General features: G+C 67.3%; 54 protein-coding genes, 1 tRNA gene and 6 pseudogenes (2 of these 61 only partly in view). 22 read left to right on the top strand and 39 right to left on the bottom strand.

Annotated elements, in window-relative coordinates; translation table 11 throughout:
* Both WS92_RS35225 and WS92_RS24685 read left to right on the top strand, forming a co-directional pair.
* Positions 1 to 940, top strand: partial view of an MraY family glycosyltransferase gene (locus WS92_RS35225; protein ID WP_059931328.1) — the 3' portion only. The gene continues 74 nt to the left of window position 1, outside the view; the window shows 940 of its 1014 coding nt (coding positions 75–1014); the start codon falls outside the window, past its left edge; its stop codon occupies positions 938 to 940.
* Between the two features lie 20 nt (positions 941 to 960).
* Positions 961 to 2865, top strand: a complete 1905-nt coding sequence (locus WS92_RS24685; protein ID WP_059931330.1) for a polysaccharide biosynthesis protein — start codon at positions 961 to 963, stop codon at positions 2863 to 2865.
* Positions 2866 to 2983: 118 nt separating this feature from the next.
* Here WS92_RS24685 and WS92_RS24680 read toward each other — a convergent pair whose 3' ends face one another.
* The 5 genes from WS92_RS24680 to WS92_RS24660 are packed head-to-tail and all read right to left on the bottom strand — an operon-like array spanning position 2984 to position 8514.
* Positions 2984 to 4090 carry an MraY family glycosyltransferase gene (locus tag WS92_RS24680; protein ID WP_059931332.1) on the bottom strand — a complete coding sequence of 369 codons (1107 nt, stop codon included), beginning with the start codon at positions 4088 to 4090 and terminating at the stop codon, positions 2984 to 2986.
* 27 nt (positions 4091 to 4117) lie between these two features.
* Positions 4118 to 5140 (bottom strand): UDP-glucose 4-epimerase GalE, encoded by a 1023-nt coding sequence (gene galE, locus WS92_RS24675; RefSeq protein WP_015601200.1) that lies wholly within the window; start codon positions 5138 to 5140, stop codon positions 4118 to 4120.
* Between the two features lie 14 nt (positions 5141 to 5154).
* Entirely contained in the window at positions 5155 to 6291 is a 1137-nt protein-coding gene (locus WS92_RS24670) for a glycosyltransferase family 4 protein (RefSeq protein ID WP_009913369.1), read from the bottom strand.
* Positions 6292 to 6346: 55 nt separating this feature from the next.
* Positions 6347 to 7183 carry a glycosyltransferase gene (locus tag WS92_RS24665; protein WP_059931334.1) on the bottom strand — a complete coding sequence of 279 codons (837 nt, stop codon included), beginning with the start codon at positions 7181 to 7183 and terminating at the stop codon, positions 6347 to 6349.
* Positions 7180 to 8514 carry an oligosaccharide flippase family protein gene (locus tag WS92_RS24660; protein WP_015600605.1) on the bottom strand — a complete coding sequence of 445 codons (1335 nt, stop codon included), beginning with the start codon at positions 8512 to 8514 and terminating at the stop codon, positions 7180 to 7182. The genes WS92_RS24665 and WS92_RS24660 overlap by 4 nt, the downstream gene beginning before the upstream one ends.
* A 156-nt stretch (positions 8515 to 8670) precedes the next feature.
* Between WS92_RS24660 and WS92_RS24655 the strand changes: the two genes are divergently transcribed.
* The 4 genes from WS92_RS24655 (at position 8671) to waaA (ending at position 13598) form a co-directional block, all read left to right on the top strand.
* Positions 8671 to 10089, top strand: a complete 1419-nt coding sequence (locus WS92_RS24655; RefSeq protein WP_082743660.1) for a phosphomannomutase/phosphoglucomutase — start codon at positions 8671 to 8673, stop codon at positions 10087 to 10089.
* Between the two features lie 108 nt (positions 10090 to 10197).
* Positions 10198 to 11265: a lipopolysaccharide heptosyltransferase I gene (waaC, locus tag WS92_RS24650; RefSeq protein ID WP_171845239.1), complete on the top strand. Its 1068-nt coding sequence runs from the start codon at positions 10198 to 10200 to the stop codon at positions 11263 to 11265.
* Between the two features lie 25 nt (positions 11266 to 11290).
* A complete protein-coding gene (locus tag WS92_RS24645; protein WP_006025527.1) occupies positions 11291 to 12175 on the top strand; it encodes a Kdo hydroxylase KdoO in 885 nt (294 codons plus the stop codon).
* A 37-nt stretch (positions 12176 to 12212) separates the two neighbouring features.
* Positions 12213 to 13598, top strand: a complete 1386-nt coding sequence (gene waaA / locus WS92_RS24640; protein ID WP_059931338.1) for a lipid IV(A) 3-deoxy-D-manno-octulosonic acid transferase — start codon at positions 12213 to 12215, stop codon at positions 13596 to 13598.
* Between the two features lie 87 nt (positions 13599 to 13685).
* On the opposite strand, the gene ureG is transcribed toward waaA, so the two are convergent.
* From ureG to urtA, 12 genes are all read right to left on the bottom strand, one after another.
* Entirely contained in the window at positions 13686 to 14336 is a 651-nt protein-coding gene (gene ureG, locus WS92_RS24635) for an urease accessory protein UreG (protein WP_015601222.1), read from the bottom strand.
* 30 nt (positions 14337 to 14366) lie between these two features.
* Positions 14367 to 15047: an urease accessory protein UreF gene (locus tag WS92_RS24630; protein WP_059931340.1), complete on the bottom strand. Its 681-nt coding sequence runs from the start codon at positions 15045 to 15047 to the stop codon at positions 14367 to 14369.
* The gene (ureE, locus tag WS92_RS24625; protein ID WP_059931342.1) at positions 15034 to 15639 is read right to left on the bottom strand and encodes an urease accessory protein UreE; all 606 of its coding nucleotides are present in this window, start codon (positions 15637 to 15639) and stop codon (positions 15034 to 15036) included. Before ureE ends, WS92_RS24630 begins: the two co-directional genes overlap by 14 nt.
* A 17-nt stretch (positions 15640 to 15656) precedes the next feature.
* Entirely contained in the window at positions 15657 to 17363 is a 1707-nt protein-coding gene (gene ureC, locus WS92_RS24620) for an urease subunit alpha (protein ID WP_006025532.1), read from the bottom strand.
* 52 nt (positions 17364 to 17415) lie between these two features.
* A complete protein-coding gene (locus WS92_RS24615) occupies positions 17416 to 17721 on the bottom strand; it encodes an urease subunit beta (RefSeq protein WP_006025533.1) in 306 nt (101 codons plus the stop codon).
* A gap of 89 nt (positions 17722 to 17810) precedes the next feature.
* Complete coding sequence (gene ureA / locus WS92_RS24610) at positions 17811 to 18113, bottom strand: urease subunit gamma (RefSeq protein ID WP_006025534.1); 303 nt, start codon at positions 18111 to 18113, stop codon at positions 17811 to 17813.
* Positions 18114 to 18334: 221 nt separating this feature from the next.
* Entirely contained in the window at positions 18335 to 19210 is an 876-nt protein-coding gene (locus tag WS92_RS24605; protein WP_059931344.1) for an urease accessory protein UreD, read from the bottom strand.
* 218 nt (positions 19211 to 19428) lie between these two features.
* Complete coding sequence (gene urtE / locus WS92_RS24600; RefSeq protein ID WP_006025536.1) at positions 19429 to 20121, bottom strand: urea ABC transporter ATP-binding subunit UrtE; 693 nt, start codon at positions 20119 to 20121, stop codon at positions 19429 to 19431.
* Between the two features lie 4 nt (positions 20122 to 20125).
* Complete coding sequence (gene urtD, locus WS92_RS24595) at positions 20126 to 20989, bottom strand: urea ABC transporter ATP-binding protein UrtD (RefSeq protein WP_059931346.1); 864 nt, start codon at positions 20987 to 20989, stop codon at positions 20126 to 20128.
* The gene (gene urtC / locus WS92_RS24590) at positions 20986 to 22188 is read right to left on the bottom strand and encodes an urea ABC transporter permease subunit UrtC (protein ID WP_015600336.1); all 1203 of its coding nucleotides are present in this window, start codon (positions 22186 to 22188) and stop codon (positions 20986 to 20988) included. The genes urtD and urtC overlap by 4 nt, the downstream gene beginning before the upstream one ends.
* Before the next feature lies 1 nt (position 22189).
* On the bottom strand, positions 22190 to 23818 hold the full coding sequence (urtB, locus tag WS92_RS24585; RefSeq protein WP_059931348.1) for an urea ABC transporter permease subunit UrtB: 1629 nt from the start codon (positions 23816 to 23818) through the stop codon (positions 22190 to 22192).
* Positions 23819 to 23906: 88 nt separating this feature from the next.
* Positions 23907 to 25214: an urea ABC transporter substrate-binding protein gene (urtA, locus tag WS92_RS24580; protein WP_009913349.1), complete on the bottom strand. Its 1308-nt coding sequence runs from the start codon at positions 25212 to 25214 to the stop codon at positions 23907 to 23909.
* A 343-nt stretch (positions 25215 to 25557) separates the two neighbouring features.
* Here urtA and WS92_RS24575 point away from each other — a divergent pair, with 343 nt between their 5' ends.
* Positions 25558 to 26886: an omega-aminotransferase AptA gene (locus WS92_RS24575; protein ID WP_015601910.1), complete on the top strand. Its 1329-nt coding sequence runs from the start codon at positions 25558 to 25560 to the stop codon at positions 26884 to 26886.
* Between the two features lie 69 nt (positions 26887 to 26955).
* Here the strand turns inward: WS92_RS24575 and WS92_RS24570 are convergent, their stop codons facing one another.
* The 4 genes from WS92_RS24570 to hemN all read right to left on the bottom strand — a co-directional run bounded on the left by WS92_RS24570 (position 26956) and on the right by hemN (position 29770).
* The gene (locus WS92_RS24570) at positions 26956 to 27279 is read right to left on the bottom strand and encodes a rhodanese-like domain-containing protein (protein WP_059931350.1); all 324 of its coding nucleotides are present in this window, start codon (positions 27277 to 27279) and stop codon (positions 26956 to 26958) included.
* A 14-nt stretch (positions 27280 to 27293) separates the two neighbouring features.
* Positions 27294 to 27947, bottom strand: coding sequence for a protein-L-isoaspartate O-methyltransferase family protein (locus tag WS92_RS24565; protein WP_006025543.1), 654 nt, complete (start codon positions 27945 to 27947; stop codon positions 27294 to 27296).
* A 107-nt stretch (positions 27948 to 28054) separates the two neighbouring features.
* Positions 28055 to 28312 (bottom strand): hypothetical protein, encoded by a 258-nt coding sequence (locus WS92_RS24560; RefSeq protein WP_006025544.1) that lies wholly within the window; start codon positions 28310 to 28312, stop codon positions 28055 to 28057.
* A gap of 63 nt (positions 28313 to 28375) precedes the next feature.
* Positions 28376 to 29770: an oxygen-independent coproporphyrinogen III oxidase gene (gene hemN / locus WS92_RS24555; protein WP_015601612.1), complete on the bottom strand. Its 1395-nt coding sequence runs from the start codon at positions 29768 to 29770 to the stop codon at positions 28376 to 28378.
* A 24-nt stretch (positions 29771 to 29794) separates the two neighbouring features.
* Between hemN and WS92_RS33260 the strand changes: the two are divergent.
* The 4 genes and pseudogenes from WS92_RS33260 to WS92_RS24540 all read left to right on the top strand — a co-directional run.
* Positions 29795 to 29872, top strand: a pseudogene (locus tag WS92_RS33260) (coproporphyrinogen III oxidase); the annotation flags it as partial.
* 71 nt (positions 29873 to 29943) lie between these two features.
* Complete coding sequence (locus WS92_RS24550) at positions 29944 to 30273, top strand: YkgJ family cysteine cluster protein (RefSeq protein WP_059931351.1); 330 nt, start codon at positions 29944 to 29946, stop codon at positions 30271 to 30273.
* A complete protein-coding gene (locus WS92_RS24545) occupies positions 30270 to 30851 on the top strand; it encodes a DUF1439 domain-containing protein (protein WP_015600981.1) in 582 nt (193 codons plus the stop codon). Before WS92_RS24550 ends, WS92_RS24545 begins: the two co-directional genes overlap by 4 nt.
* Before the next feature lie 76 nt (positions 30852 to 30927).
* Complete coding sequence (locus WS92_RS24540) at positions 30928 to 31758, top strand: undecaprenyl-diphosphate phosphatase (protein WP_059931354.1); 831 nt, start codon at positions 30928 to 30930, stop codon at positions 31756 to 31758.
* Between the two features lie 150 nt (positions 31759 to 31908).
* On the opposite strand, the gene trmB is transcribed toward WS92_RS24540, so the two are convergent.
* Complete coding sequence (trmB, locus tag WS92_RS24535; protein WP_059931392.1) at positions 31909 to 32706, bottom strand: tRNA (guanosine(46)-N7)-methyltransferase TrmB; 798 nt, start codon at positions 32704 to 32706, stop codon at positions 31909 to 31911.
* Between the two features lie 421 nt (positions 32707 to 33127).
* Positions 33128 to 33253, bottom strand: a pseudogene (locus WS92_RS36815) (short-chain dehydrogenase/reductase); the annotation flags it as partial.
* Between the two features lie 28 nt (positions 33254 to 33281).
* On the opposite strand from WS92_RS36815, the pseudogene WS92_RS36810 reads away from it, so the two are divergent.
* A pseudogene (locus WS92_RS36810) lies at positions 33282 to 33401 on the top strand (AraC family transcriptional regulator); the annotation flags it as partial.
* A 34-nt stretch (positions 33402 to 33435) separates the two neighbouring features.
* On the opposite strand, the gene WS92_RS24525 reads toward WS92_RS36810, so the two are convergent.
* From WS92_RS24525 to WS92_RS24495, 7 genes are read right to left on the bottom strand one after another with little or no spacing between them, the layout of a single operon-like run.
* Entirely contained in the window at positions 33436 to 34482 is a 1047-nt protein-coding gene (locus tag WS92_RS24525; RefSeq protein ID WP_015601726.1) for an ABC transporter substrate-binding protein, read from the bottom strand.
* The gene (locus tag WS92_RS24520) at positions 34479 to 35630 is read right to left on the bottom strand and encodes an NAD(P)/FAD-dependent oxidoreductase (protein ID WP_059931358.1); all 1152 of its coding nucleotides are present in this window, start codon (positions 35628 to 35630) and stop codon (positions 34479 to 34481) included. Before WS92_RS24520 ends, WS92_RS24525 begins: the two co-directional genes overlap by 4 nt.
* Positions 35623 to 37062, bottom strand: a complete 1440-nt coding sequence (locus tag WS92_RS24515) for an FAD/NAD(P)-dependent oxidoreductase (protein WP_059931360.1) — start codon at positions 37060 to 37062, stop codon at positions 35623 to 35625. Before WS92_RS24515 ends, WS92_RS24520 begins: the two co-directional genes overlap by 8 nt.
* Positions 37059 to 37412 carry a (2Fe-2S)-binding protein gene (locus tag WS92_RS24510; protein ID WP_059931362.1) on the bottom strand — a complete coding sequence of 118 codons (354 nt, stop codon included), beginning with the start codon at positions 37410 to 37412 and terminating at the stop codon, positions 37059 to 37061. The genes WS92_RS24515 and WS92_RS24510 overlap by 4 nt, the downstream gene beginning before the upstream one ends.
* A complete protein-coding gene (locus tag WS92_RS24505) occupies positions 37412 to 38206 on the bottom strand; it encodes an ABC transporter permease (protein ID WP_059931364.1) in 795 nt (264 codons plus the stop codon). Before WS92_RS24505 ends, WS92_RS24510 begins: the two co-directional genes overlap by 1 nt.
* Positions 38203 to 39195, bottom strand: coding sequence for an ABC transporter permease (locus tag WS92_RS24500; RefSeq protein ID WP_059931366.1), 993 nt, complete (start codon positions 39193 to 39195; stop codon positions 38203 to 38205). The genes WS92_RS24505 and WS92_RS24500 overlap by 4 nt, the downstream gene beginning before the upstream one ends.
* Entirely contained in the window at positions 39196 to 40278 is a 1083-nt protein-coding gene (locus WS92_RS24495; protein WP_006025556.1) for an ABC transporter ATP-binding protein, read from the bottom strand.
* Positions 40279 to 40572: 294 nt separating this feature from the next.
* On the opposite strand from WS92_RS24495, the gene WS92_RS24490 reads away from it, so the two are divergent.
* On the top strand, positions 40573 to 41472 hold the full coding sequence (locus WS92_RS24490) for an IclR family transcriptional regulator (protein WP_059931368.1): 900 nt from the start codon (positions 40573 to 40575) through the stop codon (positions 41470 to 41472).
* A 258-nt stretch (positions 41473 to 41730) separates the two neighbouring features.
* Here WS92_RS24490 and WS92_RS24485 read toward each other — a convergent pair whose 3' ends face one another.
* Positions 41731 to 42315, bottom strand: a complete 585-nt coding sequence (locus tag WS92_RS24485) for a TetR/AcrR family transcriptional regulator (RefSeq protein ID WP_043282344.1) — start codon at positions 42313 to 42315, stop codon at positions 41731 to 41733.
* A 257-nt stretch (positions 42316 to 42572) separates the two neighbouring features.
* Between WS92_RS24485 and WS92_RS35205 the strand changes: the two genes are divergently transcribed.
* The 4 genes and pseudogenes from WS92_RS35205 to WS92_RS24465 all read left to right on the top strand — a co-directional run.
* Complete coding sequence (locus WS92_RS35205; RefSeq protein ID WP_141668087.1) at positions 42573 to 43025, top strand: hypothetical protein; 453 nt, start codon at positions 42573 to 42575, stop codon at positions 43023 to 43025.
* Between the two features lie 341 nt (positions 43026 to 43366).
* Entirely contained in the window at positions 43367 to 43591 is a 225-nt protein-coding gene (locus WS92_RS24475) for a hypothetical protein (protein WP_231755915.1), read from the top strand.
* A 72-nt stretch (positions 43592 to 43663) separates the two neighbouring features.
* Positions 43664 to 44695, top strand: coding sequence for an aromatic ring-hydroxylating oxygenase subunit alpha (locus tag WS92_RS24470; protein WP_015602061.1), 1032 nt, complete (start codon positions 43664 to 43666; stop codon positions 44693 to 44695).
* Positions 44696 to 44838: 143 nt separating this feature from the next.
* A pseudogene (locus tag WS92_RS24465) lies at positions 44839 to 45738 on the top strand (conjugal transfer protein TraG N-terminal domain-containing protein); the annotation flags it as partial.
* 18 nt (positions 45739 to 45756) lie between these two features.
* Here WS92_RS24465 and WS92_RS33250 read toward each other — a convergent pair.
* The 3 genes from WS92_RS33250 to WS92_RS24455 all read right to left on the bottom strand — a co-directional run bounded on the left by WS92_RS33250 (position 45757) and on the right by WS92_RS24455 (position 47479).
* A complete protein-coding gene (locus tag WS92_RS33250) occupies positions 45757 to 46119 on the bottom strand; it encodes a DUF3742 family protein (protein WP_075644962.1) in 363 nt (120 codons plus the stop codon).
* Between the two features lie 88 nt (positions 46120 to 46207).
* On the bottom strand, positions 46208 to 46840 hold the full coding sequence (locus tag WS92_RS24460; protein WP_059931374.1) for an RES family NAD+ phosphorylase: 633 nt from the start codon (positions 46838 to 46840) through the stop codon (positions 46208 to 46210).
* Between the two features lie 12 nt (positions 46841 to 46852).
* Positions 46853 to 47479 (bottom strand): hypothetical protein, encoded by a 627-nt coding sequence (locus WS92_RS24455; protein WP_059931396.1) that lies wholly within the window; start codon positions 47477 to 47479, stop codon positions 46853 to 46855.
* A 341-nt stretch (positions 47480 to 47820) separates the two neighbouring features.
* Here WS92_RS24455 and WS92_RS24450 point away from each other — a divergent pair.
* Positions 47821 to 48402, top strand: a pseudogene (locus WS92_RS24450) (TraI domain-containing protein); the annotation flags it as partial.
* Here the strand turns inward: WS92_RS24450 and WS92_RS37295 are convergent.
* From WS92_RS37295 to WS92_RS24440, 3 genes and pseudogenes are all read right to left on the bottom strand, one after another.
* Positions 48401 to 48982, bottom strand: a pseudogene (locus WS92_RS37295) (Arm DNA-binding domain-containing protein); the annotation flags it as partial. The pseudogenes WS92_RS24450 and WS92_RS37295 overlap by 2 nt on opposite strands.
* Before the next feature lie 222 nt (positions 48983 to 49204).
* Positions 49205 to 49279: transfer RNA gene (locus tag WS92_RS24445), tRNA-Gly, on the bottom strand.
* 196 nt (positions 49280 to 49475) lie between these two features.
* Entirely contained in the window at positions 49476 to 50450 is a 975-nt protein-coding gene (locus tag WS92_RS24440; protein WP_059931378.1) for a quinone oxidoreductase family protein, read from the bottom strand.
* Positions 50451 to 50589: 139 nt separating this feature from the next.
* Here WS92_RS24440 and WS92_RS24435 point away from each other — a divergent pair, with 139 nt between their 5' ends.
* Positions 50590 to 51474, top strand: a complete 885-nt coding sequence (locus WS92_RS24435; RefSeq protein WP_015600309.1) for a LysR family transcriptional regulator — start codon at positions 50590 to 50592, stop codon at positions 51472 to 51474.
* A gap of 158 nt (positions 51475 to 51632) precedes the next feature.
* A complete protein-coding gene (locus tag WS92_RS36800) occupies positions 51633 to 51875 on the top strand; it encodes a Sir2 family NAD-dependent protein deacetylase (protein WP_015600372.1) in 243 nt (80 codons plus the stop codon).
* Here the strand turns inward: WS92_RS36800 and WS92_RS36795 are convergent.
* A complete protein-coding gene (locus tag WS92_RS36795; protein ID WP_231755916.1) occupies positions 51854 to 52063 on the bottom strand; it encodes a hypothetical protein in 210 nt (69 codons plus the stop codon). The two genes, WS92_RS36800 and WS92_RS36795, sit on opposite strands and share 22 nt — an antisense overlap.
* 372 nt (positions 52064 to 52435) lie before the next feature.
* The gene (locus tag WS92_RS24420) at positions 52436 to 53653 is read right to left on the bottom strand and encodes a S53 family peptidase (protein ID WP_059931382.1); all 1218 of its coding nucleotides are present in this window, start codon (positions 53651 to 53653) and stop codon (positions 52436 to 52438) included.
* A gap of 664 nt (positions 53654 to 54317) precedes the next feature.
* Between WS92_RS24420 and crcB the strand changes: the two genes are divergently transcribed.
* Together crcB and WS92_RS24410 are read left to right on the top strand one after the other, a co-directional pair.
* A complete protein-coding gene (crcB, locus tag WS92_RS24415; protein WP_004522284.1) occupies positions 54318 to 54704 on the top strand; it encodes a fluoride efflux transporter CrcB in 387 nt (128 codons plus the stop codon).
* 22 nt (positions 54705 to 54726) lie between these two features.
* Positions 54727 to 54749 carry the 5' portion of a DUF190 domain-containing protein gene (locus WS92_RS24410; protein WP_006025568.1) on the top strand. Its footprint extends 334 nt past the window's final position, so the window shows 23 of its 357 coding nt (coding positions 1–23); its start codon is at positions 54727 to 54729; its stop codon lies off the right edge, out of view.

The raw sequence follows: 54749 nt of genomic DNA, 5'->3' as shown, positions 1-54749 counted from the left end.
GATCTTGCGTGGTTTGCTGGCGACCGGTCTTGCGTGGCGCTTGGCGACCGACATCCCCAATGACCGTTCGCTTCATGTTCGTCCGACGCCGCGCGTCGGCGGATGGGGGGTCGTGCCGATGTCGGTTGCGGCCATGATGCTCTTCACCCCCGAACTTTGGGTGATCGCCTTGCTCACATTGGGACTCGCAACCATGTCTCAAGTCGATGATCGCCGAGGCTTGTCTGCGCGCGTGCGATTCGCTGGACATCTCTTGGCGGTGGCGATATTGATGCTCGCGTATCCGGCTTTGGCGCCGTGGTGGTGGCTGACGCTCGTTGCTTTTCTGATGTTATGGCTCATCAATCTCTATAATTTCATGGATGGCGCGGACGGACTGGCGGGTGGCATGACGCTGTTCGGCTTCGGTGCTTATTCAGCCGCGGCGTTTCTGGCGCCGAATTCGTCACCGGGACTTGCGCTCGCATCCGCAGCGATCGCGGGAGCGGCAGGGGGGTTCCTGTGGTTGAACTTTCACCCGGCGAAACTCTTTCTCGGCGATGCCGGATCTATTTCCGTCGGCTTCCTCGCGGGCGCGTTCGGCTACTGGGGGTGGCGCACGAGTGCATGGCCGATCTGGTTTCCGGCCATGGTGTTTGCTCCCTTTATATGTGACGCATCCGTAACATTACTGAGACGTTTGTTACGAGGTGAGAAGTTTTGGCAAGCGCATCGCGAGCATTACTATCAGCGGGTGATTCGTTCGGGCGTCGGACATGCGCGTATGGCGGAGTGTGCATACGTCATCATGTGCGTCGGTATCGCCGCGGCACTGTGGGCGTTGGGCCGATCGACATGCAAGCAATGGGCCGTGTTCTGCCTGTGGTACGGCGTACTGGCGATTGTCGGTGCCGCGATTGATCTCCGATGGCATCACGTATCCGCAGCGAAAACAAAATAGCTATATGAGGTTTGCCACTTATGATTAGACCAAAAGCATCGTGGCTGTCGCTAAGCGCATTCTTGTTCGACTTGACGGCAGTTTGCGGCGCATGGCTGATTGCTTATCTTGTCAGATTCAATGGTTCCGTTCCGGGAGAGTTCCTGTCCGGTGGACTAATCGCGCTCGCCTGGATCATCCCAGTGTATGGGGTGATGTTTCATGTGTTTGGGCTCTACCGTGGCCTTTGGGTGTTCGCGAGTTTGCCCGACTTGGTACGGATTTCCAAAGCGGTCATATTCGGCAGCTTGATTGTGATGATCGGTGCCGTCATGTTGCAACCTGCGCCGATCATCCCGCGTTCGGTGCTCGTGCTGACGCCGATGCTGTTGTTCCTGGCAATGGGCGGTGCCCGTGCGCTTTATCGCACGACGAAGGAGTTTTACCTGTACGGCGGACTCGTGGGCCAGGGTAAGCCGGTCCTCGTGCTCGGTGCGGGTTCTGCGGGCGCGAGCCTCGCGCGCGAGCTGTCGCGTTCCGGCGAATGGCGTCTCGCCGGCCTGCTCGACGACGACTCAGCGAAGCACGGGCGCGAAGTCTACGGCTACAAGGTGCTTGGCCCCATTAGCGAAGTCGCGCACTGGGCCGGGACCGCGAAGGTCGAATACGCGATCATCGCGATCCCGTCCGCATCGGTCGAAGCGCAGCGCCGCGTCGCCACCCTCTGCGTGCGCGCCGGCGTCAAGGCGATGGTATTGCCGTCGCTGACCGCGCTGATGCCCGGCCAGGGCATCCTGTCGCAGATCCGCCAGATCGACCTCGAAGACCTGCTCGGCCGCGAGGCCGTGACGATCGACACGCCGCACGTCGAAGCGCTGCTGCGCGGCCGTGTCGTGATGGTGACGGGCGCGGGCGGCTCGATCGGCTCGGAGCTGTGCCGCCAGATCCTGAAGTTCCAGCCCGCGCAACTGATCGCGTTCGACCTGTCTGAATACGCGATGTATCGGCTCACGGAAGAGCTGCGCGAGCGCTTCCCCGATCTGCCCGTCGTGCCGATCATCGGCGATGCGAAGGATTCGCTGCTGCTCGACCAGGTGATGTCGCGCTACGCGCCGTACATCGTGTTCCATGCGGCCGCGTACAAGCACGTGCCGCTGATGGAGGAGCTCAACGCATGGCAGGCGCTGCGCAACAACGTGCTCGGCACCTATCGCGTCGCGCGCGCGGCGATTCGTCATGACGTCAAGCATTTCGTGCTGATCTCGACCGACAAGGCCGTGAACCCGACGAACGTGATGGGCGCGAGCAAGCGCCTCGCCGAGATGGCCTGTCAGGCGCTGCAGCAGACGAGCGCGCGCACGCAGTTCGAGACGGTGCGCTTCGGCAACGTGCTCGGCAGCGCGGGCAGCGTGATTCCGAAATTCCAGCAGCAGATCGCGAAGGGCGGCCCGGTGACGGTCACGCATCCGGAGATCACGCGCTTCTTCATGACGATTCCCGAGGCGTCTCAGCTCGTGCTGCAGGCGTCGAGCATGGGGCAGGGCGGCGAGATCTTCATCCTCGACATGGGCGAGCCGGTGAAGATCGTCGATCTCGCGCGCGACCTGATTCGCCTGTACGGCTTTACCGAGGACCACATCCGCATCGAGTTCAGCGGACTGCGTCCGGGCGAGAAGCTCTACGAGGAGCTGCTCGCCGACGACGAGACGACCACCCGCACGCCGCATCCGAAGCTGCGCACCGCGAAGGCGCGCGAGGTGCCCGATCATCTGCTCGACGAGCTGCTGCCGTGGCTGATGCAGCACCGCGTGCTGAGCGACGACGAAGTGCGGCGCGATCTGCGGCGCTGGGTGCCCGAGTATCAGCCGGCCGTCGGCCCGACGCTGCAGAGCGTGCCGACGGGCAACGGGCTCGTCGTCGGCATCGGGCGCGAGGCCGGACGCTGAAGAGCCGGGCGGCGCGCGAAGCCCGCGCTCGTTCAGAACGGGCCGCTCCATGAAAAAAGCGCGAGTCGAAAAATCGATTCGCGCTTTTTTCATCGCCCGCCGTTTTGCCCGCGCCGCGTCACCGCTTCGGCCGCTGCTTGCGAATCACCATCCACCTCGGCGACTTGAACCGCACGATGCTCACGTAGAGCCACACGTAAGTGAGCGCGAACACGATGACGAACGCGAACAGGTGGATCGTGTGCTGCCAGAAGAGCGTCGCGGGAACCACCGCGATGAGGCAGAGCAGCCACAGATACGGTGACGTCAGCGAGTTCCGGCGCGTGAGCTCGTGCGCGGCGCGCGTGCCGACCGCCCAGCGCATCAGCCGCTTGTAGACGAGCATGTGCAAGTGCACGCCGTCCGGGATGCCCGGCGACATCCCGCGAACGAATTTCTTCCGGTAGATCGAGAAGCAGGTCTCGAAGATCGGGTACATGAAGAGCAGCACCGGGTACCACGCGGACACTTCGCGGTGCCGCATCACGAGCGAGATCGCGAGCTCGGCGAGCATGAAGCCGATGAAGTACGCGCCGCCGTCGCCGAGGAAGATGAGGCCCGCCGGGAAGTTCCAGATGAAAAAGCCCATGATCGCGCCCATCATCACGATCGAGCCGGACATCACGATCGGGTCGCCCACCTGGAACGCGACGTACGCGAGCGATGCGAACATCATGAACGCGACCATCGATGCGAGGCCGTTGAAGCCGTCGATGATGTTGACCGCATTCGCGAGCGCGGCGACGGCGAGCACCGTGACCGCGGCCGAAATCGCCTTGTAGCTGAGCAGGAAGTCGAGGGGCGGCACGCTGATGCGCGTGATCGCGATGCCCATCAGCACGAACGCGAGCGTCGCGGCCGCCATCGTGCAGACGAGCCGCACCGCGGGCGTCACTTTCTTCGTCAAGTCTTCGATCAGCCCGGACGCGAAGGCGGGCAGCCCGCACGCGGCGAGCCCGAGGATGCCGCCCGCGATCGCCGGGTAGCGGCGCGACAGCAGCGCCGTCGCGGCAACGAGCCCGATCAGGATGCCGATGCCGCCCACGCGCGGCACCGGTCGCGCATGGAATTTCTGCACGCCGGCAAGATCGTTGTCGATCGAGAATTTCTCGTGCAGATGCGCATAGCGGACGATGAGCAGCGTGACGAGAAGCGAGACGATGAAGCCGACGGCGAAGCTGAGCATGGGCGTGCCCGGAAATTGGACAGCGGATTATACAAAACCGCGCGGGTTGTTTTCCTGCCAGCGCCAATGGTCCGCGCACATCCGGTCGAGGTCGCGTTCGGCCTTCCAGCCGATCACCTCGGCCGCCGCGGCGGGGTTCGCGTAGCACTCGGCGACGTCGCCCGGGCGGCGCGCGACGAGCTCGTACGGCACGGGCCGCCCCGAGGCCTTCTCGAACGCGCGCACGACTTCGAGCACGCTGTAGCCGCGGCCCGTGCCGAGGTTGACGGTGAGGCTCGCGTCGCGGCGCTCGAGCGCGTCGAGCGCCGCGATGTGGCCGCGCGCGAGATCGACGACATGGATGTAGTCGCGCACGCCGGTGCCGTCGGGCGTCGGGTAGTCGCTGCCGAACACGCGCAGCTTCTCGAGCTTGCCCACCGCGACTTGCGCGACGTACGGCATCAGGTTGTTCGGAATGCCGGCCGGGTCCTCGCCGATGAGGCCGCTCTCGTGCGCGCCGACCGGATTGAAGTAGCGCAGCGTCGCGACGCGCCAGGACGGATCGGCGATTTCGACGTCGCGCAGGATCTGTTCGGCCATCAGCTTTGTCTGGCCGTACGGGTTGGTCGCCGAAAGCGGGAACGTCTCGTCGATCGGCGAGCGCTCGGGCACGCCGTACACGGTCGCCGACGAGCTGAACACGATCCGCTTCACGTTGCGCTCGCGCATCACGCGCAGCAGCGACAGCAGGCTGTCGAGGTTGTTGCGGTAGTACTCGATGGGCTTCGCGACCGATTCGCCGACCGCCTTCAGCGCCGCGAAGTGAATCGCGGCCGTGATCGGATGCGCGTCGAAGATCCGCGCGAGCGCGCGCTCGTCGCTCACGTCGACTTCGTGGAACGCGGGCGTCTTGCCGGTGATCTTCTCGATCCGCGCGATCGCCTCGCGCTTGCTGTTGACGAGATTGTCGGCGATCACGACGTCGTAGCCGTGCTCGAGCAGTTCGACGGCGGTGTGCGAACCGATATAGCCCGCGCCGCCGGTGACGAGGATCGTGCCCTTCGTGCTCATTGCTGATTGCTCCGTCAAAGTGTGATGCCCGTCAGGGCGGAAATGGTCTGATGATAACGGTCGACGACCTTCGCTTCGTCGAATTCCGCGACGACCTTCTCCCGGCCGCGCTCGCCCATCGCGCGCCGCTCGGCCGCGCTCATGTCGAGCATCCGCGCGAGCTGCGCGGCGAGGCTCGCGCTGTCGCGGGCCGCGCACAGAAGGCCCGTGCTGCCGTCGGCGACGACGTCGCGGCAGCCCGGCACGTCGGTCGCGACGATCGGCCGGCCCATCGCGGACGCCTCCATCAGCGTGCGCGGCACGCCCTCGCGATACGAAGGCAGCACGACGCAGTCGGCGCCGGCGATGTGCGGCCGCACGTCGTGCGCCTCGCCGAGATAATCGATCACGCCTTCGCGCACCCACGCGTCGACGTCGGCCTGCGAGATCGCGCTCGGATTGTCGACGCCGACCGGGCCGAGCAGCGCGAAGCGTGCGTGCGGATAGCGCGCGCGCAGCGTGCGCGCCGCGTCCACGTATTCGCGCACGCCCTTGTCCCACAGCAGCCGGCCGATCAGCACGAACGTGAACGTGTCGCGCGCGGGCAGCGGCGCGAGCGCGAACTGCTCGAGGTCGACGCCTTCGCCGTGCAGCAGGCGCGCGCGCGCCGGATGCGCGAGGAGCTGCTCGCGCGTGAACGTGTCGAGATCGTCGCGGTTCAGGAACCAGACTTCGCGCGGAAAGCGGAACGCGAAGCGGTACAGTTGCTTCGCGACGCGTGCGGCGCGGCTCTTCTGGATGAACACGTAGCCGAGGCCCGTCGTCACCGCGATCGACGGCACGCGCGCGAGCCATGCGGCGACGGAGCCGTAGATGTTCGGCTTGATCGTGTAATGGAACACGAGATCGGGCCGGATTTCGCGATAGTGCCGATAGAGCGCGACGAGCGTGCGCAGGTCTTCGCGCGGGCTCGTGCCTTTGGACGCGACGGGCAGCTCCGCGTAGCGGCAGCCCATCCGCACGAGCGGCTCGACGGTGCGGTCGCGCGGCGCGAGCACCGTCACCTGCGCGCCGCGCGCGATCAGCATGCGGATCAGGCCGTGCCGGTACGTGTGGATCGCCCACGCGGTATTGCAGACGAGAACGATGCGCAGGGCGGAAGCGGAACTCATGTCGGGCTGAAAAAAATGATCGGATGCGCGCACGAACGCGATGGGGCGCGGCGCGTCACGCCGCGCCGCGCGGGTTGAACAGCAGGCGCTTCGCGCGCTGCAGCGTCGAGTAGGGCGTGACGAAATGCAGCAGGTTTTTCGCGACGCCGAGCCAATCGCACGGATTGCGCGGATCGAAGTAGCGCAGCGCGAGCGCGAGCGTCGACGCGATCTGCCGCCGCCGCTTCGTCGCGCTGATGCCGCCCTCGTTCAATTCGTAATACAAGCCGAGCTCCGGCAAATTCGCGCAATCGTAGCGTTCCATTAACCGTAAAAAAAGATCGAGGTCTTCCGCTGCGCGATATTTGATCCGATAGTTGCCGACTTCCTTCACCGCCGCGACATCGAGCATCATCGACGGATGGACGAACGGCGAGCGCAGGAAGCGCGTGCGGCGCAGCGTCGCCGGATCGGCGCTCGGGGTCAGCATGAAGAGCGGCCGGCCGTCGCGCGCGACGACCTGGGCCCACGTGCCGAGGCCCGCGACGTTCGGATGCGTGTCGAAATACGCGCGCTGCTTCGCGAGCCGGCCGGGCGCGGCGAGGTCGCCCGCATCGATGCGGGCCGCGTAGCGCACGCCGCGCGCGGCGAGCGCGTCGATGCCGGCCGCGAGCGCGCGCTCGATTCCGCCGTTTTGCGGCATCCGCAGCACGTCGACCGACAGCCCCGGCAGCTCGGGAGCGGCGATGGGCGGCGTGCTGCCGTCGTCGACGACGAGCACGTGCACGGGCGCGTCCTCGCGCAACGACGTCAGCGTGCGCAGCAGATCGTCGTGCGCGTTGTACGCGGGAATCAGCACGGCGACGTCGTCGAGCGGGCGGGCGGCGCCGGGCGGGGCGGAGGAAGGCGTCATGGGCGCAGCTTCAGGCGAATGTAGTGGAAATTGACCGACGCGGCGGCGAGGTAGCCGGCGGCGAGGCCCGCGAGCGCGCCGTGGAGGCCGAGCGCGGGGATTGCGATCAGGTTCACGAGCGCGGCGAGCGCGAGCGCCATCGACCATTTCGCGAGCAGCACGAACTTTGCCTGATATTTGAGCACGACGAGATTGCCGATCGCCTCGATGCCGGCCGGCACCGACAGCCACACCGCCCAGCGGAACACGTCGACCGACGTGTCGAAGCCGGGGCCGAACACCTTGCGGATGATGAAGCCCGCGAGCAGGTCGAGCACGAGCGCGCCCGCGACCATCAGCGCGGCCGTCATGCCGATCAGGCGCCACACGTTGCGGCGCAGTTGCAGCGCGTCCTGCACGCGGTAGACGAACGCGGGCGCGATCGTCTGCGCGAGCATCAGCGCGAGCGTGATCCAGTTCTCGTTCAGTTGCTGCGCGGCCGCGTAGCGGCCGAGCTCGGCGAACGACACGTAGCGCTCGAGCATCAGCCGGTCGAGCTTCAGGAACAGGTACATGCAGACGAGGCCGAGCCAGAACACGGTGCCCGCCGTCGCGAACTCGCGCACGAGCGGCCGCTCGACGCGCCAGCCGAGCGCGCCGCCGTTGCGGCTGCGGTAATACCAGATCAGCGCGGCCGCGATCGCCGCGGCTTCGAGCGCCCACAGCCAGCCGAAGCGCGCGGGCGCGGCGGCCGCGCGCACGAAGAGCCACACGAGCGCCATCTTCGCGAGCGCGGCCGCGATGCTCGCGAGCAGTTGCGGCTTGCTGTACGTCATGCTCTGCAGCCACGCGTTGACGATGCCGACGAACGGCTCGCGCAGCGCGAGCGTCACCGCGAGCCCGGCCAGCATCGCGCCGACGAGCGGATCGAACGCGCCCAGGGCGATGGCCGCCCACGTGAGCGCGAGCGCCGCGACCGACACCGCGAAGCGCAGCGCGAACGCGCTGCCGAGCACGGCGCCCAGTTGCGCGCCCGTGCGCTGGACGATCGTCGGCACGAGGATCTCCGCGCCGCATACCCACGTGAGCGGCGCGAGCACGAGCAGGAGCGTGTTCGCGTATTGCCATTTGCCGAACGCGTCGGGGCCGAAGTAGCGGGCGAGCAGGCCGCTCACGACGATCGCGACGCCGATCTGCGTGAGCCGCTCGAGCCCGAGCCAAGCGAGGTTCGCGACGGCCTTCGCGACGTCGGGGTTCGACAGCCTGGATTTCAGCATCGCGCGCGGCACGGCAGCGTGCGCGAGATGACCGGGCCGGCCGACCGCGGGAGCGGTTTTGCTGCGATGAAGCATTCAGGCATTAAAATGGGCGCGATCGGCGTAGCTGAAACCAGCGATTATAAGTTGGATCGGATTCGCTTCCGGCATCCACAGGGCCTCGCGTTGCCCCTCGTCGGTCCGTTCGGGCGATATTTTTTACGCATTCGCGTTGAGGCGGCCAAATTTTTTATGGACGACATAGAGAGTGAATCGATGATCTCCCAATCCATCTTCAAGGCATACGATATTCGGGGCGTGATCGGCAAGACGCTCGACGCCGGCGTCGCGCGCTCGATCGGCCGCGCATTCGGCAGCGAAGTGCGCGCGCAGGGCGGCGACGCGGTCGTCGTCGCGCGCGACGGCCGGCTGTCGGGCCCCGAGCTTGTCGGCGCGCTCGCGGACGGGCTGCGCGCGGCGGGCGTCGATGTCGTCGACGTCGGCATGGTGCCGACGCCTGTCGGCTACTTCGCGGCGAGCGTGCCGCTCGCGCTGTCGGGCGGCGAGCGCCGCGTCGATTCGTGCATCGTCGTCACGGGCAGCCACAATCCTCCCGACTACAACGGCTTCAAGATGGTCCTGCGCGGCGCCGCGATCTACGGCGAGCAGATCCAGGGCCTCTACAAGCGCATCGTCGACGCGCGTTTCGAGACCGGCAACGGTTCGTATGAGCAATACGATGTCGCCGATCAATACGTCGAGCGCATCGTCGGCGACATCAGGCTCGCGCGGCCGCTGAAGCTCGTCGTCGACGCGGGCAACGGCGTCGCGGGCCCGCTCGCCGCGCGCCTGTTCAAGGCGCTCGGCTGCGAGCTCGTCGAGCTCTTCACCGACATCGACGGCAACTTCCCGAACCACCATCCGGACCCGGCGCACCCGGAGAACCTGCAGGACGTAATCGCGAAGCTGAAGACGACCGACGCCGAGATCGGCTTCGCGTTCGACGGCGACGGCGACCGCCTCGGCGTCGTCACGAAGGACGGCCAGATCATCTACCCGGACCGCCAGTTGATGCTGTTCGCCGAGGAGGTGCTGTCGCGCAATCCGGGCGCGCAGATCATCTACGACGTGAAGTGCACGCGCAATCTCGCGCACTGGGTGCGCGAGAAGGGCGGCGAGCCGCTGATGTGGAAGACGGGCCACTCGCTCGTGAAGGCGAAGCTGCGCGAAACCGGCGCGCCGCTCGCGGGCGAGATGAGCGGCCACGTGTTCTTCAAGGATCGCTGGTACGGCTTCGACGACGGCCTCTACACCGGCGCGCGCCTGCTCGAGATCCTCGCGCGCGTGGCCGATCCGAGCGCGCTCCTGAACGGCTTGCCGAACGCGGTGTCGACACCCGAGCTGCAACTGAAGCTCGACGAAGGCGAGAACGTGAAGCTGATCGACAAGCTGCGCGCGATCGCGAAGTTCGACGGCGCCGACGAGGTCGTGACGATCGACGGCCTGCGCGTCGAGTATCCGGACGGCTTCGGCCTCGCGCGCTCGTCGAACACGACGCCCGTGATCGTGCTGCGCTTCGAGGCGACGTCCGACGCGGCGCTCGCGCGAATTCAGGACGATTTCCGGCGCGCGCTGAAGGCGGCGAAGCCGGACGCGAACCTGCCGTTCTGAGCCTGACGGCGGCGCGTCACGCGGCGAGGGCGGCTTGCCCGAGCTTGCGCTGACGCAAGCCTTGTCGAAAAAGCGGCGACGCAATCGTGCGTTCGCCGCTTTTTGTCTGTGCCGGCCGCCCGGCGCGATAAAATCCGTCCTTTCGGTCTGTGCCGGCCGCCGCCGGCCATTTTTTTCAGCGTGCAAAAAATTCTGATCGTGCGCGTGTCGTCGCTCGGCGACGTCGTGCATAACATGCCGGTGATCGCCGATATTCGCCGGCGCCATCCCGATGCGCAGATCGACTGGCTCGTCGAGGAAGGCTTCGCCGATCTCGTGCGGCTCGTCGACGGCGTGCGCAACGTGCTGCCGTTCTCGCTGCGGCGCTGGCGCAAGCGCCTGAGCGCGTCGCAGACGTGGCGAGAGATCCGCGCGTTCCGGCGGCGCCTGGCCGAAGAGCGCTACGACCTCGTGATCGACTGCCAGGGGCTCATCAAGACCGCGTGGGTCGCGAGCTGGGCGCGCGGGCCGCTCGTCGGCCTCGGCAACCGCACCGACGGCGCCGGCTACGAGTGGCCGGTGCGCTTCTTCTACGACAGGCGCGTGCCGATCGCGCCGCGCACGCACGTCGTCGAGCGCTCGCGGCAGCTCGTCGCGGCGGCGTTGGGAGACCCCGCGCCGACGCCGGGCGATCCGGTCGACTTCGGCCTCGACACGCACGGCGCGGCGCGCGCGCTCGCGTCGCTCGACCTGAACCTGCCGGTGCCGTACGTCGTGTTCGTCCACGCGACGTCGCGCGCCGACAAGCAGTGGCCCGACGACGCATGGACCGGCCTGGGCGAGGCGCTCGTGCGGCGCGGCGCGTCGCTCGTGCTGCCGTGGGGCAGCGACGCCGAGCGCGCGACGAGCGAGCGTCTCGCGAAGGCGTTCGGCGCGGCGGCGATCGTGCCGCCGAAGCTGTCGCTGCCCGCGGTCGTCGGCTTGATCGACGGCGCGGCGGCGACGGTCGGCGTCGATACCGGCCTCATCCACATCGCGGCGGCGCTGAAGCGCCCGACCGTCGAACTGTACAATTTTGCGACAGCCTGGCGCACGGGCGGCTACTGGTCGCCCAACGTCGTCAACCTCGGCACCGCCGGCGCGCCGCCATCCCTTTCGCAGGCGAAGGACGCACTCGCGTCGTTCGGCCTCTTGTAATCCCGAGTCATCCCGACAGGCGATCATGAGCGAATCCCAGATCATCGAAATTGCGTCCGCCGACTGGAGCGGGCAACAACTGTCCGTGCCGCGCGAGCAACTGCTCGCCGGGCTCGAGGACGGCAAGGTGCTGTTCTTTCCGCGCCTGCGCTTCGCGATCGAAGGCGGCGAGGAAGCGCTGCTCGATCCGGCGCTCGCCGATCCGAAGCGCAAGAACATCAGCCTCGCGCCGAACGGCGGCACGCTCGCCGGCGTGGCGGGCGACGCGGTCACGCAGTCGGCCGTGCGCGCGCTGATCGCGCGCTTCCAGCAGCAGGCGGGCATGCTCGTCGACGGGCTCTTTCCCGAGTACCGCGGCAAGCTGCGCGTCGCGCCGACGAGCCTGCGCCTGATGCAGGTCGAGACGCGCCAGACGTCGTGGCGCAAGGACGACAGCCGGCTGCACGTCGATGCGTTTCCGTCGCGGCCGAACTACGGCGAGCGGATCCTGCGCGTGTTCACGAACGTGAATCCGGCGGGCGTGCCGCGCGTGTGGCGCGTCGGCGAGCCGTTCGAGGCCGTCGCGAAGCGCTTTTTGCCGCACATCAAGCCGCAGTTGCCGGGCTCCGCGCGGCTGCTCGAACTGCTGCACGTGACGAAGTCGCGCAGAAGCGCGTACGACCACCTGATGCTGAACCTGCACGACAGCATGAAGGCCGATCTCGACTACCAGAAGAACAGCCCGCAGCAGACGATGCCGTTTCCGTCGGGCAGCGTGTGGGTGTGTTTCTCCGATCAGGCGTCGCACGCGGTGATGTCCGGCCAGTTCATGCTCGAGCAGACCTTCTTCCTGCCGGTCGGCGCGATGGTTCGCCCGGAGCGCGCGCCGCTCGGCATTCTCGAGCGTCTGCAGGGCAGGGCCCTCGTTTGAGCGCGCGCGACTGGTTCGCCGCCGGAGCCGCCGCGCGATGCTGAGGGCGATCTATCGCGCGCTGTGGTGGCTGATCGCGCCGCTCGCGGTGCTGCGCCTTCTGTGGCGCTCGCGCAAGGAGCGCGGCTATCGCGAGCACGTCGGCGAGCGCTTCGGCTTCGGGGCGGGGCGCGCGCTCGCGCGCCACGTCGACGAATCGACGCCGGTCGTCTGGGTGCACGCGGTGTCGGTCGGCGAGACGCGCGCCGCGCAGCCGCTCGTCGACGCGCTGATGCGCGCGCGCCCCGACGTGCACGTGCTGCTCACGCACATGACGCCGAGCGGCCGCGCGACGGGCGAGCAGATTTTCGGCGAGCGCGTGTCGCGCTGCTATCTGCCGTACGATCTGCCGCACGCCGTGCGGCGCTTCCTGCATGCATGGCGGCCGTCGCTCGGGCTCGTGATGGAGACGGAAGTGTGGCCGACGCTCATCGACGAATGCCGCCGCGCCGACGTGCCGCTCGTGCTGACGAATGCGCGGATGTCGGCGCGCTCGTTCGGGCGTGCGATGAAGTTCGGCTCCGCCGCGCGCGAAGTGTTCGGCGGCTTCTCGCGCGTGCTCGCGCAAAGCCCGGCCGACGCGCAGCGCCTGAGCTCGCTCGGTGCGCGCAACGTCGCGGTGCTCGGCAATCTGAAATTCGACATGACGACGCCGCCCGAGCTCGCCGCGCGCGGGCGCGCGTGGCGCGCGGCGATCGGCGGGCGGCCGGTATGGGTCGCGGCGAGCACGCGCGACGGCGAAGAGGCGCTCGTGCTCGACGCGTTCGCGGCGCTGCGGACGCCGGACGCGCTGCTGATCCTCGTGCCGCGTCATCCGCAGCGCTTCGCCGAAGTCGCGGCGCTCGCCGAGCGGCGCGGGCAGCGCCTCGTGCGCCGCACCGAATGGGCGGCCGACGCGACGGCCGCCGCCGCGGGCCGGCCGGCCGCATCCGCGCTGCCGGCGGATGTCTCGGTGCTGCTCGGCGATTCGATGGGCGAGCTGGGCGCGTACTATGCGGCCGCCGACGTCGCGTTCATCGGCGGCAGCCTGCTGCCGCTCGGCGGCCAGAATCTGATCGAGGCGTGCGCGGTGGGCGTGCCGGTGCTGATCGGGCCGCACGTGTTCAACTTCACGCAGGCGACGGCCGATGCGGTCACGGCGGGCGCGTGCGCGCAAGTGCAGGACCCGGCCGACCTCGCGCGCACGCTCGACGCGCTGTTCGCCGATCACGCGCGCCGCGCCGCGATGGGCGCGGCGGGCGCCGCGTTCGCCGCGCGGCATCGCGGCGCGACGGCGCGCACCGTCGACGTGCTGAACGCGCTGCTGCCGCCGCCGCGCGTCGCGTCGGCGGCAAACGACGAAGGCGGGGCGGGCGGGCTCGACGCGGGCGCCGCAATCGACTGAGCGGCGCGCGCGGGCGCCGTATTCATGCCGTCTCGGCGGCCGCGTCGCGCGGCGGCCGTGCGGCGCGGCCGCGCGAATGCTCGGCGCTCAGACCGTCAGCAATCCTTTCTTCTCGATAAATGCGATCACGTCGGCGACGCCATCGAGCGCCTTCAGATTGCACATCACGTACGGGCGCTCGCCGCGCATCTTCTTCGTGTCGGACGCCATGACGTCGAGGTTCGCGCCGACGAGCGGCGCGAGGTCCGTCTTGTTGATCACGAGCAGATCCGATTTCGTGATGCCCGGGCCGCCCTTGCGCGGAATCTTCTCGCCGCCCGCGACGTCGATCACGTAGATCGTCAGGTCCGACAGCTCGGGGCTGAACGTCGCCGCGAGATTGTCGCCGCCGGATTCGATGAACACGATGTCCGCGTCCGGAAAGCGCGCGAGCATCCGGTCGACCGCCTCGAGATTGATCGACGCATCCTCGCGGATCGCCGTGTGCGGGCAGCCGCCCGTCTCGACCCCCATGATCCGCTCTTCGGGCAGCGCGCCCGCGATCGTCAGGAGGCGCTGGTCTTCCTTCGTGTAGATGTCGTTCGTGATCGCGACGAGGTCGTAGCGCTCGCGCATGCCCTTGCAGAGCATTTCGAGGAGCGTCGTCTTGCCGGAGCCGACAGGGCCGCCGATGCCGACGCGCAGCGGCGGGAGCTTCTTCGTGCGGCGGGCTGCCGCCGCTGAGCGAGGTGCGTTCATGATTCGGTGCGTGACAATGCTCTGGGGTGCTTATGAACGGAACAGCCGCGAATACTGCGATTCGTGCCGCGCGGACAGGATGCCGAGCTGCGGCGCGAACGTGTTGATCGCATCGGGCGGCGTCGCGAGCGCGCGGCGCACCGCGTCGCGGATCGGCTCGCGCAGCGCGACGATGATTTTCTGGCCGGCGAGCTGGCCGAGCGGCACCGCCTTGATCGCGGCGGCCGTCTGGTTCTCGACCCAGCCGAACGCATACGCGGCGAGCGCCGCGTCGGGCGTCGCGCCGTGCGCGGCGGCGGCGAACGCGAACGCGCTCGGCAGCGCGATCGGCGAGATCGACGCGAGCGTCGCGCGGCGCGCGGCGTCGCCCCATTCGAGCGATGCGCAAAGCTGCGCGAGCGACCAGCCCATCTGCTCGGTCTCGCGGCGCAGCTCCGACGATTCGCGGCTCGCGACGAATTCCTCGTTCGCGTCGGCGAGCGCCGTCGCGTCGTGCGCGTGCCAGCGCGCGAGCTGATGCGCGAGGAACGGCAGCTCGCCGTGCGCGAGCACGTCGGCAAGCCCGCTCGCGATCCAGTCGCGCACGCCGTCGGTATTGCGAATCAGCGGCGCGTCGAGCGCCGCTTCGAGCCCCTGCGAATAGCTGAACGCGCCGATCGGCAAGGCCGGCGACGCGAGGTGCAGCAGCGCGACGAGCTCAGCGGTGTCCATGACCGTGGCCGTGCGAGCAGGACGGACCATGCTGGTGATCGTGATCGTGATCGTGATCGTGATCGTGCGAGTGGCCGTGATGCTCGTCGAACACCTGCTGCGCGAGCGCGTAATCCTCGGCGAACGTCGCGTCGTGCCCGTGACGGTGCCCGCCGCCATACGCGCCGGCCTCCGGCTGGAACGGCGCGTTCGCGCGCTCGATCGTCGCGCCGAGCCGCGTCAGCATGTCGGCCAGCACCGGATCGTATTCGAGCTTCAGGCAGCCCGCGCCGATTTCGACGGGCGTATGGCGGTTGCCGAGGTGATACGCGGCGCGCGTGAGCGTGAGCGCGTCGGGCGCGCGCACGAGCAGCACGGCCTCGTGCGCGGCGGCCACGCGCACGAGCGCGCCGTCGTCGGCGACAAGCACGTCGCCGTCGCGCAATACGGTGCCGCGCGGCAGCACGAGCGCGACGTCCTCGCCCGTGTCGAGCGTCGCGGCGAGCCGGCTCCGGCAGCGCGCGTCATAGGCGAGCGTGAGCGCAGGCGCGCGCGCGACGAGCGTCGCGGCGAGTTTCACGTTCGGGGCGATGCGTTTGTCGATCGTGCGCATGATGATTCGTCAGGACTTCAGAACAGGAAGTAGCGCTGCGCCATCGGCAGCACGGCGGCGGGCTCGCAGGTGAGCAGCGCGCCGTCGGCGACGACGTCGTAGGTTTCGGGGTCGACGCTGATGGCCGGCTGCCATGCGTTGTGGATCATGTCGCGCTTCGTCACCGTGCGGCAGCCGCGCACCGGCACGAGCCGCTTCGCGAGTCCGTAGCGTTTGCCGATGCCCGCGTCGAGCGCGAGCTGCGACACGAACGTGAGCGACGTGCGCGCGAGCGCGCCGCCGCGGGTGGCGAACATCTCGCGGTAGTGGACAGGCTGCGGCGTCGGGATCGACGCGTTCGGGTCGCCCATCTGCGCGATCGCGATCATCCCGCCCTTGACGATCATCGCCGGCTTGACCCCGAAGAACGCGGGCTGCCACAGCACGAGGTCCGCCCATTTGCCCGGCTCGATCGAGCCGACTTCGTGCGCGATGCCGTGCGTGAGCGCCGGATTGATCGTGTACTTCGCGACGTAGCGCTTCGCGCGGAAATTGTCGTTGCGCGCGCTGTCCTCGGCGAGCGCGCCGCGCTGCACCTTCATCTTGTGCGCGGTCTGCCACGTGCGGATGATCACTTCGCCGACGCGGCCCATCGCCTGCGAATCGGACGACAGCATCGACAGCGCGCCGAGATCGTGCAGGATGTCCTCGGCCGCGATCGTTTCGCGGCGAATCCGCGATTCGGCGAACGCGAGATCTTCGGCGATCGACGGATCGAGGTGATGACAGACCATCAGCATGTCGAGGTGCTCGTCGAGCGTGTTGATCGTGTACGGGCGCGTCGGATTCGTCGACGACGGCAGCACGTTCGGCTCGCCGCACACCTTCAGGATGTCGGGCGCGTGGCCGCCGCCCGCGCCCTCGGTGTGGTACGTGTGGATCGTGCGGCCCTTGAACGCGGCGACCGTCGCCTCGACGAAGCCGCCTTCGTTCAGCGTATCGGTGTGGATCGCGACCTGCGTGTCGGTGTCGTCGGCCACCGTCAGGCAGTTGTCGATCGCGGCGGGCGTCGTGCCCCAGTCCTCGTGCAGCTTCAGGCCGATCGCGCCCGCCCCGATCTGCTCGACGAGCGGCTGCGGCCGGCTCGCGTTGCCCTTGCCGAGAAAGCCGAGGTTGATCGGCCAGCCATCGGCCGCCTGCAGCATCCGTTCCAGGTGCCAGGGCCCCGGCGTGCAGGTGGTCGCGTTCGTGCCCGTCGCGGGGCCCGTGCCGCCGCCGATCATCGTCGTCACACCGGACGCGAGCGCCTCGTCGATCTGCTGCGGACTGATGAAGTGAATGTGCGTATCGATGCCGCCCGCCGTCACGATCAGGCCTTCGCCCGCGATGATCTCGGTCGCCGCGCCGATCGCGATCGTCACGCCGGGCTGGATGTCCGGATTGCCCGCCTTGCCGATCGCCGCGATGCGGCCGTGCTTGATCGCGATGTCCGCCTTCACGACGCCCCAGTGATCGAGGATCACCGCGTTCGTGATCACGGTGTCCGCGACGTCGGCCGCGCTCAGTTGCGATTGCCCCATCCCGTCGCGGATCACCTTGCCGCCGCCGAACTTCACTTCCTCGCCGTAGATCGTGTAGTCGCGCTCGACTTCGATCAGCAGCCCGGTGTCCGCGAGGCGAATGCGGTCGCCCGTCGTCGGCCCGTACATTTCCGCGTACGCGCGGCGGCTCAAACGTAATGTCATGTCGTCGAATCCTTCGGATGCCCGTGCGGGCGTGTCAGCGGAGCGCCGGCGCTCAGAGCGGCCCCATCACCTTGCCCTGGAAGCCGTAGACGGCGCGCGCGCCCGCGAGTTCGACGAGCTCGACCGTGCGCGTCTGGCCCGGCTCGAAGCGCACCGCGGTGCCCGCCGCGATGTTCAGCCGAAAGCCGCGCGCGGCCGCGCGATCGAACGACAGCGCGTCGTTGACTTCGTGGAAGTGATAGTGCGAGCCGACCTGCACCGGGCGATCGCCCGTGTTCGCGACGACGAGCGCGATCGTGTGGCGGCCGGCGTTCAGCTCGTGCTCGCCGTCGTCGGTGAGGAGTTCGCCGGGAATCATGCGGCCCTCCGGCGCTGCGTGCGATGGGCGCGGAGTCCGCTGCCGGACGGCGGGAGGAAATGAGCCATGCAGTGAATCATGACGCGCCTTCACGGAATCGGGTGGTGGACGGTTACGAGCTTCGTGCCGTCGGGAAACGTCGCTTCGACCTGGATGTCGGGAATCATCTCAGCCACGCCTTCCATCACGTCGTCGCGCGTGAGCAGCGTCGTGCCGTAATGCATCACTTCGGCGACCGTCTTGCCGTCGCGCGCCGCTTCCATCAGCGCGGCGGTGATGAACGCGACCGTCTCCGGATAGTTGAGCTTGAGCCCGCGCGCGCGGCGGCGCTCGGCGAGGAGCGCCGCCGTGAAGATCAGCAGCTTGTCTTTTTCTCGGGGAGTCAGCTTCATGAAAGAAACATTTTGGAAAACGTAATATTCGCGCGGCGCGTGTCGCGGCAGTCGCAAAGCTATCGTAGCATCGCGCACGTGCGCGTGCGGCGAAGCCTTCAGGTGTAAGTGAGCAAGGCATGTGCCATGCGTGTTGCGCGCGCGTTCATGCCGTGCAGCGGTGCGGCGCGCACCGCGATGGCGCGTTTTTCCGAAAGGCGTGCGTCAGGAATGTGCGGCGTTCAGGTTTGCCAGAGGCGCAGCGGTTTCGCGTCGACGCCGTGGACGATCGGGCGCAGCGCGAGCCATTGCTCGGCGAAGAGACGCTGCAGCGCCTCCATCGAATGCGCGAGCGCGCGGATCAGCATCGTGCCGGGCGCGACGCAGGTGACGCCCGCGCGCAGCGCGTCGTCGAACGGCAGCGCGGGCGCGATCGATTCGGCGAGCGCGTCCGTGCAGGCCGTGCCGAGCGCCCACAGCGTGCCGTACACGGGAAAGCCGCCGAGCCCTTGCGGCGCGGCGCGCAGCGGATCGCCTGCATCGAGGCGCGCGCGCTCGACCCACATCGGCCCGCCCGACGGCCCGACGATCTTCGAGAACGACGCGATGCTGCCCGCCGACCAGGCTTCGCCCGCCGCCTGGCGGCCGAGCTGCGTCGCGTCCCAGCCGAGCGCGCTCGCGCCGTCGCCGAGCTTCAGCACGAATTCGAGCGACGCGTGCGCGGCGTCGAAGAACAGGTTGTTCTGCGGCAGCCAGTCGAGCTTCGCGCGCGCGCCGACGTCGATGTCGATCCGCTGCCGCGCGTCGAGCCCGTTCGACTTGTACCACTTCGTCGCGCCGGGCGTCGTCAGCACCGCGTGCGTGTCGGCGCCGAGCTTCACGTCGATCTCGAGCCGGTCGCCGCCCGCGACGCCGCCCGGCGGATGCACGATCACCGCGTGGCAGATCGCGTCGCCTTCCGGATAGAGCGGGCGCTGCACGCGCAGCGGGCCGACGTGCCGCCGATGCGCGAGCGCCGTGCGCCCGCCCGGCTGCCGCTCGAAGCCGAGTTCGAGGCGGGCGTGCCACGCCTTGGCGGCGGGGCGAATGAGGCGGGCGTGGGTTTCGTGGGCGGACATCGGTCGAATCGGGAGAATCGGGGAAGCGGGCGCGCCAATGCTACAGGATACCGGCTCGCCGCCGCGCGCGGCGGAGGATGACGATGGCGCGCGAACGCGAGCGCGCGCGGATGGGCACCGAAGCCGGCCGCTCGCGGATGGCGTACCGCGTCGTGCGCGCCGGGCATGCGACGCATGCCGCACGGCCTGCACGCCGATGCGGACGCCGGCGCCGACGCTCAGACCGCGATCAGCTCGCGCACGCCGTGCGCGTCCATCTCGCTGCCCGCGCCGCCCGCGACGATCTCGCCGCGGCTCATCACCCAGTAGCGGTCGGCGATCGAGCGCGCGAAATCGTAGTACTGCTCGACGAGCAGCACCGTCATCTTCGTTTCGCCGACGAGCTGCCGCAGCGTGCGGCCGATGTCCTGGATGATCGACGGCTGAATGCCTTCCGTCGGCTCGTCGAGGATCAGGAGCTGCGGCTCGCTCATCAGCGCGCGGCCGATTGCGAGCTGCTGCTGCTGGCCGCCCGACAGATCGCCGCCGCGGCGCGCGCGCATGTCCTTGAGCACCGGAAAGAGCGAGTAAATCCGGTCGGGCACTCTGGACGGCGCCTTGCGGCTCGCCGCGCCGACGAGCAGATTCTCCTCGACGGTGAGGCGCGCAAAGATGTCGCGGCCCTGCGGCACATAGGCGAGCCCCGACGCGACGCGCGCATGGGGCGGCAGCGCGCCGAGCGGCTTGCCGCGCCACGCGATGCTGCCGCTTTTCGTCGGCACGACGCCCATCAGGCAGCGCAGCAACGTCGTCTTGCCGACGCCGTTGCGTCCGAGCAGCACGGTGAGCCGGCCTGCTTCGGCGGTGAGGCTCACGTCGCGCAGGATGTGGCTGCCGCCGTAGTACTGGTTCAGCGATTCGATTGTCAGCATCGCATCATCGTCCGAGGTAAGACTCGATCACCGCTTCGTCGCGCTTCACCTGATCGAGCGTGCCTTGCGCGAGCACCGCGCCTTCCGCCATCACGGTCACGCGCCCCGTCTCGCCCGCGAGCGCCGCGACGAATTCCATGTCGTGCTCGACGACCATCATCGAGCACGTGCCGCGCAGCGTGTTCAGCAGCTCGGCGAGCGCCATCGTCTCGTGGTCGGTCATGCCGGCCGCGGGCTCGTCGAGCAGCAGGAGCGCGGGGCGCTGCATCAGCAGCATGCCGATCTCGAGCCGCTGCTTCTGCCCGTGAGACAGCTCGCCCGCGAGCCGGAACGCGCTGTCCTCGAGCCGGATCAGCGCGAGCGTCTCCTCGATCCGCGCCTGCGCCGCGTGATCGAGCCGCGCGCGCAGCGACGCGAACCAGCGCTTGTCGGCCGCCATCGCAAGCTCGAGGTTCTCCCACACCGGATGCTGCTCGAACACGGTCGGCTTCTGGAACTTGCGGCCGATGCCCGCGCGCGCGATCTGCGGCTCGTTCATCCGCGCGAGGTCGAGCGTCTGGCCGAGGAACGCCTTGCCCGAATCCGGCCGCGTCTTGCCGGTGATCACGTCCATCATCGTCGTCTTGCCGGCGCCGTTCGGGCCGATCACGCAGCGCAGCTCGCCCACGTCGATCGCGAGCGACAGCTTCTTCAGCGCGCGAAAGCCGTCGAAGCTCACTTCGATGTCCTCGAGATAGAGGATCGTGCCGTGCGACGTGTCGATCGCGCCCGGCGTGACGACGTGCGACATCCCGGCCGTGCCGCTGACGGCGGGTTGATCGGCGCCGTCCGGCTGCGCGAGGTCGGGAATCATTGCGTTCTCGTTCATCGTGGCGTTGCCCGGCGCGTGACGGTTTCGACGAGGCCCATGATTCCGCGCGGCAGCACGAGCGGCACGAGCACGAAGATGAGGCCGAGGAAGAACAGCCAGTATTCGGCGAAGTACGCGGTGAACACGCTCTTCGCGCCGTTGACCGCGAACGCGCCGACGATCGGGCCGATCAGCGTGCCGCGGCCGCCGACCGCGACCCAGATCGCCATCTCGATCGAGTTGCCGGGCGACATCTCGCTCGGATTGATGATGCCGACCTGCGGCACGTACAGCGCGCCCGCGATGCCGCACAGCACGGCCGACACGACCCACACGAAGAGCTTGTACGCGAGCGGGCTGTAGCCGAGGAACATGACGCGCGTCTCGCCGTCGCGGATCGCGGTGACGACGCGGCCGAGCTTGCTCGTGACGATCGCGCGCGCGGCGACGAACGACGCGACGAGCGCGGCGAACGTGATCAGGAACAGCACCGTGCGCGTGCCCGGCGACGTGATCGCGAAGCCGGCGATGCGCTTGAAGTCGGTGAAGCCGTTGTTGCCGCCGAAGCCCGTCTCGTTGCGATAGAAGAGCAGCATCGCGGCGAACGTCATCGCCTGCGTGATGATCGACAGATACACGCCCTTCACGCGCGAGCGGAACGTGAAGAAGCCGAACGCCCACGCGAGCGCGGCGGGCGCGAGCACGACGAGCGCGAGCGCATACGCGAGATGCTCGGTGCCGCTCCAGTACCACGGCAGCCGGTGCCAGTCGAGAAACACCATGAAGTCGGGCAGATCGCTGCCGTACTTGCCGTCGCGGCCGATCGCGCGCATCAGGTACATGCCGATCGCATAGCCGCCGAGCGCGAAGAACAGGCCGTGGCCGAGGCTCAGGATGCCGCAGTAGCCCCAGACGAGATCGAGCGCGAGCGCGGCGATCGCGTAGCACATCAGCTTGCCCGCGAGCGTCATTGCGTAGGATGACAGATGAAACGCGCTCGACTCCGGGGCGGCGAGCGCGGCGAGCGGCACGCCGACGCCGACCGCGATGCACAGCGCGACGAGCGCGAGCCACGCGCGCCGCGACAGCAGCGCGGGGCGCGGCGGCAGCCCGAGCGCGAAGCGCGGCGAAGCGGGCGCGGCCGATGCGGCCGATGTCGCGGATGCCGCGGACGACGCGCTGCGCGCGACGGAAAGGGAATGGATCGTCGAAGTCATGTCATGCCTCCGCGCTGCGGCCCTTCAGGGCGAACATCCCTTGCGGGCGTTTCTGGATGAACAGCACGATCATCACGAGCACCGCGATCTTCGCGAGCACGGCGCCCCAGAACGGCTCGATCGCCTTGCTGAGGAGCCCGAGGCCGAAGCCGCCGAGCACCGTGCCCGCGATCTGGCCGACGCCGCCCAGCACGACCGCCATGAACGAATCGATGATGTAGCTCTGGCCGAGGTCCGGGCCGACGTTGCCGATCTGCGACAGCGCGCAGCCGCCGAGGCCCGCGATGCCCGCGCCGAACGCGAACGCATACGAATCGACGCGCGCCGTCTTCACGCCGACGCACGCGGCCATCCGGCGGTTCTGCGTGACCGCGCGCACGAAGAGGCCGAGGCGCGTCTTCGTCAGCGCCGCCCACGCGATGCCGACGACGGCGAGCGCGAACGCGAGGATCGCGAGCCGGTTGTACGGCAGGATCAGGTTCTGCATCACGGCCACGCCGCCGCTCATCCACGAGGGATTCACGACCTGCACGTTCTGCGCGCCGAAGATCATCCGCGTTGCCTGGATCAGGATGAGGCTCACGCCGAAGGTCGCGAGCAGCGTCTCGAGCGGGCGGCCGTACAGGTGCCTGAGCACCGTGCGTTCGAGCACGACGCCGAGCGCGGCCGCCGCGACGAACGACACGGGAATCGCGGCGAGCGGATACCAGTCGAACGCGCTGGGCAGATAGCGCTGCACGAGCGTCTGCACGACGTAGGTCGCGTATGCGCCGATCATCAGGAACTCGCCGTGCGCCATGTTGATGACGCCGATGAGGCCGTACGTGATCGCGAGGCCGAGCGCGGCGAGCAGCAGCACGCTGCCGAGCGACAGCCCCGCGAACAGCGTGCCCGCGATTTCGCCGCGCCGCTGGATCGTGTAGAGCGCGTCGAGCCCTTGCTGCGCGGCTTTGCGCACGCGCGCATCGGGTTCCGCATCGCTGCCGTCGGGACGCTTCGCGATGAGCGGGCGCAACTGCTCGATCATGTCGAGATCGCTTCGCGCGGCGACGAGCCGCACCGCTTCGAGGCGCTTCGCGGGATCGGCATCGCGCAGCGCGGCGATCGCCCACAGCGCGTCGAGGCGGCGCTTGAGCGTCGGGTCGGTTTCCTTCGCGCGCGCCGCGTCGATCATCGGCTTGACCGAAGCGTCGGGGCTCTTCAGCAGCGCGTCGATCGCGCGGCGCCGCGTGTCGACGTCGGGCGACGCGAGATCGAGCCCCGACAACGCGTTCGCGATCCTCGTGCGCAGCAGATTGTTGAGCATCACGGGCTGCGCGTCGCCCGCCCGCGCGGGGGCGTTCGTCAGCGCGTCGCGCGCGGCGTCGCCGCTCTGGATCAGGATGCGTCCCGCGTCGGTCGCGAGCGCGTCGCCGTTCGCGAGCGCGTTCAGCAGCGCGACGGCGGCGGCGTCGCGCTCGGCGGCAAGACGGTCGATCGCGGCGCTCTTTGCATCGAAGTCGTCGCCGGCGAGCGCGGCGGTGTCGGCGGCCGTGACCGCGAGCGCCGCGCGCGGCGCGCCGAGCGAAAGCGCCGCGCAGACGGCGAGCGCCGCGAGCGCACGAGCGGCGCGGCTCAAAGGCGTGGGCATCGGTAGGTCCTCGCGAAAGGGGAGAAAGCGCGCGGCGTGGCCGCGCGCGACGACGGCGCCGCGCCGTTGCGCGGCGCCTGCGCGGGCGTCAGGCGAGCGCCGCGCGACGGCGACGCAGGAACTCGGGGATCGAGCCGACCACATCGGGCTTGCCCTGGTTGCCCGCGATGAACGGGCTCCACGGCTGCGCGCGGACCGCCGTCTTCGTCTTCCAGACGACGTTGAACTGGCCGTCGCCGCGGATCTCGCCGATCATCACCGGCTTGTGCAGATGATGGTTGCCGTCCATCGTCAGCGTGAAGCCCGACGGCGCGGCGACGCTCTGGCCGATCATCGCCGCGCGCACGCGGTCGACATCGGTGCTCTTCGCCTTCTCGACCGCCTGCTTCCACATGTGGATGCCGACGAACGTCGCCTCCATCGGATCATTGGTCACGCGCTTCGCGCCGCCCGGCAGGTTCTGCGACTTCACCCACGCGGCGAACTGCTCCTTGAACTTCGCGTTCGCCGGACCCTTCACCGACATGAAGTAATTCCACGCGGCCAGATGCCCGACGAGCGGCTTCGTGTCGATGCCGCGCAGCTCCTCCTCGCCCACCGAGAACGCGACGACCGGCACGTCGGTCGCCTTGATCCCCTGGTTGCCGAGCTCCTTGTAGAACGGCACGTTCGAATCGCCGTTGATCGTCGAGATCACGGCCGTCTTGCCGCCTTGCGCGAAGGTCTTGATGGTCGCGACGATCGTCTGGTAATCACTGTGCCCGAACGGTGTGTAGACTTCCTGAATATCGGATTCCTTCACGCCCTTCGATTTCAGGAACGCGCGCAGGATCTTGTTGGTCGTGCGCGGATACACGTAATCGGTGCCGAGCAGGAAGAAGCGCTTCGCACCGCCGCCTTCGGCGCTCATCATGTACTCGACGGCCGGAATCGCCTGCTGGTTCGGCGCGGCGCCCGTGTAGAACACGTTGCGCGACATCTCCTCGCCCTCGTACTGCACCGGGTAGTAGAGCAGGCCGTTCAGCTCCTCGAATACGGGCAGCACCGACTTGCGCGACACCGACGTCCAGCAGCCGAACACGCACGCGACCTTCTCCTGCGTGAGCAACTGGCGCGCCTTCTCGGCGAAGAGCGGCCAGTTCGATGCGGGGTCGACGACGACGGGCTGGAGCGGCCGCCCGAGCACGCCGCCGCTCTTGTTGATGTCGGCGATCGTCATCAGCGCGGTGTCCTTGAGCGAAGTCTCGGAGATCGCCATCGTGCCCGACAGCGAGTGCAGGATGCCGACCTTGATCGGGCCTTTGCCCGAATCCGCCGCGCGCGCGAGGGGGCTTTGTCCCGCGAGCGCCATGACGCCTGCCATCGATCCGAACTTCAAAAGACTGCGACGTTTCATCGAGTTCCCCTTGCCTGTTGGAGTGTGGGCGCGCACCGGAGCGGACGCGCGGCGAACCGGTTACGCAAGGCATGTGCCAGATGCGGGCCGGCGCGCGTGCGCGCGCCCGTCCACGGGGCTTCCGACGATGCGCCGCGGTGCCTGCGGCGCCCGCGTGCGTGCATTGCGTGGGCCGTCGCGGTGCAGCGCCGTGCACGCGCGTGCTGCATGGTTGTGCATCGCGAGCCGCATGCTTACACTCTCAAGGCGAATTTCCATCGATGCGGCGCTTGGGTGTCGCATCCGTCAGCGCGCATCGCGACGCATTCCAGACATCGTTCGATCGATCTCCGAGGAGCCTTTCATGACCGAGCACGTTTCGCAGACCCCCGACCTTTCCGCGTTCTGGATGCCGTTCACCGCGAACCGGCAATTCAAGGAAGCGCCGCGCCTGCTCGTCGCGGCGAAGGGGATGTATTACACGTCGCACGACGGCCGCCGCATCCTCGACGGCACCGCGGGCCTCTGGTGCGTGAACGCGGGGCACGGGCGCGACGAGATCGTCGCCGCGATGAAGGCGCAGGCCGAGGAGATGGATTTCGCACCGACGTTCCAGATGGGGCACCCGAAGGCGTTCGAAGCGGCGACGAAGATCGCGCGCCACACGCCGGGCGACCTGAAGCACATCTTCTTCACGAACTCCGGATCGGAGGCGGTCGACACGGCGCTCAAGATCGCGCTCGCGTATCACCGCGCACGCGGCGAAGGCCAGCGCACGCGTTTCATCGGACGCGAGCGCGGCTACCACGGCGTCGGCTTCGGCGGCATCTCGGTGGGCGGCATCGCGCCGAACCGCAAGGCGTATTCGGGCGCGCTGCTGCCGTCCGTCGATCATCTGCCGCACACGCTGAACCTGAAGGAGGCCGCGTTCTCGAAGGGGCAGCCCGCGTGGGGCGCGCATCTGGCCGATGAGCTGGAGCGGCTCGTCGCGCTGCACGACGCGTCGACGATCGCCGCGGTGATCGTCGAGCCCGTCGCGGGCTCGACGGGCGTGCTGATTCCGCCGCAAGGCTATCTCGAACGCCTGCGCGAATTGTGCGACAGGCACGGCATCCTGCTGATCTTCGACGAAGTGATCACCGGCTGGGGGCGGCTCGGCGCGCCGTTCGCGTCGCAGTTCTTCGGCGTGACGCCCGATCTGCTGACGATGGCGAAAGGCACGAACAACGCGGCGGTGCCGATGGGCGCGGTGGCCGCGAGCGGCGCGATTCACGACGCGATCGTGAACGGCGCGCCGGCCGGCATCGAGCTCTTTCACGGCTACACGTATTCGGGGCACCCGCTCGCGGCGGCTGCGGCCGTCGCGACGATCGATCTGTACGAGCGCGACGGGCTGCTCACGCGCGCCGCGCGGATCGCGCCGATCTTCGAGCGCGAGATCCACAAGCTGAAGGACGCGCGCCACGTGATCGACGTGCGCAACCTCGGCCTCGTCGGCGGCGTCGAGCTGAAGCCGCGCGACGGCAAGCCGGGTGCGCGCGCGTACGAGGTTTTCGTCAGGTGCTTCGCGAAGGGCGCGATGATCCGCTATACGGGCGACATCCTCGCGTTCTCGCCGCCCCTCATCGTCGAGGAGGCGCAGCTCGTCGAGCTGTTCTCGATCGTCGCGCAGGCGCTGAAGGAAACGGAGTAGGCGGGCAGGAGAGACGAGCGGTACGCCCAGGTGAAGCGGCGCGCGCCGCCGCCGCGATGCGATACGCGCTCAGTAACGCAGCACCGAAGGATCGACGTCGCGCGACCACGCGTCGATCCCGCCTTGCAGGTTGTAGAGCTTGGTGAAGCCGCGCGATTCGAGGAACATCGCGACTTGCGCGCTGCGCATCCCGTGATGGCACACGCAGACGATCTGCGCTTCGTCGTCGAGCTCCTCGCTGCGCGCGGGAATCTGCTGCATCGGGATCGACACGCTGCCGTCGATCTTCGCGGTCGCGATTTCCCACGGCTCGCGCACGTCGAGCACGACGGGCGCGGGGCGCGCCGGATCGCGCAGCCATTCGGCGAGCGCGGTGGCGGTCAGGATCTGCATCGGCGTGAATCGTCTCAGAACTTGAAGCGCGACGGCTCGATCGCGTTGACGAGGTGGTCGACGTAGGTTTCGAACACGTCGGCGACGCGGTACTGCTTGTCGTCGATGCGCGTGATGATCTGCGCCTTCATCACCGGCCGGCCGCCGACGAACGCCGCGAGGCGGCCGCCCACCTTCAGTTGCTCGAGCAGTTCCTGCGGGACGACGGGCAGGCCGCCCGACACGCAGATCACGTCATACGGCGCCTTCGCGGGCCAGCCGCGCGAGCCGTCGCCGAGCACGACTTCGGCGTTCGTCACGCCGTTCTTCTTCAGGTTCTCTTCGGCGAACTTCGCGAGATCCGGATCGATCTCGACCGTCGTCACGCGCTGGCCGCGCGCGGCCAGCAGCGCCGCCATGTAGCCGGAGCCCGCGCCGATCTCGAGCACGTTCTCGTGCTTCTTCACCGCGAGTTCCTGCAGGATGCGCGCCTCGACGCGCGGGAACAGCATCTTCTGGCCGTTCGGCAGCGGCAGCTCGACGTCGGCGAACGCCAGGTCGCGATACGCGGCCGGCACGAAGTTCTCACGCTTGACGACCGACAGCAGGCTCAAGACGTCTAGATCCAGTACATCCCAGGGACGGATCTGCTGTTCGATCATGTTGAAACGTGCTTTTTCGATATTCATGGTGTCATGCGGGCCGGGTCGGCCGTCAGCGAGGGGACGAAAAACGCTCGGATTGTACCAAACGGGGTCGAGGTCTTGCCTTCAGAATGCCTGCGTGCCCGAAGCGGCTAGCGCTTGCTGTTCTTGATCTGCTGCTCGAACGCGACGTCGAGCTTGCTGACCTTGCGCGGCTTCTTCGGGCCGAGGCCGTCGACGAACGCGACGAAATCCTCGAGCGGCAACGGCGCGCAGAGCTTCTCGGCGGCGCCGCCCGAGCGGTCGACGAGGTAGAAGAGGCCGCCCGGCATGCCGACCGCCGAATACTGCGGGTTGCCGGTGCGGGTTTTCAGGCGTTCGACCGCGCGGGTCGCTTGCGTGGTGCGCATCGTGCGTCAAAAACGAAAGTGCGGTGAAACCGACACTTTATCAACAACGCGGGCCGAACGCGCTCAGACGGTCTTCGAGTAGCGGCTTTCGGACGCGCCCGACAAATACGCGTCGAACACCATCGCGATGTTGCGCACGTAGAGGCGTCCGGCCGGATGAATCGTCAGACGATCGGCGCCGATCGACAGCATGCCGTCGCGCTCGAAGCCGCGCAGCGTGTCGAGCTCGCGCGCGAACTTGTTCGCGAAGCGGATGCCGTACGCGGCCTCGACGTGCGAGAACGGCAGCACGAGGTTGCACATCAGATGCGTGATCACGTCGCGCCGCAGCCGGTCGTCGGCGGACAGCGTTACGCCGCGCACGATCGGCAGCCGCTGGTCGGCGAGCGCCGCGCCGTAGCGGGGCAGATCCTTCGCATTCTGCGCGTACACGTCGCCGACCTTGCCAATCGACGACGCGCCGATGCCGATCAGATCGGCGTCCGCCTGCGTGCTGTAGCCCTGGAAGTTGCGCTGCAGCGTGCCGTTGCGCTGCGCGCGGACGAGCTCGTCGCCCGTGCGCGCGAAATGGTCCATGCCGATGTACACGTAGCCCGCGCGCGTGAGCTGCTCGATCGCGAGGCCGAGCAGCGCGATGCGCGTCGCGGGCGGCGGCAGTGCGGCGCCGTCGATCTGGCGCTGCATCTTGAACAGATGCGGCATGTGCGCGTAGCCGAACACGGAGAGCCGGTCGGGCTCGAGCTCGACGATCGTGTCGAGCGTGCGCGCGAAGCTCGACACCGTCTGGTGCGGCAGCCCGTAGATGAGGTCGATGCTGATCGAGTGGTAGCCCGTCGCGCGCGCGGCGCGCACGAGGTCGGACGTCATCTTGAGCGGCTGCACGCGGTTGATCGCGCGTTGCACGTCGGGGTCGAAGTCCTGCACGCCGAGGCTCACGCGGTTGAAGCCGATCGTGCGCAGATGGACGAGCGTCGCGGGCGATGCGGTGCGCGGGTCGATCTCGATCGAGAATTCGCCGGTGCGGTCCGACGCGAGCGTGAAGTAATCGCGCGTGGCCGCCATCAGCTCGGTTGCCTCGGCGTTCGACAGGAAGGTCGGCGTGCCGCCGCCCCAGTGGAGCTGCGTGACGGTCCGTTCGGGATCGAAGAGCGCGGCCTGCAGCGCGATCTCGTGCTTCAACTGATCGAGATACGGCCGCGCGCGCTTGCGGTTGCGCGTCGCGATCTTGTTGCAGCCGCAGTAGAAGCACGCGGTCGCGCAGAACGGAATATGGAAATAGAGCGACAGATCGCTCGCCGACGCGCCCGGATCGGCCGCCGCGCGGATGTAGTCGGCGGGATCGAAGTTTTCGCGGAACTGCGGGGCGGTGGGGTAGGACGTATAGCGAGGGCCGTTCGCCGTGTACTTGGCGAGCAGGTCGGGGCGAAACAGCGCCTCGGACGGAATCGGCTGCGTCATGCTGGAAGCTCGAAGTCGTGCTCTGTGACGTCGACCAGTATAGGAACCGGCGGTTTCATTGAATTGTGTAATAACGTCGCAGCGGCGGATGGCACAATACGGCGTTCGCGCGCGACTGCCCGCTTGCCGGGCGTTTCGTGACGATTGGCGTGAATTTTCGGATATTTGATGTGATGATTGGTGAAATTGCCGCGAGTTCGAGGGAAACGTCCGCGCATGCGTGCCGCGAAGGCTGCGGCGCGTGCTGCATCGCGCCGTCGATCTCGAGCCCGATTCCGGGCATGCCGGACGGCAAGCCGGCCGGCGCGCGCTGCGCGCAGTTGCTCGACGGCGAGCGCTGCGCGATCTTCGGCCGGCCCGAACGCCCCGCGTGCTGCGCGGGGCTGCAGCCGAGCGACGAGATGTGCGGCGCGTCGCGCGCGAGCGCGCTCGCGTGGCTAGCCCGGCTCGAAGCCGACACGCGGCCCGCCGCACCGCTTGCCTCAGCAGGAGATTCAGCATGACCCACATGAGCGCGCCGGGCCGGCGCCGCTTCCTGATCGCCGCGTGCGCGGCCGCGGGCGTTACCGTGTCGCTTGCCGCGTGCGCGTCGACGTTTCCGTTCATCCCCGATCACTACACGTTCTCGCAAGGCGACGTGCAGCGCGCGGTCGCCCGCAAGTTCCCATACCAGAAGACGGTCGCGCAGGTGATCGACGTCGCGCTCGCGAATCCGGTCGTCGGGCTGCTGCCGGACCAGAACCGCGTCGCGGTGCGCCTCGATGCGCGCTTCGAGAGCCCGTTCCTGCGCGCGCCCGTCAACGGCAAGTTCACGGTGTCGGGCCAGCTCGCGTACGACGCGCCGAGCCGCTCCGTCGTGCTGAAGGCGCCCGCCGTCGATAGCGTGAACGTCGACGGCGATGCGCAACTGTACACGCAGCAGATCAGCGCGGCGGCGGGCCTGCTCGCGACCCAGTTGCTGACCAACTATCCGATCTACACGTTCAAGCCGGAGCAACTGCAATTTGCCGGCGTGAATTACGAACCCGGTACAATCACAATTCTTACAAACGGCATACGCGTGGCGATCGTCGAGAAATGACGTCGCGCCGCGCGCGGCCGGAGCGGCCGCGGCGGTCTCGTGGCCTCGGTTGATTCACTTCGGAAGCGGGCCACGGATGGACTGGATACTGATTTGCAAAGCGCTGGCGCTCGGCATCGTCGAGGGGCTGACTGAATTCCTGCCGGTATCGAGCACCGGCCACCTGATCGTCGCGGGCAGCTTCCTGCGCTTTCATCCTGAGCAGGCGAAGACATTCGACGTCGTGATCCAGTTCGGCGCGATTCTCGCGGTGTGCTGGGAATATCGCCGCAGGATCGTCGACGTCGTGACCGGGCTGCCCGCGCAGCGCGAAGCCAGGCGGTTCACGATGAACGTCGTGATCGCGACGATCCCGGCGGTCGTGCTCGCGCTGCTGTTCGAGAAAACGATCAAGTCGGTGCTGTTCGCGCCGGTGCCCGTGGCCGTCGCGCTCGTCGTCGGCGGCGCGGTGATCCTGTGGGTGGAGGGGCGGCAGCGCGAGCGGGGCGAGCCGGCGCGCGTGCAGTCGATCGACGCGCTGACGCCGCTCGATGCGCTGAAGGTGGGCCTCGCGCAGTGCTTCGCGTTGATCCCGGGGATGTCGCGATCCGGCTCGACGATCATCGGTGGAATGCTGTTCGGCCTCGAGCGGCGCGTCGCGACCGAATTCTCGTTTTTTCTCGCGATTCCGGTGATCTTCGGCGCGACGCTGTACGAAACCGCGAAGGACTGGCGCGCGTTCAACGTCGATTCGGTCGGGCTGTTTGCGATCGGGCTCGTCGCCGCGTTCGTCAGCGCGTTCGCGTGCGTGCGCTGGCTGCTGCGCTACGTGGCGTCGCACGATTTCACCGTGTTCGCGTGGTATCGGATCGTGTTCGGGCTGTTCGTGCTGCTCGTCGGGTATAGCGGCTGGATCGAGTGGACCTGAAGTCCGGCGTTCCGGCGGCCGTTCTGCTGCGACGCATTGCCCGGATATTCGTCGATCGCGGCGGCGAGTGTGCCGCCGCCGTTGCGGGCTTTCAGTTCGACCGGCGGCCATGCCGGTCGACGCCGCGCCTAGTGCGCGCGGCGTCGCGCGTCAGTTCGCGCGCTTCTTCCTGAACACGAGATCCCATACGCCGTGCCCGAGCCGCAGACCGCGGCGCTCGAACTTCGTCACCGGACGATAGTCGGGGCGGGGCGCAAAGTCTTGCGCGGTGTTTTCGAGCGACGGCTCCGCGCTCAGCACCTCGAGCATCTGCTCCGCGTAGTTCTGCCAATCGGTCGCGCAATGCAGGTACGCGCCCGGCTTGAGCCGGGCCGCGAGCTGCGCGACGAATGCCGGCTGGATCAGCCGGCGCTTGTGATGGCGCGCCTTGTGCCACGGGTCCGGGAAGAAGATGTGCACGCCGTCGAGGCTGCCGGGCGCGATCATGTGCTCGAGCACTTCGACCGCGTCGTGCTGGACGATCCGGATGTTCGACAGTCGCTGCTCGCCGATCAGCTTCAGCAGCGCGCCGACGCCCGGCTCGTGCACCTCGACGCCGATGAAGTCGTCGCCCGGGCGAAGCGCGGCGATCTCGGCCGTCGACGCGCCCATCCCGAAGCCGATCTCGAGCACGCGCGGCGCGCGATGGCCGAAGATCGCGTCCCAGTCCGGCAGTGCGTTGTCGTATGGGACGACGAAGCGCGGGCCGAGCTCGTCGATTGCGCGGCGCTGGCCAGTGGACACGCGGCCGGCGCGCGTGACGAAGCTGCGGATGCGGCGCAGATGAAGCGGGTTCGATTCGTCGTCGGCGTGGCCGGTGGCCTGAGCGGCGTCGGTTGCCGAAGCGGGGGCGGCGTCGTTGGCGTCGTCGTGCGGCACGCCAGGGGCGTTCGGGTCGTCGTGGGTCATCGTGACAATGAAAGGCGAGGGGCGGGCCGGATGCGCGGCGCGCGACGGCGTCGCGTTCGACGGGCCGCCCGTACTGCGTATGAAATACGAAAAAGCCGCCTTCGACGAGGCGGCTTCGCATGCTCCGGCGACGGAGGGCATCCATAGCCGGGGAGGTGGAGCGGGCGATGGGAACATAACGCTGCACCCAATCCATTGATTAAAAAAACAGTTTCTTTCTGTTCGCTCAATGGGGCAAGGCCGTATTATGTACCGGCCGGTCCTTTTTCGGCAAGTCAGGCTGTCTGCTGACATCCATCGACGGCCACTCACTGCGGCCAAGGCTTGCTTGGTCTGCATCTCAGGATGCGGACCGAGAGCAGGTTCTCGCGTTTCATGTCAGCGGCGAATTCAAACTATCGGCATTGCAGCGAATGCAGCTTCAGCTTCGGGGCCGGCTCGCCTTGGACCAGCTCACGGCGTCGGCCCCGGCCGGGATTCGCAGGGGGCTCGACGGATCGTTCGCCGGGCGCCACACCGCTTCGGCCACGTCCTGCGCGTGCGTGATAAGGCTCGCGTACCGTTGCGATCGGGACGAACTCGGGCGCCGCAACGAAGGCCGTGCCGCCGAGATAGCGCAGCGGGTTGGCTACAGTTCCGCCAGCATCTTCGGCGTCGCCTTCACGCGACACGTCGGCCGGCCGCCTATACAGTAGGCGAGCGAGGAGCGGGTGGCCGGGGCCATCCCGCTTACCGCTCGATCTGCCGATTCCAGCGCGTATCCCACTGCGCGCGGCGCGCGTTGATCGCCGTCCAGTCGACCACCGTCACCTTGCGCACGAGATCGTCGACGTTGCCCAGGCTCTGCTGCATCGCCGCCGGCATCTTCGCGAGACGGTTGGTCGGGATCTGCTTGCCGGCTTCGGCGGCCTTCGTCTGTGCCGGCGCGGACAGCAGGAACTGCGCGAGCTTCTGAGCCAACTGCGGATCGGGATTGTTCGCGACCACGCATAGATCGACGAGCAGCAGCACCGGCCCTTCCTTCGGGTTCACATACGCGACCGGAATGCCCTTGTCCTGCAGGTCGCCGACGGCCGTCGGCGTCAGCGGGAACAGCCCGGCTTCACCCGTCTGCACCATCTCCGAGATCTTCGCCGAGTTCGGGATGTATTCGACGACGTTCGGCCCGACCGTGCTCGGCCACTTGCTGAAGCCGGGCTCGACGTTCTGCTCGTTGCCGCCGAGCAGGCGGTTGATCGCGAGAAAGCCGTGCAGCCCGAACGTGCTGCTCGACGCGGACTGGAACACGACCTTGCCCTTGTATTTCGGGTCGGCGAAATCCATCCACGAAGCCGGCGGCGTCCAGCCTTTCTCCGCGAACAACTTCTTGTTGTATGCGATGCCGGTCATGCCGAGTTGCACGCCCGCGCCGACGTCGTCCTTCATCCGCGCGAACGGATACAACTCCTTCAGCGCCGGCGAATCGTCGAGCTTCTGACACACGCCGAGGCTGACCGCGCGCGCCATCACGCCGTCGTCGAGGAACGCGACGTGGATTTGCGGCTTGTTGCGGTTCGCGAGCAGCTTCGCGAGCACGTCCGACGACGTGCCGGGCACGATGACGACCTTTACGTTGTTCGCCTTCTCGAAGTCGGGCAGCACCTGGCTCGTGTAGGCCTTTTCCATCGGTCCGCCGTTCATGCCGACGTAGATCGTCTTCATTTGCGCGAACGCAGGGGCGCTGACGCACGTTACGCAAAGCGCGGCGGCGGCCGCGATCGTCCGGAGCAGTTTCATCGTTGGGTCTCCTCATGAGGGAAAGAGGCGGTCGGCGCGGCTTGCGGCGCAAAGCGGCCGATCGAGAATGCGTCGAGCGGCGTGGCGGTTTCGCCTGTCGTGACGAGATCGGCGAGCGCGTCGCCGACGCCCGGCGCGAGCAGGAAGCCGCCGCCAGAAAAGCCGAATGCATGCAGCAGGCGCGGCGTCGTGCCGCTCGCGCCGATGATCGGGTTGTGATCGGGCGTGCAGCCTTCGACGCCGCTCCACGTGCGGATCAGCAGCGCGTCGCGTAGCGCGGGCAGCAGCGCGCACGCGTCGCGCATCACGGCGCGCGTCGTGTCGACCGACGGCTGGCCGAATTCGCCGTCGCCGCGTCCGCGTCCGCCGCCGATCACGCAGTTGCCGCGCGCGACCTGCCGCGCGTAGACGCCGCCGCCGTACACGCCGAGGTTGTGCGCGATGAACGGCGGCAGCGGTTCGGTCACCCACATGTTCGGATAGATCGGCTCCATCGGCACGGCTTCGCCGAAGCGTGCCGCGATCGCGTTCGCCCAGGCGCCGGCCGAGTTGATCAGCCACGTCGCGGTGCACGCGCGGCCGGCCGCATGCAGATGGAAACGTGCGCCGTCGTGCCGGACGTCGTCGACGCTCGTGTGCTCGAACACGTCCGCGCCCGCCGAGCGGGCCGCGCGCGCGAACGCGGGCGATACGACGCGCGGGTTCGCCTGGCCGTCGGTCGCGCACAGCGAGCCGCCGAGCGCCGCGCGGCCGAGCCACGGATAGCGGCGGCGGAACGCGTCGCCGCGCATCACCCGCAGCGGCAGCCCGTGCTCGCCGGCGAGCGTTGCGTACGCGTCGAGCGCGTCGAGGTCGGCGTCGCTGCGCGCGAGCCGCAAGTGGCCCGACACGATGAATTCGCCGTCGATGCCGATCAACTCGGGCAGACGATCCCAGATGCGCCGCGCGCGCAGCGCGAGCGGCAATTGTTCGACCGGGCGGCCCTGGCAGCGCACGCCGCCGTAGTTCACGCCGCTCGCCTGCGCGCCGCAGTCGCGCCGCTCGAACAGCCCGACGCGCAGGCCGCGCCGGGCCAGCGCAAGCGCGGCCGCCGCGCCGACGAGGCCGCCGCCGACGATCGCGACGTCGTAATGCCGGGTCTCACTCATCGCGCGCCTCGTCCGGAATCGCCGCGACGTCGTCGCCCGCGAGCGCGGCCGCGATCGGAAACGGCTTCACGGGCGGCTGCGCGCGCAACCGGCCGACGTCGGCGAGCGGCCGGCCGGTTTCGGCGGCCAGCACGAGCGCGGCCGCGTCGCCGCACATGCGGCCCTGGCAGCGGCCCATCCCGACGCGCGTCAGCGCCTTCAGCCGGTTGAGCTCGGCCGCTTCGCCGCCGCGGATGCAGCGCCGCAGCGCGCCCGCATCGATCTCCTCGCAGCGGCACACGATCGTATCGTCGGGGCAGCGCGCGGCTTCCTCGGCGGGCGGTGCGAACGCCGCTTCGAGGCCCGCGCGGAATGCGCCGATGCGAGCAAGCGTGCGTTCGAGCGTGGCCGCATCGGGTTTGCCGGACAGCGACGGAGACGCAGACGCGATGCCGGCGTCGTCGAGCAACGCGAGCGCCGCGCGCCGGCCCGACGCCTCGGCCGCGTCGGCGCCTGCGATGCCCGCGCCGTCGCCCGCGACATAGACGCCGCGCACCGACGTGCGGCCGGCTGCGTCGCGTTCGGGCAGCCATGCGCGATTGACCGGATCGAAACGGAACCGGCAGCCGGCGAGATCGGCGAGTTGCGTTTCCGAACGCAGACCGAAGCCGAGACCGAGCGCATCGCAGTCGAGCACGCGCGGCGGCGCTTCGTTGCCGGACGCGCGCCATGCGAGCCCCGTCACGTGCTGTTCGCCGAGCATGCGTTCGAGCGCGACGCCCGTTTCGATCGCGACACCATGCGCGTGCAGCCAGCCGATGTAATAGAGGCCCTTCGCGAACGTCGACGGCATGCGCAGCAGCGCCGGCGCGGCGGCAGCCTGGCGGCGCAGCGGGCTCGTGTCGAGCACGGCCACGACGTGCGCGCCGGCCTTCGCATACTGATAGGCGACGAGATACAGCAGCGGCCCCGTGCCCGCGAACACGATGCGCTGGCCGATCGCGCAGCCCTGCGCCTTCAGCGCGACCTGCGCGCCGCCGAGCGTGTAGACGCCCGCGAGCGTCCAGCCCGGCACGGGCAGCATGCGGTCGGTCGCGCCGCTCGCGACGATCAGGTGCGAGAACGGCACGGTCACTTCGTGGCCGTCCTGCAGCGTGTCGACGCGGCCCGCGCCGCATGCCCACGCGAGCGTGTCCGGCCGATAGTCGACGTGCGGCAGCAGCGCGGCCATCGTCCGGTGCACCGCATCGGCCTTCGCGGCTTCGAAGCCGTACAGCGTGCGCTTGCTGCGCGCGAAGCCGCCGTCGGCAGGCGGTTGACGGTAGATCTGGCCGCCCCAGCACGCGTTCTCGTCGATGACGACAGGGCGCAGCCCCGCGTCGACGAGCGCCTCCGCCGCGCGCACGCCGGCCGGCCCCGCGCCGACGATCACCGGTTGCAGCGCGTCGTTCATCGCGCGTCTCCGGTGATGGGCGGCCGCGCGCCGGTGAGAATCCGCATGCCGTCGGCGATCGGCGTCGAACAGGCGCGCACGCGCGCGCCCGCCTCGGTGCGCACCCAGCAGTCCTGGCATGCGCCGATCAGGCAGAAGCCCGCGCGCGGCTGGCCGCCGAATTCGCTCACGCGCACGCGGCGCTGCGTGACGAGGATCGCGGTGAGCACGGTGTCGCCGGCGAGCGCGTGCGCGGGGCGGCCGTCGAGCGTGAACGCGACGTGCGCACGCTCGCGCTCGGCGATGCGCACGAACTGCGCGCCGTCGGCCGTGGCTTCGGACGTGGTGGAACGGGAAACGGGAGTCGACATCAATGTTGACCGATCAGGATGCGGTTCAGGCCGTACACGCGATCGAGCAGCAGCATCGCGCCGGCGGTGATGAAGATGACGAGCGCCGACACCGACGCCATCATCGGGTCGATCGACTCGGTCGCATACATGTACATGCGCACGGGCAGCGTGACCGTTTGCGGCGACGTGATGAAGATCGACATCGTCAGTTCGTCGAAGCTGTTGATGAACGCGAGCAGCCAGCCGCCCGTGATGCCGGGCACGATCATCGGCAGCGTGATGCGGCGCAACGTCGTCCACGGGTCCGCGCCGAGCGAGCAGGCGGCCTGCTCGACGCTGCGGTCGAGGCCCGCGACGGACGCGAGCACGAGCCGCATCACGAACGGCGTGATCACGATCATGTGCGCGAGCACGAGCCACGCGAACGAGCCGGTCGCGCCGATCAGCGCGAAGAAGCGCAGCAGCGCGATGCCGAGCACGAGGCCGGGGATCACGAGCGGCGACAGCAGCAGGCCGTTCAGGAATGCGCGGCCGGCAAACGTCGCGCGGCCGATCGCAAGGCCGGCGGGCAATGCGATCGCGAGCGACAGCGTCGCCGATGCGAACGCGAGCTTCACGCTGTTGACGAACGCGGTGACGAAGTCGGGGTAGTCGAGGATCGCGCGGAACCAGCGCAGCGACAGCCCGTGCGTGGGCAGCGTCAGCGTTTCGTCGGGCGTGAACGCGACGAGCACGACGATCGCGAGCGGCGCGAGCACGAACGCCATCACGAGCGTGTGGAACGCGAGGGCGAAGGGGCCGTTCTTGTTCATCGGGAGGCGCCTCCGAGGCTGCGCGCGTAGCGGCGTTCGAGCACGCGGTAGTAGGTGAGCATCACGATGAGGTTAGCCACCAGCAGCAGCACCGCGATCGTCGCGCCGAGCGGCCAGTTCAGCGAGCCGAGGAATTCGTCGTAGACGGCCGTGGCGGCGACCTTCAGCCGGCGCCCGCCGAGCAGGCCGGGGATCGCGAACGCACTTGCCGACAGCCCGAACACCATCAGGCTGCCCGACAGCACGCCCGGCACGAGCTGCGGCAGCACGCTGCGGCGCAGCGTCGTGAACGGCGACGCGCCGAGCGACAGCGCCGCGTGCTCGGTCTGCGGATCGAGGCGCTGCAGCGCGGTCCATACGGGAATCACCATGAACGGCAGCATGACATGCACGAGCGCGATCACGATCGCGAAGGTCGTGTATTCGAGCTTGTACGGCCCAAGGCCGGCAAGCCCGAGCGCCTGGTTCACGAGCCCGTTCGTATTCAGCAGCATGCTCCAGCCGAATGCGCGCACGACGACCGACACGAGCAGCGGCGCGAGGATCGCGAGCAGGAACAGCGAGCGCCACGGGTCGCGCATTTTCGACAGCACCACCGCTTCCGGCATGCCGATCGCGACGCAGATCGCCGTCGTCAGCGCGGCGATGCCGAACGTGCGCGCGAAGATCGTGTGGAAGTAGGACGCGCCGAGCACTTCCGCATAGTTGCGAAGCTGGAACGCGGCGATCGGGCCCGTGGCCGGGTCGAAGCGGTAGAACGTGAGCACGAACGTCATCGCGAGCGGCACGAGCACGAGCGCGGCGAACAGCGCGAACGCGGGCGCGCACATCAGCCACGGCGGCGCATGCGCAGACCCTGTCGCACGCAGTGCGCGCGCGGCGGCGACGCGTGCGGGCACGAGGGCAGGTGCGGCATCCGCGGCGGCGGCCGGGCGCGCAAGGCCGGCCGGCGCGCCTTCGGACGGCAACGGGCGGGAAGGCTGTCGCATTCAGGCCTCCCGGCGCATCACGCGTACCGCGTCGCTGCGCCAGTCGACGCCGACCGGCGCGCCTTCCGCGAGCGGCTCCGCGCCTTCATTCTGGCAGCACACGAGCACCTCACCGAGCGCGCTGTCGACGCGATATAGCCACTGGCTGCCGAGGAAGAAGCGGCTCGTGACGGTCGCCGCGAAGCGGCCCGCGCCTGGCGCGCACAGCCGCAGCTTCTCGGGGCGGATGCACAGCGACACGGCGTCGCCGACGCGCACGTCACGCTCGCGCGGCGGCAGGTGCGCGGTGCGGCCCGTTTCGGCGAGATCGTGCCCGAGGTCGATGCGGATCGCGTCGCCATCGTGCGCGACGACCGTGCCGGGCAGCAGGTTCGCCTTGCCGATGAACTGCGACACGAAATGGTTTTCCGGGCGTTCGTACGCGTGATAAGGCGTGTCGATCTGCGTGATGCGGCCCGCTTCCATCACGACGACGCGGTCGCTGATCGACAGCGCTTCCGACTGGTCGTGCGTGACCATGATCGTCGTCGTGCCGATCTTGCGCTGGATCGCGCGCAGCTCGAACTGCATGTCCTCGCGCAGCTTCGCGTCGAGGTTCGACATCGGTTCGTCGAGCAGCAGCACGGGCGGCTCGATCACGACGGCGCGCGCGATCGCGACGCGCTGCCGCTGGCCGCCCGACAGCTCGCGCGGGAAGCGGTGCGCGAGCGTGTCGAGGCGCACGAGCGCGAGCGCGGCGCGGATGCGCTCGGCGCGCTCGGCCTTGTCGACGCCGCGCATGTCGAGGCCGAAGCCGACGTTCTCCGCGACGCTCATGTGCGGAAACAGCGCGTAGCTCTGGAACACGATGCCGAGCCCGCGGCGGTTCGGCTTCATCCGCGTGATGTCCCGCCCGTCGAGCGCGATGCGCCCGCGCGTCACGTCGACGAAACCGGCGATCATCTGCAGCGTCGTGGTCTTGCCGCAGCCCGAGGGGCCGAGCAGCGATACGAACTCGCCTTTTTCGACCGACAGGTTGACGTCGGCCACGGCGACGAGCTTGCCGAACGATTTCGTCAAGTCGGTTAGCGTGAGAAACGACATGGGGCGCTCCGGATTCGCGCATCGTGTGGCCGATGCGTCGTTGACGCGGACTCTAGCCAGCCATATTTCGGAGCGTCAATTTCGAATTCTGCTGAACGGGAGGAATTTTTGGAAAATTCCGGTGATCGGAATGAAACGGCAAACCGCGTGCGAATCGTTCCGATGAGTGAAGGGCGCAAAGATCCGGAAATGCATGCGTCAATCCCGTGCACACCCGAATGCCCGCGAAATTTCGACGCAGCGAGAATGGCGGCTACTGTATTCCGTTCAACGAAATCGCCGAGGAGCACCCGCATGCAGGAACCTCTTTCGCACGGAATGGCCGCCGCGGCGCGCTTGCCGGGCGACGACGCGCGCGCCGCCGATCCGGCCGGCGCGCCGGGCACCGGCATGCTGCAACGCGCATTCGCGATCCTGCGCGCGTTGGCCGGCATGCAGCAGGATGGCGTGCGCGTCACGCATCTCGCGAAGGCCGTCGGTCTCACGCAAGGCACCGCGCACCGAATCCTGCAATCGCTGATTGCCGAAGGGATGGTCGAGCAGGACGTACAGTCGAAGCTGTACCGGCTGAGCGTCGACTTCTTCGCGCTCGCCGCGCAGGCCGGCAACCCGAGCAGCATGCGCACGCTGTGCCGCCCGGCACTGCTGCGGCTGTGCGCGAGCCTCGGCGAGACGATCTTTCTGCTCGTGAAGAGCGGCTTCGACGCGGTCTGTCTCGACCTGTGCGAAGGGCCGTTCCCGATCCGCTCGTTTACCGGCGACATCGGCGGGCGCATCGCGCTCGGCGTGGGGCAGGGCAGCCTCGCGATCCTCGCGTTCCTGCCCGAAGCCGAGCGCGAGGAAGTGATCCGCTTCAATGTACCGCGCATTCGCGGCTACGGCGTGCTCGACGAGGTGTACCTGCGCACCGAGATCGAACGCGTGAGGCAACTCGGCTATGCGGGCCGCAACAGCGGCGTGCTCGACGGGATGGCCGGCGTCGCGGTGCCGATCCTCGATCGCACCGGCTATCCGATCGGCGCGCTGAGCGTCGGCACGCTCGCGTCGCGCCTCGGCGACGACCGGCTGCCGATGGTCGTCGAACTGCTCAGGCGGCAGACCGATGCGATCGGGCCGTGCACCAATCCGTTCGACGCGGCGCTGCGGTGGCCGATGCATGGGTTGGCGGGGAGCGCGAGGACTTTTGATCGATGAAACAGAACCGAATCCGGGCGCGGCAAAGCTATCCGAGCGCCTTCACTGCCGCGTCGCGGCCCGGCGAGCGGTGCGAGCGTGGCGTTGCTGCACCGGGATCGCTTCGGCGTTCACGGTGAGTTCGCATGCCCCTGCGGCGTGCGCCAGCTACGACCCATGTCAACCGGGGCCGCTTGCATGCCGTGCTTCCACGCGAACTCGCTGCTCGTGGCCGTCACCGCCATGCGGAAAATAACAGCGGGTCTCGCTATCGAAACGTCAGGCGGACGTGCCTAGCAGCAGTTTGGTAAAGCTTCTGGCGGTTGCGTGCAGTCGATCCGGATCGTGGTAAACGCGCTCGATCACGGTAAGCCCTCGCGAGAACACCACGATCATTCGGGCGGCCTGGGCCGGGGGAATGCTTAACGATGACCGAAGCGGCTCGCGCGAGAGAGATTCCGCTATGCGCGTCTCCAACCTATCGAGCAACGTTCGCAAGCACTCTTGAACCACTGGGCTTACCTCGTCACTTTCTCCCGCCATCTTTGTCGTCAGGCATCCGCGTGGGGGAGAACCAATCGACATGTTTCCGATTGCGAAGTCGAAAAAGCGTCGCAAAGCGAGTGATGCGGAGGGCGCATCAAGCGCGGCTTGCGCTTCCGACAAGAAGCATTTCGTGTATCGCTCATAGGCAAGCAGAAAGATTTGCTCTTTCCCACCGTAGGCGTGATAGAGCGAACCGCGCTGGACCTGAGTCGCCTCGGCGAGGTCCGACATGGACGTGGCCTGCCAGCCCTTCTGCCAGAAGACTTCCAGTGCCTTGTCCAACACGGATTCCTCGTCGAACTGCCTGACCATCGCCATGAAAACGATACTCCTCAAAGAGCGGTTAAGGTTCCACTTGCAACGTTCTTTGACAAATGTGTCAACGTTGACAATAATGACATTATAGGACAACGAGAGACGGTCAGGGTCGGACTGTCTTGAGTCCACGACGCGTTCGAAGCCCGCCAAGCGACGTGTCATCGTCCACAAGGGACTTTTACCCGACTTACGCCGCTCGTCATCCAATTGGAACCGTTTTTCTTCGTTTCTCACTTGATAAATAAGGAGTGCTATAGATGAGAAACAGTCAAATCAAATGCGATTGTGGTTTCGCCGTCTACCGCAGTACGCGCGATTGCCGCTTGACTCGCGGCGTCGCCGAGCGCTATCCGGATGGCTCGGTGGAGATAGTCCTACCTCTGCAATTGGTTGTTATCGACGAGCGCCCTTCTCAAGGGTCGGCTTACTACCGGACCAGTTCGAAGAAAGTACCTCAATGTCGCATCAGGGAGGGCGAAACAGCGGTGTCGAAGTGGCGGATCGATGATCAATCGGCGCTCAATCTTTTTGCTGGTCAAGCTAGTGCCGAGGCCGAGCTTCCCGGCGATCTCTTCGAACGCAAGCCGTGTACTCCAGACTCGGTTTGGGCCAGTAGAAGTGCAACCTCTCGGATGTATGGCGCAAGAGCATCTTTACGCGATTTCGGCACGCGTCCAGCACGGTACGCACGCCTTTTTCGAAAAGCCTGAGCAACATTTCCAAGCTGAGGGTCCGCTTTACGGTTCCTTTTATGAGGGCCAATTTGATTTCCTTCGCGATGACGATGCATTCCGAATGCCGGAACTTCGTCGGAACACAGCGCTTTGGGACAACCAGGCGGACGAGGACGGCACGTGCATGACGGTACCAATCGTGTCGAGAAGCGTCTACCAACTCAAGCGCGCCATTGATGAGACCGCAATGTTCACCCGGGCATGATTCGGGCGAGACCGAGGCCCGGCCGAATCGTTAAAGAATCCGAATTGAATCGCCGATCCGGGGAGCGCACGCGCTCGCGATCATGACGTCCCCCATGCAAGGAGAAACAAGCATGCGTCTACTGAATCGCACACGAGTCATCGTCGTCGGCGGCGGGCCGGCCGGCGCGGCATTCCTCGCCGCGATTACGAGGCGTTCGAGCGCCCGACGCCCGCAGCGCCGTCTCGCCATCGTTCCCGCGGCGCGACGAACGTCCTGTGGCGCGCCGTTCGCGATGCGCGAGCAGATCGACAGCCTGGCGCTGTTAATGCTCGATGAGTTCAATTCAACGGGATGAAAATGCCCGACCTCGCAGGATGCGTGTGTCGCGAAACTCGATGTCGATCGATTGCCACGTAAGGAGGAGACGATGCTATCCGTTCACGAGGATTGCAATCTGACGAACCATCGCAACGAGAACGATTGGATACCCGATCGGATTAGCCTGCGCAACGCGTGGCTTCCACTTGCCCATACGTTTGAGATCAGCGAACGGGTTTCGCGCTGGCATATTCGATCGGAACCGTACTACCTCTGGCGAACGGGTGGTCGCATCCACACATCCCAGTGGCATCCCGAATTGCCAATCTCAAAACGTCCCCCGTCGCATCGGCAGGAGCACGCGGAACATTGCCCGGTGATCGAACGATATGGCTATGTATGGATTTGGTACGGCGATCCCGAGGCCGCAAGCGACACCTTTCTCCCAGATGTGCCGTTTCTGCCGCGCGATGGCGGTCTGCCCAAATATATGCAGGGCAACATCCGTTTCAATTGTTGCGCGCCTCTCCTGATCGAAAATCTGCTGGATTTGACGCACTCGGATTTCCTGCACGCGAAGGTGTTTGGTAACGAACGGTCCGATGAGGATCGGATCGACGTGCGTTATACATCTGAAACGGTGACGATGATCCGCCGCTGCAAGAACAAGTCGGTGATACCAATCATGCGTTGGTTCGGTGGCGTGCGCGCGAAGTATCAGGACGTTCATGCGGTGATTCATGTGCATGTGCGCAGTTCGATTGCGCTCGCGTATGGTCGCCACATTCCGGGCAGCGATCTGCCCTTGTTCCATCCGTGCGTGCCCGAGTCGGGCAACCACTGTCGGCTCAATTTCGCATTGAATGCGACGGCATCGCCGTGGCCGTTGCGCCTCATATTGCCATTCATGCCCTATGTCGTTGGGCCTCAAGACAACAGTATGGTTGATAGGCAACGTGGTCGCTACCTCGAATCTGGCGAGCGTCGCGATCTTTTCTCGCGCTTTGATCAGGCCGGTCTGCGCTATCGAATTCTGCTGCAGCAACTCGCGAAACGGCAGAGAGAAGGGGATTTCGCATACGCGGATGACGCACTGCCGAATCAGGACGCGCGCGATATCCTCGGAATGCCCTGCCTATAGTTCAGGGAGAGCACCGGATAGCTTCCGAACGACATGCGCTCGCATTTGTCGCCCCATGAGCAACGGAAGCGCCAGGTCTTTGGCGCCGGTGGCGGAGACGTAGAGACAGAGGCCGCCGAAATCGGCCAGCGTGTACGGTTTGCCGGGTGTTCGTGGCGATCGTGGTCATCATGTTCGCCGGCATCCCGTTCATCCCGGTCAATTTCTCCACGATCAAGTTCGACACGACCCGCTCCGAGCAGTGCCAGGTCAAAGTCCCGCAGCCAGCGGACACGGGCTGGGGCACGTCGTATACCGCGCTTAACAACCAGAGCGCGCTGGTGCTCGTCTGGTGGTTCTTCATGCACGCCATCTCGAAGGCCGTCACCGGGGCAGCCGTGGCGGCGATCCCGTGCGGCACCAACCTGCGCCAGATCCGTATGGACGTGGATGCCACCCGTATCAACGACCCGGTGCTTGCCCAGGAGGTCGCCGACTTCACGCACGACTGCTACGGGCCGTCGCGCGCCAAGCTCTTCATGAACCGGCCCACGCTGTCGGACGCGCAGATGAACGACGTGATCTGGATCGGCTCGAACTACTTTCTCTACACGGGCGGCTTCTACGACACCTGTCATTCGAGCGCGTTGCGCACGGCCTGGCCCTACGATGCCAGCCGCGACGCGGGGTTGGCTCAGGTGGACAGCGGCGGCGGGTATCCGACGTGCCGGCAATGGTGGTCGGATGGGCGCCAGGGGCTGCGCAGCCGTTTGCTGGCGCTGGTCGATCCCGACTTGCTGACCCGTATCGGGAAATGGGCCGGCTTCCTGACGCGGGCAGAGGTCGACGACTCGGTGATCCGGGCGATCGTTTCTCCCCAGCAGCAGAAGATGAACCAAGGGCAGGTCTACGCGGATTACGGCGGCCAGGTGGGCATGACGTTGCCGAACGTGGTGACGCGCGGTGCCGGCGACGTGGGGCTGGCCGTGGGCTCGCTGGGCTTTTTTCCGGCGATGGACGTGGTGCGTGAGGCACTGCCGATGGTGCTGTCGTTTCTGAAGATCAAAGAAGTGACCCGCCGCTCAATCGTCGTCGGATACGTGCGGATCAATCCGCCAGTTGCTCTTGTCGTAGAGGCCGAAGCCGTTGGGGCCTTCCCGCCACTCAGGTTGCGGATCATCCTGATCCAAGCCACCGTGCTCCGCAAGCCAAGCTGCTACGACTGCAAATACCAGCAACAGTGCCAGCCAAAAGACGGCGTAGAACAGGATGGCCACCACGCCGAGCTTGACGATCCACAGCGTGGTAGTAGCGCCGCCGGCGGGCATCCCCTGAGCCACCAGCCAGGCCACAGCTTCGCGCTCACGGCGGACGTAGGCACGCCACATCCTGCCTAACCAGCGGCCGAGGCGTTCTGCGTGGCTGCGATGGGTCTTCGTGCTCATGGCTCTCGTCACCTGCTACATGCGTGTGGGCTATGCCAGTTTGCTCCAATCGGTTCTGCTAATGGCTTCAATGCGTTCCATACCTGCCTCAGAACACTTCGTCATCAGGTTCCACCGGGCCGGGATCAGGCTCCACGGCGACACGATAGGTATCGACGAAGCGTGGCCAATCCGCATGGTCAATCAGGTCGATGTCCTCAATAACCCTGACCATCGCCTCGGCACGGTCGAACAAGGCGATGCTCGCAGCGGGGTAGTTGTTGCGCGATGGGTAGAGCACGCCTGCGAACAGCGGAAAGCCTTCGTCGCCGAGCATCGCATGCGCCTGAGCGGACACCTGCTGCGTGTGGGTGTAGTCGCGGCTGGCCAACTGCTCCAGATTCAAGCCGAAGTAGCCCGCCATGACGCCCGGGGCCGTGAGGTCCGCGAGGCGCAGGTCGTCCAGAACACCCACGGCGCGCACCAGTCGGCTCTGAACTTCTTTCAGCGCGATGGCGCGCTTCGTGTCCGCGAGCCATTGGTGTTTGTGGAACACCGATTCCATCAACGCCGTGGGCAGGTCGCGGCCCAAGTAGAGCACACCGTAGCTCCGTGCGGGGTCGTCGTAGCGGTTGGTGCCGTCGCGGCCGTAGTACAGCGGGTCTCCCCGATACGCAACGCGGCTTACGTGCTGAAGCAGTTCACCGGCCTCGATCGGGAACGACGGCAATTTAATACTCACTCCAACCTCGTCTCAATGAGCGTGCACGCCCAGCACGTTGAACACCGCCCTGGCGACGTCGTCGATCGAGCCGGCCGTCACCGCATCCACCGGCGAACGCCAGCCCAGGCCTTCGAGCGGCTCGGACAGCGCACGGTAGATCGTCCAGTTGTCGATGCCTTCGACTTCCTGGAGCACGGCCTGCGTCAACTGTTGTTTCACTGGGTCGAGCTGCCAGTCGGGCAGCTTCTGGCCGCGCGGCCCCACGTTCAACGCCAGCAGCCGACGAGCGTCGATGTCCTTGTAGATTTGCTGGCGCGACTTGTCCGCCAACTTGGCGAACTCGGCGAGCGGCAGATTGTGCGGCTGCTCGAAGGCTTCCAGCATCGCGGCGCGACCACGCTGGATGTCAGTTGCGCCAGGCGTCCAGCGCGTACCGGCACGCAATGCAGCCGCCTTGCGTGCCAAGGTTTGCTCCACCGTCTCCGCTTCCAGGTTGGCAGGCAGTTCGACCGCTTCCACGCGCTCATGCACGAACGCCTGAAGCTCGGCCGCAAAGGCACGGGCGTCCCGGATTTCGACGGTCGTGAAGAAGCGATGTACATCTTCCACCGTGACGCGCGGCAGGTGGTCGGCAATGAATTCAAGGGTCTTGGGCATGGTCGTCTCCCGCAGGCAGGATTGAAACACGAGAACCATTCTAATCTCCTTTGTCTCGTTTGTCAACTTTGTAAAATTGCGGATTTCCTCCGCGACCCGACCGTCATCGACAGGGCGGACGCGGCACTCGCGCAGCATAGGACGGCTCCTCGCGCCTGAGCGCCGGCCAATCCGATCGGGGCCATCCCACATTGATGGTGGAACCACCTTCCGGGTTGCCCTATACCCAAAAAGTTGAAGGTCAAAGGGCTGGCAAGGGGCAAGGGAACGGGGGGCAAGGGGAAAGGCCCTACCCGAAAGGGCCAAAAGACTCCCCCGCCAGTCCATCACCGGGATTCGCCATGCTCTCGCTGTTCCACTGCAAAAAGGTTCCGCCGGCCGCCAGCGCGCCGTCGGCACGGCCCATCGAGCCATCCAAAGGGCTGACGCGGCCAGAGCTGGCCGCGTCGCTGCTGGCGACGCCGCGGCGGCAGCGGCTACTGGAACACATCTGGCAACGCACGTCCGTCTCACGCAGCCAATTCGCCGCGCTGTACCGCGCGCCGCTGGAGCGCTACGCCGAGTTGGTCCAGCAGTTCCCCGCATCGGAAAGCCACCATCACGACTACCCCGGCGGCATGCTGGATCACGGTCTGGAGATCGTGGCCTATGCACTGAAGCTGCGGCAGTCCCATCTGCTGCCGGCCGGTGCCACGCCGGAAGCGCAGGCCGCCCAAGCCGAGGCGTGGACTGCCGGCACCGCCTATGCGGTGCTGCAGCACGATATTGGTAAGGTGGCCGTCGATCTGCACGTCGAGTATGGCGACGGCGTCGTCTGGCATCCTTGGCACGGCCCGCTGTGCCGGGCGTACCGCTTCCGCTACCGCCCTGAACGCGAATACCGCCTGCACAGCGCCGCCACCGGCCCGTTGTACGCTCGCGTGGGTTCTGCTCCAGGCCCGGCATGATCACCAGTGCATACCGGAAAAGCTGGTTGAACCAGGTGCGTACCTTCTCGGCGACGGACGGCGCGCCGCGCTTTTCGATACGACCGACGATCTCGAGCAGATCAACACGGGTGACGTTATAGATCGACTGCTTGCGCAGAAGGGGGAGGATGTTCTTTTCGAAGATGCGCGGGATCATCGCGAGCGTGGTCTGCCGACCCATTTTGAGGCGTCCGTGTTCGCGGCGGAACGTGAGCCACTTTTCGTACACCGCCTCGAAGGTGTTCCGCTCGACTTGAGTGGCGATGTGCCGATCCTTTTCTCGTTGCCGCTGCGGGTTGATGTTCTTGGCCACCAGCGCCCGTGCATGATCGCGGCGGTTGCGGGCCTCGCGCAGGCTGATCTCCGGGTAGGTTCCCAGGGACATCCGCTTCTGACGGCCCTGCCACGTGTAGCGGAAGTGCCAGGACTTGGCGCCTGTTTTCGAGACTGCCAACGAGAGGCCATCGAAATCGGGGAGGGTGTAAGCGTTTCCGGTGGCCTTGGCCTGCCGGACGGCCATGTCAGTGAGTGCCATCTCTGCTCCTGAACAGAGTCAGGAGTCAGATACTCATCCCATGGCTCGCTTGACCCCAGCAACAATCCGGACTCGAACCCGACCGCTTTGGTGGACTGGCGGATGGACCAAATCAGTCCAGCAGTAGGGGGATTTCGATGGATTTCGCTGGAGGACTGTCGAGGAAAAAACCTTTATCGACAGCAGCTTATGGAAATCGGTGGATATCCATGGAAGCTCAAGTGGAGCGGGCGATGGGAATCGAACCCACGTCATCAGCTTGGGAAGCTGAGGTAATGGCCATTATACGACGCCCGCAAAATGAATAATTCTACAGGGTTTGACGGGAGAAATGCAATGGGCCGGCCGCCGTTCGATGCATTGCCGCCGTTATCACCCGACGGGCATCGTCCAGCGCCATCACGCGCTGCGCACACGTCCGCACGAGCGGCGCCGCGCGCCCAGATCGATTTCCGCGAGCAGGCGAGACGCATCGCGCCCGCCGCCCTCCGCGTCACACGGTCAATATCACGCTCCCCGTCGTCTTCCCCGCTTCGAGCGCCGCGTGCGCGCGCGCCGCTTCGCTCAGCGCGTAGCTCGAGCCGATCGGCGCGACCATTCCGTCGGCAAGCACGTCGAGCAGATCGCTCGTGCCGCGCGCATACAACCGAGGATCGTTCGCGTACGCAAGCGAGCTCGGCCGCATCAGGCCGATCGAACGCGCGAAGCCGAGATCCTCGACGCGCACGGGTGGAATCGGCCCCGCCGGCTGACCGAGGCTCGCGACGACGCCGAACGGACGAACGACGCGCAGCGTCTGCGCGACCATGTTCCCGCCGATGCCGTCGATCGCCAGATGGACGCCACGGCGCTCCGCGATGCGCACCGCTTCGTCGGTCCAGCCCGGATCGGTATGGAGCAGCACGTGATCGGCGCCTGCCGCGCGCGCCAGCTCGATCTTGCCCGCCGAGCCTACCGTGCCGATCACTTGAGCGCCGAGCCGCTTCGCCCATCGCACGACGATCTGTCCGAGTCCGCCCGCCGCCGCGTGCACGAGAATCCAGTCGCTGCGCGTCGTCGGATGCACTTCGTGCAGCAGCATGTGCGCGGTGAGGCCGCGCAGCATCGAGCTGCCCGCCGCCTCGAACGACAGCGCATCGGGAATCCTGACGAGCCGGCTGGCCGGCAGCACGCGCGACTCGGCGTAAGCGCCGATCGGCGCGCCCGCATACGCGACGCGGTTGCCCGGTCGCAGCCGCGTCACCTCGCTGCCTACCGCTTCGACGACGCCCGCGCCTTCGAAACCGAGCACGGCGGGCCGCGACGCGACCGTATACAGCCCGCTGCGGAAATACGTATCGACGAAGTTCACGCCGATCACCGATTGCCTGATGCGCGCGTCGAGCGGCCCCGGATCGGGAACGTCGAGTTCGATCGCCTTCAGTACTTCGGGGCCGCCGGTTTGCGTGATCGCCATCGCAAGCGTCATGGTGTTTTCTCCAACGTGATGAACAGAGAAGGGGGAGCCGGGCGCGGATCCATGCGCCGAATCGAAACCAAGGTTATGGCTCGATGCGATCCGGTGTAAATTCCCCGGATCTGCACTGTGTCTGTGGAAAATCGCACCGATGTTCGATTGGGAAAACCTGCGGCATTTTCTGGCGGTCGCCCGAGTCGGCACGCTCTCGGGCGCGGCGCGCGCGCTCGGCGTCGATCATGCGACGGTCGGCCGGCGCGTGACGATGCTCGAAACCGAATTGCAGGTGCGGCTCGTCGAGCGCTTTCCGCGCCATTGCGCGCTGACGGGCGCGGGACGGCGGATCTTCGAGATCGCGTCGGCGATGGAGGCGGGCGCGTTCGCGATCGAGCGCACGATCCAGGCGGAGCGCTCGCAACTGGCGGGTGCGGTCGTCGTCAGCGCGCCGCCCGTACTTGTCACGAACTTCTTCGCGAAGGCGACGACTGCGTTTCGCGAGCGCTATCCGGGCATTCAGCTCGCGCTGTCGGGGCAGGCGCAGAGCGTGTCGCTGAGCCGGCGCGAGGCGGACGTCGCGGTGCGGCTCGTGCGCCCGAAGGAGGCGGGCAACGTCGTGCGCCGCATCGGCGCGATGGAGTTCGCGCTCTATGCGGCGCGGCGCTATCCGTATCTGCAGGAGCCGGCACGCTGGGAATTCGTCGGCTACGACGATCAGTTCGACGACATGCCGCAGCAGCGATGGCTGAAGAAGATCGCAGGCAAGCGGGCGATCGCGTGCCGGCTCGGCGACATCACGAGCCAATACGCGGCGACGCGCGCCGGCGCCGGAATCGGGATGCTGCCGCGCTTTCTGCCGGCCGCGGGCGACGATCTCGTCGAGCTCGACGTCGACGCCGAGCCGTTCGTGCGCGATATCTGGCTCGTCGTGCATCGGCAACTGAAGGCGTCGCCGCCGATTCGCGCGGTGATGGATTTCATCGTCGAGCGGGTGCAGGGCACGCCCGCGCTGCAGCGTTCGAGCGCGACGGCGCGTTGATCGCGCGGCGGGCGCGCCGGTGGATGCGTATGGGATCGGTCGTGCTCGCGCGCGCCGCTCGTCGCTTGCCGTCCAAAGTCCAAAACGCTTGGCGGTGCGCCGCGCGAGCGTATGATCGTCCCGACTTCGAACGAAATCTGGAGCGAAACCGCCGCGCCATGTCCGATTCACGCCGCCCGCCTTCGAACCTGTCGTCCGCGATGCGCGCCGCCGCGACGCCCGTCGCGGCCGAGCTCGTCGACGCGGCCGTTCGCGCGTTGTCGCGCGCCGATGCGCTGCTCGTCACGGCGGGCGCGGGCATCGGCATCGATTCCGGGCTGCCGGATTTCCGCGGCGCGGAAGGATTGTGGCGCGCGTACCCGGCGCTCGGCGATGTCGGCTACGCGTTCCACGAATCCTGATGTTCGACGATGCCGGTTGGCTCGGCGCGCGCTACGACGCGCAGCACGATGCGCTGCGCGGCTGGCTCGCGCGCGCGGGGCGCGTGGCGGTGGTCGAAATCGGCGCCGGCACCGCGGTGCCGACGGTGCGCTTCTTCAGCGAACGCATCGGCGACGACGTGATCCGGATCAACGTTCGTGAAGCGCACGCGCGGCGCGGCGACGTGATCGGATTGCCGGGCGGCGCGCTCGAGACGCTGCGCGCGCTCGACGCCGCGTGGCGGCGGGATTCACGCTCGACTGCGCGCGCGACGGCTGTTGCCGTGCGGGTGCTTCGCGCGGTCGCGAGCGGCGTGGGCCACGCGCGTCGGCGCGTGCGGTTGCCGGCCGGTGGGCGAACGATCGACCGGATATCGGCGGCGATCCGGGCGCTGCCGGGAAAAACGAAAGAGGCCATGCTGCGCGCATCGCCTCTCTTGATCGTCTCGAACGTCTGCTCGTCCGCGTTCGGCCCGCGTCACCGGATTCTTCTCGCGGCGCGGCGTCGCCCGCCGCCGAGCGGGGGGCAGCCGGTCAACTCGTCAGGGTTGCGCGACGAGCCCCTGAACCAGGTCGAGCGCCTGCGGCGAGCCCAATCCCGTCACGTAGTCGTAGCCGCCGCTCGCGGTGCAGATCGTTCCGCAACTGCCGTTGGCGCCCGACGTGATGTCATGATAGTCGCTGCCGTATGCGGACTTGCCGACCGTATAGAGCTGGTTGTACGAGCCGGCGAGCTTGCCCTTGCCGGCCGCGGCGCGCATCGAGTTCGCGATCGCGAAGAGCGCCGCCCATTGCGGCGCGCCCGCGCTCGTGCCGCCTACGACGAACCAGCCTGATTGCCCCAGGTAGGTGACGGAGTCGTACACCGCGAAGCCCGAGCCCGGATCCGCGTCGTATGCGACGTCGGGCACGCCGCGGCTGCCGGCATACGGAATCGGCCACAGCGCCTGGCCCGACGGCTCCGGCTCGTATGTGCCGACGCCGCCGCCGCCGCTCCACGCGGTTTCGCCGACGTAGTTGCCGGATGCGTCGACGGCGAGCGTCGTGCCGCCGACCGCGACGACGTACGGCGACGCAGCCGGATATTCGGTGCCGTTGCCGCTGTCGCCGGACGATGCGACGAACGTGACGCGCGACGGCGCGCTGAAGTGGCTGTCGTAGCCCGTTTCCGAGCTGAATTCGCTGCCGCCGAAGCTCATCGACACGACGGATGCGCCCGCGCCGACTGCCGCGTCGACCGCGGTCATCAGATCGTTGAAGCCGTTCGACGCCGCCTCGACGAGCACGATCTTCGCCTTCGGCGCGATCGCGTGCACCCATTCGACGTCGAGCGACATCTCGAGCGACCAGCCGGCGTCGGCGCGCGGCTTGCTGCCGCTCGCGTAGAGCTTCCTGAAGCAGCCGTTCGACGTCGTGCAGGGCGGCAGCGAGAAATTCTTGCTGAAGACGCCAAGATCGGATTCGATCTTCGGATCGTCGTATGCGTCGACGATCGCGACGATCATGCCGTCGCCCTGGTTCGCGATCGAGTCGAAGCCGTACGCGTGCCGCACGGTGGCGGGCGCGAGGCCCGAGACGGTCGTCGCCGAGAAGCGCGCCGGATTCGTGTGGAACGGCGGCCGCGCGAAGCCTATCGGCACGCGAGTGCCCTCGACGTACGACGGCGGGTGCGCGGGGCCCTGCGCGAGCGAGGCTGTCGCCGCGAATGCCTGAATGCAGGCGGCCGTTATCAGGATGGACAGCAAGGGTTTGTTTTTCATGCTGTATTCTCCATATCAATAAATGGAGTGGTCTGTTTGAATTCTACGAACCGGAAAGGTTTTTTGAATAAAAAAATCGGCATGCCGAGGGATTTCCCGAGCCTGTTTCCAAGCACTGAAAACGGGCATCGTTGCCACCGTCGAATCAACGGGGAGACCAGGCCGGGTGGGGGAAGGCCGCCGAGCCGGGCGAGCGCGCGGCGAATCGGTCGAATCGGCAGCATCGGCCGATTCGGCCGATTCGACCGATTCGCGCATTCGACATCCTGCGTAACCCGAGCCGTTCGTTCTTAAATAATCCGAATAATTGATTTTTTTGTGTTTATCGTTTTCGTTTTATTCGGCTTGTTGAAAATAGAACGAACGGAAGTTTTATTTGGAGTTTTACGTCATGGCGACGGAGCCGGATTGGCGAAGAGACGAAGCGGCCGACAGGCGAAACGACGCAGCACGTTCCGGCCGGCCCGCCGATGCGTGCCGATGCGCGCCGAGCAGGCCGATTGCCGGGCGTGCGGAAATCCGCATAAAGTTGAGCATGTGCGTCGCCGGCCGGGCGCGTCCGAAGCCGCGAAGCCATGCAGCCGCGCAACTGCGTCGGCATGACGCCGGGCTCGGGCCCGGCAAGCGTCGCGCCAATCTTCTCCGTCACGCGTGGGGTGCCGCCTTGTTCTATTCGATCGTCGCGATTTTCGTCGGCGCCGGGCTCGGCGCGTTGCTGCGCTGGTTCCTGAGCATCGGCCTCAATGCGCTCCTGCCCGAAGTGCCGCTCGGCACGCTCGCATCGAACCTGATCGGCGGCTATCTGATCGGCATCGCGGTGGTCGCGTTCGCGACGCGGGCGGGGCTGCCGCCCGAATGGCGGCTGTTCGTGATCACGGGCTTCATGGGCGGGCTCACGACGTTCTCGACGTACTCGGTCGAAGTGATGACGCACGCGGTTCAGGGCGAGTTCGGCTGGGCGCTCGCCGTGGCTGCCCTACACTTGATAGGTTCGTTCACGTTGACGGGGCTCGGCATGTGGACCGCGCGGGCATGGCTCGCGCCGGCCTGATCCGGCGTCGGGGGAGGCGGCTATGGACGGGATCTTTCTGCGTTT

Source organism: Burkholderia sp. MSMB1588 (genome assembly GCF_001546925.1).
Lineage (GTDB): Bacteria > Pseudomonadota > Gammaproteobacteria > Burkholderiales > Burkholderiaceae > Burkholderia > Burkholderia humptydooensis.
Note: the sequence above shows the minus strand (reverse complement) of the source record. Positions and strands in the feature narration are given on the sequence as shown.

Bases quoted from the DNA above. Each gene is read 5' to 3' on its own strand.
- WS92_RS24685 (WP_059931330.1), top strand. From the start codon at position 961: ATGATTAGACCAAAAGCATCGTGGCTGTCGCTAAGCGCATTCTTGTTC.
- WS92_RS24680 (WP_059931332.1), bottom strand. From the start codon at position 4,090: ATGCTCAGCTTCGCCGTCGGCTTCATCGTCTCGCTTCTCGTCACGCTG.
- galE (WP_015601200.1), bottom strand. From the start codon at position 5,140: ATGAGCACGAAGGGCACGATCCTCGTCACCGGCGGCGCGGGCTATATC.
- WS92_RS24670 (WP_009913369.1), bottom strand. From the start codon at position 6,291: ATGAGTTCCGCTTCCGCCCTGCGCATCGTTCTCGTCTGCAATACCGCG.
- WS92_RS24665 (WP_059931334.1), bottom strand. From the start codon at position 7,183: ATGACGCCTTCCTCCGCCCCGCCCGGCGCCGCCCGCCCGCTCGACGAC.
- WS92_RS24660 (WP_015600605.1), bottom strand. From the start codon at position 8,514: ATGCTTCATCGCAGCAAAACCGCTCCCGCGGTCGGCCGGCCCGGTCAT.
- WS92_RS24655 (WP_082743660.1), top strand. From the start codon at position 8,671: ATGGACGACATAGAGAGTGAATCGATGATCTCCCAATCCATCTTCAAG.
- WS92_RS24645 (WP_006025527.1), top strand. From the start codon at position 11,291: ATGAGCGAATCCCAGATCATCGAAATTGCGTCCGCCGACTGGAGCGGG.
- waaA (WP_059931338.1), top strand. From the start codon at position 12,213: ATGCTGAGGGCGATCTATCGCGCGCTGTGGTGGCTGATCGCGCCGCTC.
- ureG (WP_015601222.1), bottom strand. From the start codon at position 14,336: ATGAACGCACCTCGCTCAGCGGCGGCAGCCCGCCGCACGAAGAAGCTC.
- WS92_RS24630 (WP_059931340.1), bottom strand. From the start codon at position 15,047: ATGGACACCGCTGAGCTCGTCGCGCTGCTGCACCTCGCGTCGCCGGCC.
- ureE (WP_059931342.1), bottom strand. From the start codon at position 15,639: ATGCGCACGATCGACAAACGCATCGCCCCGAACGTGAAACTCGCCGCG.
- ureC (WP_006025532.1), bottom strand. From the start codon at position 17,363: ATGACATTACGTTTGAGCCGCCGCGCGTACGCGGAAATGTACGGGCCG.
- WS92_RS24615 (WP_006025533.1), bottom strand. From the start codon at position 17,721: ATGATTCCCGGCGAACTCCTCACCGACGACGGCGAGCACGAGCTGAAC.
- ureA (WP_006025534.1), bottom strand. From the start codon at position 18,113: ATGAAGCTGACTCCCCGAGAAAAAGACAAGCTGCTGATCTTCACGGCG.
- WS92_RS24605 (WP_059931344.1), bottom strand. From the start codon at position 19,210: ATGTCCGCCCACGAAACCCACGCCCGCCTCATTCGCCCCGCCGCCAAG.
- urtE (WP_006025536.1), bottom strand. From the start codon at position 20,121: ATGCTGACAATCGAATCGCTGAACCAGTACTACGGCGGCAGCCACATC.
- urtD (WP_059931346.1), bottom strand. From the start codon at position 20,989: ATGAACGAGAACGCAATGATTCCCGACCTCGCGCAGCCGGACGGCGCC.
- urtC (WP_015600336.1), bottom strand. From the start codon at position 22,188: ATGACTTCGACGATCCATTCCCTTTCCGTCGCGCGCAGCGCGTCGTCC.
- urtB (WP_059931348.1), bottom strand. From the start codon at position 23,818: ATGCCCACGCCTTTGAGCCGCGCCGCTCGTGCGCTCGCGGCGCTCGCC.
- urtA (WP_009913349.1), bottom strand. From the start codon at position 25,214: ATGAAACGTCGCAGTCTTTTGAAGTTCGGATCGATGGCAGGCGTCATG.
- WS92_RS24575 (WP_015601910.1), top strand. From the start codon at position 25,558: ATGACCGAGCACGTTTCGCAGACCCCCGACCTTTCCGCGTTCTGGATG.
- WS92_RS24570 (WP_059931350.1), bottom strand. From the start codon at position 27,279: ATGCAGATCCTGACCGCCACCGCGCTCGCCGAATGGCTGCGCGATCCG.
- WS92_RS24565 (WP_006025543.1), bottom strand. From the start codon at position 27,947: ATGAATATCGAAAAAGCACGTTTCAACATGATCGAACAGCAGATCCGT.
- WS92_RS24560 (WP_006025544.1), bottom strand. From the start codon at position 28,312: ATGCGCACCACGCAAGCGACCCGCGCGGTCGAACGCCTGAAAACCCGC.
- hemN (WP_015601612.1), bottom strand. From the start codon at position 29,770: ATGACGCAGCCGATTCCGTCCGAGGCGCTGTTTCGCCCCGACCTGCTC.
- WS92_RS24550 (WP_059931351.1), top strand. From the start codon at position 29,944: ATGATTGGTGAAATTGCCGCGAGTTCGAGGGAAACGTCCGCGCATGCG.
- WS92_RS24545 (WP_015600981.1), top strand. From the start codon at position 30,270: ATGACCCACATGAGCGCGCCGGGCCGGCGCCGCTTCCTGATCGCCGCG.
- WS92_RS24540 (WP_059931354.1), top strand. From the start codon at position 30,928: ATGGACTGGATACTGATTTGCAAAGCGCTGGCGCTCGGCATCGTCGAG.
- trmB (WP_059931392.1), bottom strand. From the start codon at position 32,706: ATGACCCACGACGACCCGAACGCCCCTGGCGTGCCGCACGACGACGCC.
- WS92_RS24525 (WP_015601726.1), bottom strand. From the start codon at position 34,482: ATGAAACTGCTCCGGACGATCGCGGCCGCCGCCGCGCTTTGCGTAACG.
- WS92_RS24520 (WP_059931358.1), bottom strand. From the start codon at position 35,630: ATGAGTGAGACCCGGCATTACGACGTCGCGATCGTCGGCGGCGGCCTC.
- WS92_RS24515 (WP_059931360.1), bottom strand. From the start codon at position 37,062: ATGAACGACGCGCTGCAACCGGTGATCGTCGGCGCGGGGCCGGCCGGC.
- WS92_RS24510 (WP_059931362.1), bottom strand. From the start codon at position 37,412: ATGTCGACTCCCGTTTCCCGTTCCACCACGTCCGAAGCCACGGCCGAC.
- WS92_RS24505 (WP_059931364.1), bottom strand. From the start codon at position 38,206: ATGAACAAGAACGGCCCCTTCGCCCTCGCGTTCCACACGCTCGTGATG.
- WS92_RS24500 (WP_059931366.1), bottom strand. From the start codon at position 39,195: ATGCGACAGCCTTCCCGCCCGTTGCCGTCCGAAGGCGCGCCGGCCGGC.
- WS92_RS24495 (WP_006025556.1), bottom strand. From the start codon at position 40,278: ATGTCGTTTCTCACGCTAACCGACTTGACGAAATCGTTCGGCAAGCTC.
- WS92_RS24490 (WP_059931368.1), top strand. From the start codon at position 40,573: ATGCAGGAACCTCTTTCGCACGGAATGGCCGCCGCGGCGCGCTTGCCG.
- WS92_RS24485 (WP_043282344.1), bottom strand. From the start codon at position 42,315: ATGGCGATGGTCAGGCAGTTCGACGAGGAATCCGTGTTGGACAAGGCA.
- WS92_RS35205 (WP_141668087.1), top strand. From the start codon at position 42,573: ATGAGAAACAGTCAAATCAAATGCGATTGTGGTTTCGCCGTCTACCGC.
- WS92_RS24475 (WP_231755915.1), top strand. From the start codon at position 43,367: ATGCGTCTACTGAATCGCACACGAGTCATCGTCGTCGGCGGCGGGCCG.
- WS92_RS24470 (WP_015602061.1), top strand. From the start codon at position 43,664: ATGCTATCCGTTCACGAGGATTGCAATCTGACGAACCATCGCAACGAG.
- WS92_RS33250 (WP_075644962.1), bottom strand. From the start codon at position 46,119: ATGAGCACGAAGACCCATCGCAGCCACGCAGAACGCCTCGGCCGCTGG.
- WS92_RS24455 (WP_059931396.1), bottom strand. From the start codon at position 47,479: ATGCCCAAGACCCTTGAATTCATTGCCGACCACCTGCCGCGCGTCACG.
- WS92_RS24440 (WP_059931378.1), bottom strand. From the start codon at position 50,450: ATGACGCTTGCGATGGCGATCACGCAAACCGGCGGCCCCGAAGTACTG.
- WS92_RS24435 (WP_015600309.1), top strand. From the start codon at position 50,590: ATGTTCGATTGGGAAAACCTGCGGCATTTTCTGGCGGTCGCCCGAGTC.
- WS92_RS36800 (WP_015600372.1), top strand. From the start codon at position 51,633: ATGTCCGATTCACGCCGCCCGCCTTCGAACCTGTCGTCCGCGATGCGC.
- WS92_RS24420 (WP_059931382.1), bottom strand. From the start codon at position 53,653: ATGAAAAACAAACCCTTGCTGTCCATCCTGATAACGGCCGCCTGCATT.